44 protein-coding genes are annotated in these 48,576 nt (G+C 67.6%); 24 read left to right on the forward strand and 20 right to left on the reverse strand.

All coding sequences use genetic code 11. The annotated features are described in order from the left end of the window. Nucleotides 1-120: 120 nt before the first annotated feature. The 4 genes from VGD28_RS00475 to VGD28_RS00490 form a co-directional block, all read right to left on the reverse strand. Nucleotides 121-531, reverse strand: coding sequence for a hypothetical protein (locus tag VGD28_RS00475; RefSeq protein ID WP_331026361.1), 411 nt, complete (start codon nucleotides 529-531; stop codon nucleotides 121-123). Between the two features lie 114 nt (nucleotides 532-645). After that, nucleotides 646-1,677 carry an alanine racemase gene (gene alr, locus VGD28_RS00480; RefSeq protein WP_331026362.1) on the reverse strand — a complete coding sequence of 344 codons (1,032 nt, stop codon included), beginning with the start codon at nucleotides 1,675-1,677 and terminating at the stop codon, nucleotides 646-648. Between the two features lie 49 nt (nucleotides 1,678-1,726). After that, nucleotides 1,727-2,830, reverse strand: coding sequence for a hypothetical protein (locus VGD28_RS00485; RefSeq protein ID WP_331026363.1), 1,104 nt, complete (start codon nucleotides 2,828-2,830; stop codon nucleotides 1,727-1,729). A 172-nt stretch (nucleotides 2,831-3,002) separates the two neighbouring features. Then, nucleotides 3,003-4,610 carry an MFS transporter gene (locus tag VGD28_RS00490; protein ID WP_331026364.1) on the reverse strand — a complete coding sequence of 536 codons (1,608 nt, stop codon included), beginning with the start codon at nucleotides 4,608-4,610 and terminating at the stop codon, nucleotides 3,003-3,005. 229 nt (nucleotides 4,611-4,839) lie between these two features. Here VGD28_RS00490 and VGD28_RS00495 point away from each other — a divergent pair, with 229 nt between their 5' ends. After that, nucleotides 4,840-6,465 carry an NAD(P)/FAD-dependent oxidoreductase gene (locus VGD28_RS00495; protein WP_331026365.1) on the forward strand — a complete coding sequence of 542 codons (1,626 nt, stop codon included), beginning with the start codon at nucleotides 4,840-4,842 and terminating at the stop codon, nucleotides 6,463-6,465. 387 nt (nucleotides 6,466-6,852) lie between these two features. Here VGD28_RS00495 and VGD28_RS00500 read toward each other — a convergent pair whose 3' ends face one another. From VGD28_RS00500 to VGD28_RS00540, 9 genes are all read right to left on the reverse strand, one after another. Continuing rightward, nucleotides 6,853-8,175, reverse strand: coding sequence for a cation:proton antiporter (locus VGD28_RS00500; protein WP_331026366.1), 1,323 nt, complete (start codon nucleotides 8,173-8,175; stop codon nucleotides 6,853-6,855). 354 nt (nucleotides 8,176-8,529) lie between these two features. Further along, complete coding sequence (gene metH, locus VGD28_RS00505) at nucleotides 8,530-11,130, reverse strand: methionine synthase (RefSeq protein WP_331026367.1); 2,601 nt, start codon at nucleotides 11,128-11,130, stop codon at nucleotides 8,530-8,532. 101 nt (nucleotides 11,131-11,231) lie between these two features. Then, a complete protein-coding gene (locus VGD28_RS00510; protein WP_331026368.1) occupies nucleotides 11,232-12,278 on the reverse strand; it encodes a homocysteine S-methyltransferase family protein in 1,047 nt (348 codons plus the stop codon). Nucleotides 12,279-12,394: 116 nt separating this feature from the next. Continuing rightward, complete coding sequence (gene metF / locus VGD28_RS00515) at nucleotides 12,395-13,312, reverse strand: methylenetetrahydrofolate reductase (protein ID WP_331026369.1); 918 nt, start codon at nucleotides 13,310-13,312, stop codon at nucleotides 12,395-12,397. Next, nucleotides 13,309-14,268, reverse strand: coding sequence for a metalloregulator ArsR/SmtB family transcription factor (locus VGD28_RS00520; RefSeq protein WP_331026370.1), 960 nt, complete (start codon nucleotides 14,266-14,268; stop codon nucleotides 13,309-13,311). Before VGD28_RS00520 ends, metF begins: the two co-directional genes overlap by 4 nt. 128 nt (nucleotides 14,269-14,396) lie before the next feature. Further along, a complete protein-coding gene (locus VGD28_RS00525) occupies nucleotides 14,397-15,419 on the reverse strand; it encodes a glycosyltransferase family 1 protein (RefSeq protein WP_331026404.1) in 1,023 nt (340 codons plus the stop codon). 11 nt (nucleotides 15,420-15,430) lie between these two features. Continuing rightward, the gene (locus tag VGD28_RS00530; RefSeq protein WP_331026371.1) at nucleotides 15,431-16,318 is read right to left on the reverse strand and encodes a UDP-2,3-diacylglucosamine diphosphatase; all 888 of its coding nucleotides are present in this window, start codon (nucleotides 16,316-16,318) and stop codon (nucleotides 15,431-15,433) included. An 85-nt stretch (nucleotides 16,319-16,403) separates the two neighbouring features. Further along, on the reverse strand, nucleotides 16,404-17,021 hold the full coding sequence (locus tag VGD28_RS00535; RefSeq protein WP_331026372.1) for a glutathione S-transferase family protein: 618 nt from the start codon (nucleotides 17,019-17,021) through the stop codon (nucleotides 16,404-16,406). A gap of 122 nt (nucleotides 17,022-17,143) precedes the next feature. Further along, nucleotides 17,144-17,716, reverse strand: coding sequence for a hypothetical protein (locus VGD28_RS00540; protein ID WP_331026373.1), 573 nt, complete (start codon nucleotides 17,714-17,716; stop codon nucleotides 17,144-17,146). A gap of 146 nt (nucleotides 17,717-17,862) precedes the next feature. Here VGD28_RS00540 and VGD28_RS00545 point away from each other — a divergent pair, with 146 nt between their 5' ends. Continuing rightward, nucleotides 17,863-19,908, forward strand: coding sequence for an alpha/beta hydrolase (locus VGD28_RS00545; protein WP_331026374.1), 2,046 nt, complete (start codon nucleotides 17,863-17,865; stop codon nucleotides 19,906-19,908). 162 nt (nucleotides 19,909-20,070) lie between these two features. Here VGD28_RS00545 and VGD28_RS00550 read toward each other — a convergent pair whose 3' ends face one another. Then, the gene (locus VGD28_RS00550; RefSeq protein ID WP_331026375.1) at nucleotides 20,071-21,072 is read right to left on the reverse strand and encodes an NAD(P)H-quinone oxidoreductase; all 1,002 of its coding nucleotides are present in this window, start codon (nucleotides 21,070-21,072) and stop codon (nucleotides 20,071-20,073) included. Nucleotides 21,073-21,204: 132 nt separating this feature from the next. Between VGD28_RS00550 and VGD28_RS00555 the strand changes: the two genes are divergently transcribed. Both VGD28_RS00555 and clpA read left to right on the forward strand, forming a co-directional pair. Then, nucleotides 21,205-21,399 carry a DUF1192 domain-containing protein gene (locus VGD28_RS00555; protein ID WP_331026376.1) on the forward strand — a complete coding sequence of 65 codons (195 nt, stop codon included), beginning with the start codon at nucleotides 21,205-21,207 and terminating at the stop codon, nucleotides 21,397-21,399. Nucleotides 21,400-21,546: 147 nt separating this feature from the next. Continuing rightward, nucleotides 21,547-23,871 carry an ATP-dependent Clp protease ATP-binding subunit ClpA gene (gene clpA / locus VGD28_RS00560; RefSeq protein ID WP_331026377.1) on the forward strand — a complete coding sequence of 775 codons (2,325 nt, stop codon included), beginning with the start codon at nucleotides 21,547-21,549 and terminating at the stop codon, nucleotides 23,869-23,871. 64 nt (nucleotides 23,872-23,935) lie between these two features. On the opposite strand, the gene VGD28_RS00565 is transcribed toward clpA, so the two are convergent. Further along, nucleotides 23,936-24,511 (reverse strand): FMN-dependent NADH-azoreductase, encoded by a 576-nt coding sequence (locus VGD28_RS00565; RefSeq protein WP_331026378.1) that lies wholly within the window; start codon nucleotides 24,509-24,511, stop codon nucleotides 23,936-23,938. 98 nt (nucleotides 24,512-24,609) lie between these two features. Here VGD28_RS00565 and VGD28_RS00570 point away from each other — a divergent pair, with 98 nt between their 5' ends. The 4 genes from VGD28_RS00570 to VGD28_RS00585 all read left to right on the forward strand — a co-directional run bounded on the left by VGD28_RS00570 (nucleotide 24,610) and on the right by VGD28_RS00585 (nucleotide 28,799). Then, nucleotides 24,610-24,978, forward strand: coding sequence for a helix-turn-helix domain-containing protein (locus VGD28_RS00570; protein WP_331026379.1), 369 nt, complete (start codon nucleotides 24,610-24,612; stop codon nucleotides 24,976-24,978). Nucleotides 24,979-25,062: 84 nt separating this feature from the next. Continuing rightward, the gene (locus VGD28_RS00575) at nucleotides 25,063-26,757 is read left to right on the forward strand and encodes a diguanylate cyclase (protein WP_331026380.1); all 1,695 of its coding nucleotides are present in this window, start codon (nucleotides 25,063-25,065) and stop codon (nucleotides 26,755-26,757) included. Nucleotides 26,758-26,824: 67 nt separating this feature from the next. Then, nucleotides 26,825-27,037 (forward strand): hypothetical protein, encoded by a 213-nt coding sequence (locus tag VGD28_RS00580; protein WP_331026381.1) that lies wholly within the window; start codon nucleotides 26,825-26,827, stop codon nucleotides 27,035-27,037. Between the two features lie 46 nt (nucleotides 27,038-27,083). Then, the gene (locus VGD28_RS00585) at nucleotides 27,084-28,799 is read left to right on the forward strand and encodes a long-chain fatty acid--CoA ligase (protein WP_331026382.1); all 1,716 of its coding nucleotides are present in this window, start codon (nucleotides 27,084-27,086) and stop codon (nucleotides 28,797-28,799) included. Between the two features lie 26 nt (nucleotides 28,800-28,825). On the opposite strand, the gene VGD28_RS00590 is transcribed toward VGD28_RS00585, so the two are convergent. Beyond that, nucleotides 28,826-30,187 (reverse strand): NAD-dependent succinate-semialdehyde dehydrogenase, encoded by a 1,362-nt coding sequence (locus VGD28_RS00590; RefSeq protein WP_331026383.1) that lies wholly within the window; start codon nucleotides 30,185-30,187, stop codon nucleotides 28,826-28,828. An 86-nt stretch (nucleotides 30,188-30,273) separates the two neighbouring features. Between VGD28_RS00590 and VGD28_RS00595 the strand changes: the two genes are divergently transcribed. The 6 genes from VGD28_RS00595 (at nucleotide 30,274) to VGD28_RS00620 (ending at nucleotide 34,299) form a co-directional block, all read left to right on the forward strand. After that, the gene (locus VGD28_RS00595) at nucleotides 30,274-30,519 is read left to right on the forward strand and encodes an exodeoxyribonuclease VII small subunit (RefSeq protein ID WP_331026384.1); all 246 of its coding nucleotides are present in this window, start codon (nucleotides 30,274-30,276) and stop codon (nucleotides 30,517-30,519) included. Then, nucleotides 30,516-31,427, forward strand: a complete 912-nt coding sequence (locus tag VGD28_RS00600; RefSeq protein WP_331026385.1) for a farnesyl diphosphate synthase — start codon at nucleotides 30,516-30,518, stop codon at nucleotides 31,425-31,427. The genes VGD28_RS00595 and VGD28_RS00600 overlap by 4 nt, the downstream gene beginning before the upstream one ends. Nucleotides 31,428-31,446: 19 nt before the next feature. Then, nucleotides 31,447-31,953: a pantetheine-phosphate adenylyltransferase gene (coaD, locus tag VGD28_RS00605; protein ID WP_331026386.1), complete on the forward strand. Its 507-nt coding sequence runs from the start codon at nucleotides 31,447-31,449 to the stop codon at nucleotides 31,951-31,953. A 132-nt stretch (nucleotides 31,954-32,085) separates the two neighbouring features. Continuing rightward, nucleotides 32,086-32,736, forward strand: a complete 651-nt coding sequence (locus tag VGD28_RS00610) for a peptidylprolyl isomerase (protein ID WP_331026387.1) — start codon at nucleotides 32,086-32,088, stop codon at nucleotides 32,734-32,736. 34 nt (nucleotides 32,737-32,770) lie between these two features. After that, nucleotides 32,771-33,808: a tRNA preQ1(34) S-adenosylmethionine ribosyltransferase-isomerase QueA gene (gene queA, locus VGD28_RS00615; RefSeq protein ID WP_331026388.1), complete on the forward strand. Its 1,038-nt coding sequence runs from the start codon at nucleotides 32,771-32,773 to the stop codon at nucleotides 33,806-33,808. Next, nucleotides 33,805-34,299, forward strand: a complete 495-nt coding sequence (locus VGD28_RS00620) for an EF-hand domain-containing protein (RefSeq protein ID WP_331026389.1) — start codon at nucleotides 33,805-33,807, stop codon at nucleotides 34,297-34,299. Before queA ends, VGD28_RS00620 begins: the two co-directional genes overlap by 4 nt. 3 nt (nucleotides 34,300-34,302) lie before the next feature. Here the strand turns inward: VGD28_RS00620 and VGD28_RS00625 are convergent, their stop codons facing one another. Beyond that, nucleotides 34,303-35,055 (reverse strand): MerR family transcriptional regulator, encoded by a 753-nt coding sequence (locus tag VGD28_RS00625; protein WP_331026390.1) that lies wholly within the window; start codon nucleotides 35,053-35,055, stop codon nucleotides 34,303-34,305. A 122-nt stretch (nucleotides 35,056-35,177) separates the two neighbouring features. Here VGD28_RS00625 and VGD28_RS00630 point away from each other — a divergent pair, with 122 nt between their 5' ends. Both VGD28_RS00630 and VGD28_RS00635 read left to right on the forward strand, forming a co-directional pair. Beyond that, a complete protein-coding gene (locus VGD28_RS00630) occupies nucleotides 35,178-36,176 on the forward strand; it encodes a cation diffusion facilitator family transporter (RefSeq protein ID WP_331026391.1) in 999 nt (332 codons plus the stop codon). Next, on the forward strand, nucleotides 36,169-36,828 hold the full coding sequence (locus VGD28_RS00635) for an HAD hydrolase-like protein (RefSeq protein WP_331026392.1): 660 nt from the start codon (nucleotides 36,169-36,171) through the stop codon (nucleotides 36,826-36,828). Before VGD28_RS00630 ends, VGD28_RS00635 begins: the two co-directional genes overlap by 8 nt. On the opposite strand, the gene VGD28_RS00640 is transcribed toward VGD28_RS00635, so the two are convergent. Beyond that, complete coding sequence (locus VGD28_RS00640; protein WP_331026393.1) at nucleotides 36,808-37,422, reverse strand: cupin domain-containing protein; 615 nt, start codon at nucleotides 37,420-37,422, stop codon at nucleotides 36,808-36,810. The two genes, VGD28_RS00635 and VGD28_RS00640, sit on opposite strands and share 21 nt — an antisense overlap. A gap of 28 nt (nucleotides 37,423-37,450) precedes the next feature. Between VGD28_RS00640 and tgt the strand changes: the two genes are divergently transcribed. From tgt to VGD28_RS00660, 4 genes are all read left to right on the forward strand, one after another. Next, complete coding sequence (tgt, locus tag VGD28_RS00645; RefSeq protein WP_331026394.1) at nucleotides 37,451-38,581, forward strand: tRNA guanosine(34) transglycosylase Tgt; 1,131 nt, start codon at nucleotides 37,451-37,453, stop codon at nucleotides 38,579-38,581. 50 nt (nucleotides 38,582-38,631) lie between these two features. After that, nucleotides 38,632-38,853 (forward strand): hypothetical protein, encoded by a 222-nt coding sequence (locus tag VGD28_RS00650; RefSeq protein ID WP_331026395.1) that lies wholly within the window; start codon nucleotides 38,632-38,634, stop codon nucleotides 38,851-38,853. Nucleotides 38,854-38,884: 31 nt separating this feature from the next. After that, nucleotides 38,885-41,734: a pitrilysin family protein gene (locus VGD28_RS00655; RefSeq protein ID WP_331026396.1), complete on the forward strand. Its 2,850-nt coding sequence runs from the start codon at nucleotides 38,885-38,887 to the stop codon at nucleotides 41,732-41,734. Nucleotides 41,735-42,043: 309 nt separating this feature from the next. Beyond that, the gene (locus VGD28_RS00660) at nucleotides 42,044-43,009 is read left to right on the forward strand and encodes a cell wall hydrolase (protein WP_331026397.1); all 966 of its coding nucleotides are present in this window, start codon (nucleotides 42,044-42,046) and stop codon (nucleotides 43,007-43,009) included. Nucleotides 43,010-43,063: 54 nt separating this feature from the next. Here VGD28_RS00660 and VGD28_RS00665 read toward each other — a convergent pair whose 3' ends face one another. Beyond that, on the reverse strand, nucleotides 43,064-43,402 hold the full coding sequence (locus VGD28_RS00665) for a hypothetical protein (protein ID WP_331026398.1): 339 nt from the start codon (nucleotides 43,400-43,402) through the stop codon (nucleotides 43,064-43,066). Between the two features lie 211 nt (nucleotides 43,403-43,613). Between VGD28_RS00665 and VGD28_RS00670 the strand changes: the two genes are divergently transcribed. Then, complete coding sequence (locus tag VGD28_RS00670; protein ID WP_331026399.1) at nucleotides 43,614-43,835, forward strand: hypothetical protein; 222 nt, start codon at nucleotides 43,614-43,616, stop codon at nucleotides 43,833-43,835. A gap of 79 nt (nucleotides 43,836-43,914) precedes the next feature. On the opposite strand, the gene VGD28_RS00675 is transcribed toward VGD28_RS00670, so the two are convergent. Further along, nucleotides 43,915-44,739: a class I mannose-6-phosphate isomerase gene (locus tag VGD28_RS00675; RefSeq protein WP_331026400.1), complete on the reverse strand. Its 825-nt coding sequence runs from the start codon at nucleotides 44,737-44,739 to the stop codon at nucleotides 43,915-43,917. 123 nt (nucleotides 44,740-44,862) lie between these two features. On the opposite strand from VGD28_RS00675, the gene VGD28_RS00680 reads away from it, so the two are divergent. From VGD28_RS00680 to VGD28_RS00690, 3 genes are all read left to right on the forward strand, one after another. Continuing rightward, the gene (locus VGD28_RS00680; RefSeq protein ID WP_331026401.1) at nucleotides 44,863-45,723 is read left to right on the forward strand and encodes an outer membrane protein assembly factor BamD; all 861 of its coding nucleotides are present in this window, start codon (nucleotides 44,863-44,865) and stop codon (nucleotides 45,721-45,723) included. 76 nt (nucleotides 45,724-45,799) lie between these two features. After that, the gene (gene recN / locus VGD28_RS00685) at nucleotides 45,800-47,461 is read left to right on the forward strand and encodes a DNA repair protein RecN (protein WP_331026402.1); all 1,662 of its coding nucleotides are present in this window, start codon (nucleotides 45,800-45,802) and stop codon (nucleotides 47,459-47,461) included. Next, nucleotides 47,458-48,540, forward strand: a complete 1,083-nt coding sequence (locus VGD28_RS00690) for a M23 family metallopeptidase (RefSeq protein WP_331026403.1) — start codon at nucleotides 47,458-47,460, stop codon at nucleotides 48,538-48,540. Before recN ends, VGD28_RS00690 begins: the two co-directional genes overlap by 4 nt. Nucleotides 48,541-48,576: the final 36 nt, after the last annotated feature.

Raw genomic sequence — 48,576 nt, forward strand, 5'->3', positions numbered from 1 at the left:
GCCGCGGTTCGGGGCGAGCGCCAACCAACACGGGGCCGCGCCGTCAATGACGGCGGGCGCGGCCCCGCTCAGTTCAGGTGCCGGCGCGGATCGCCCGCGCCCGGCGATCAGGTCACACGCTCAGCGCGCGCTGGTCTTGACCTTCTCATAGGGCACGAAATCGCCCAGCAGCACGAAGCCGCTCCACATCCGCGAGCCGCGGTCGATCAGATCGACCTTGTCGACGTTGCACAGCTGGCTGCCGAACACCTTGGTCAGCAGGATATCGTCATCGTCCAGCTGATCGGCGCCCGAACGCGGTCGGTTGACGTACAGCTTCGATCCGCTGCGATAGACGATCGCCGTCTTGTCGATGATCGTGCTGTTGTCCATGGCGTGAGTCGGCAGGCACTTGACCGGCTTGCCGGCCACGCGGCCCTCGAGCATCTTGCTCAGCTCGGCCTCACCCTTGGCGTTGACCTTCTCGTCCGCCATTGCGGCGCCGGGCAGCGCGATCAGCGCCAGCGCAGCGGCTGCAAACAACTTACGCATCGGTAATCTCCAATCGATTTCAGTATCAGGTTACTTGCTAGCGCTAACTTCTGTACTCGCCCTCAGCTTACGCTGCGCTGAACCGAAGCTTACGTCGCGATGAACCGTTACAGATCAATACCACATCCGATCGAACCGCGCACCAAGTCCCGTCAGCAGCTCATATTGCGACAGGCCCGACAATGCCGCCGCAGCCGGCAAGGCATAGTCGATCGCCACCCAGTCGCCCTCGGCCAGGTCCGGCGCGGCGCTCACGTCGAGCGCGGTCAGATCCATCGACACGCGCCCGATCACCGGCACCGGGATGCCCCCGGCCTGCGCGCTCCCCTTGCCCGAAAAGCACCGGAGATAGCCGTCGGCATAGCCGAGGTTGACGATCGCCACTTCGGTGTCGGCGGCCGCCGTCCAGGTCATGTTGTAGCCGACGCCCTGCCCCGCCGGCACCAGCCGCCGCTGCAGCACCTGCACCTCGGGCCTCACGACCTGGCGGATCCGCCCCTCGAGCGCCGCCACCGGTGCCGCGCCATAGAGCGCGATGCCCGGCCGGGTCAGGTCGAACGCATAGTCCGGCCCCAGCGCGATCCCCGCCGAATTGGCGAGGCTCATCCGCCTTGCCCCCGATTTCCCGGCAAGCGCCGCGAACCGCTCGCGCTGGAGCGCATTGAGCGGCACCTCCTCGTCCGCGCTGGCAAGGTGGCTGAGCAGCGTCTCCACCCGAAGCCCGTCAAGCAGCCCGGCCGCCACGTCATCGGGCTGGATGCCCAGCCGGTTCATGCCGGTGTCGACCATCACGTCGCATGCCCCGCCGCCTGCCTCGCGCCATCGCCGCACCTGCTGCACCGTGTTGAGCACCGGCCGCGCCGTCGCCGCCGTCAGCGCGATCGCCACATCCTCCTCGCGCAGCCCATGCAGCACCGACACCGGCACGTTCAGGTCGGCGAGCGCCATCGCCTCGCTCCACGTCGCCACAAAGAAATCGCGGCACCCTGCCCCGGCCAGCCGCCGCACCACCTCGCGCGCGCCAAGGCCATAGCCATCGGCCTTCACCGCCGCGCCGCACGCGGCCGCCCCGCTCATCGCGGCAAGCGTCCGCCAGTTGGAGATCAGGGCATCGCCGTCGAGGCGCAGGCGGAGGGGAGCGGGCATCACCGCTGTGCCGCTAGTCGATTTCGAGTCCGCGCGCAAAGCGGGGCGTTCAGCGCGCCGCCGGCCTTCGATTCAACACGGCCCCGAACTCGGGCGGGAGCGTCCGCACGCGCGTCGCGACCGCCGCCCTGACCCTGGGGTGCGCGCGCACCGCCTGGACCAGCGCCGGGTCGAGATGCGGGGTTTCGAAATCGCGCTGAAGCCAGACCATCAGCCCGTCCGCTACCGCGGGCCCGTTCAGCGAGCCGATGATGAAGCCGGCCAGCGCCTCGATATCGCGTTGGCACAGCAGCGCGCGAAAGCGGAGCGTCACGTTGTTGGTCAGCACGAATACGGGATCGGCCGGCTCGGGTGCGTTCAGCAACGCATCGAGTTCCGTCTTCGCTTCCTGGCTCCGGCCCAGGCCCTTGAGGGCACAGGCACGGATCAACGCGAACTCGCGCATGCTCCCGGGCACCCGGTCACCGCCTGGGGTCCATTTCTCCCCCGATTCCCCCGTATAGCGGGTCAGCGTCCGGTCGATCAGCTCAAGCCCCGCCGCATATTGCCCGCCCTGCACCAGATAGGATGCACGGTTGATGTCGAAATTGAGGCTGTAGCGCGAGTCGGGAAGCGCCATGCTGGCAGCCTGCAGCACGTCGATCGCGTTCGTGATATTTCCCCGGCCATAGTTGATCCTCGCCAGGCGCAGGGAGATCATCGCGAACTCCGATCGCTGCCAATCCTCCTTGCCGGGCGGCGTTGCGAGCCTCTCGCGCAACAGCGCCGCGGCCTCGGCCGTCCTGCCGGCGCCGTCGAGCTCGCTGGCGAGCTGGAGCAGCGCACGCGTCATCGGCCGGACGCTCGATTCGGCGGTGCCCTTCGCCGCCAGCGGCGTGCCGCTGCGAAACCGCTCTTGTGCGTCTGCCAGCATCCGCGCACGCATCGGCTCGAGCGCCGGCCCTGCCCATGTCTCGAGCGCGGGCCACATGAAGGCCAGCCTGCGGTCGGCCAGCACGCGCAGCACCTCGTTCGGCGTGCTGAGCGGCCACCCGCCCAGGAACGCCCCGTTATGGGTCGCGATCACCGCTGCATGGGCCGGATCACCGATCAGATAGAAGGTCTTGCCGGGATGCGCATCGGGGATCGTGCCCTGCGCGCGGATCCACGGCACCAACTCGCCGGGAACCCCCGCGGGAAGATGTACGAGAGCAGGAGCAGGAGCAGGAGCAGGAGCAGGAGCAGGAGCGGGTGCAGGTGCAGGTGCCGCCTGCCAGCCCATTGCCGGAGCGCCCAGGGCCAGGATCGCCATAGCGGCCATCCGTCCCACGCAGCGAATGGACCGTTCAGCCATTGCGATGCGCCGCCAGATCGCCTTCCCTGAGGAAGAGCAGCGTCACGACCAGCGCCATCGCCACGACGATCCAGGTGTACCACAGCCCCGAATAGGGATTGCCGCTCTTCGCGACCATATACTGGCTGATCAGCGGCAGGAATCCCCCGAAATAGCCGGTGCCGATATGATAGGGGATCGACATCGAGCTGTAGCGGATGCGCGGCGGGAACAGCTCGGTCAGCAGCGCCGCGACCGGCCCGTAGGTCGCGCCCGACAATGCCGCCAGCGCGACGATGGCGATCAGGATCCGCACGATGTTGCCCGGGGTCGGCACCACCCGGTCGAGATTGTAGCCCGCATCCGCCAGCGCCTTGTCGATATCGGCGGGATCGACCGAGATCACCGGTATCCCGTTCACCGACACCGCGGCCGATGGCGTCACCTCCTTGGTATAGGGAACGCCCTTCTTCGACAGATAGTCGAGCAGCTGGCCGCACGTGTCGGCCTGCTTCGCCGCGAACGGATCATAGGCGCAGACTGGGCCGGAAACGATCACCGGCGCATCGCGCGCCGCATCCGACAGGGCCGGATTGGCGGCCTGGCCCATGATCCAGAACAGCGGGAACAGCATCAGCAGCGTGAAGCCATATCCGATGACGATCGGCTTCTTGCGCCCGATCCGGTCCGAAAGCCTGCCGAACAGGACGAACCAGAACAGCCCCGCCGCGGCACCCCCGGCCGCGAGCAGCTGCGCCGTCACCGGTTCGACGCGCATCGTGCCCTGCAGGAACGAGAGGACCGAGAAGGTCGCGGTGTACCAGATCACCGTCAGCCCCGCGGCGATCCCGAACAGCGCGACGAACAGCCGCTTCCAGTTGCCGGGATAGGTGAAGCTCTCCTTCAACGGGTTCCGCGCCACTTCGCCCGCTTCCTTCATCGCCCTGAACACCGGGCTCTCGCTGAGCTTGACGCGCATCCACAGCGAGATTGCGAGCAAGGCGATCGAGAACAGGAACGGCAGTCGCCAGCCCCAGTCGTTCCACACGCCCTCGCTCATCGTGAAGCGGGTGATCAGCACCACCGCGAGGCTCAGGATGAAGCCCGCCGACACGCTCGCCTGGATGAAGCTGGTATGATAGCCGGCGCGCCCCTTGGGCGAATGCTCGGAGACATAGATCGCCGCCCCGCCATATTCGCCGCCCAGCGCCAGTCCCTGCAGGATGCGCAGCCCGATCACGATCGCGGGCGCGGCGGCGCCGATCGCGGCATGGGAGGGCACGAGCCCCACCCCCGCTGTCGCCACGCCCATCAGCGTGATCGTGACGAGGAAGGTGTATTTGCGCCCGAGCTTGTCGCCCAGATAGCCGAACAGCACCGCGCCCAGCGGCCGGAAGCCGAACCCGACCGCGAACCCGGCCCAGGCGTAGAGCGTCTCGAGCACCGGGTTGCCCATGGCGAAGAAGGTGCGGCCGATGATCCCCGATGCGGCGAGCGTGCCGTAGATGAAGAAATCATACCACTCGAACACCGTGCCTAGCGACGAGGCGGTGACGACCTGCCGCATCTCGCTCCTGCTCGGCTCGTGCCCGGGCCGGATCCCTTCCGCCACGCTCGCCATCCAGAATCCCCCAATCCCGTTTGGATGAAGGTGTAGCGGGTTGGTGGGGAGCGGCAAGAGGTCCGGAAACTCCTCCCCTTCAGGGGAGGTGGCATCGCGCAGCGATGACGGAGGGGCCGCCGCGAAGACGGCGGGCTACGCCCGTCACCCCTCCACCAGTCTGCGGCTGGTCTCCCTCCCCTGAAGGGGAGGAATTGGAAATGCTTGGAATCCCCACTATCGCCCTCCCATGCTCCGTCTCTCCGGCCTTTCCCTCCCGCTCGATCATCCCGCCGACGCGATCGCGCCGGCGATCTGCCAGCGGCTCGCCGTCCAACCCGCCGATCTCGTCTCCTGGACGCTGTTCAAGCGCGGCAACGATGCCCGCCGCCGCAACGCGATCCAGCTCGTCTACACGCTCGATATCGCGCTGACGAACGAGGCCGAGGTGCTGGCTCGCCTTGCCGGGGACAAGGACGTGCGCCCCACCCCCGACATGGCGTACCGCCCGCCCGTCACCGCGCCGGACGGCTGGTCCGGCCAGCGCCCGGTGGTGATCGGCGCGGGGCCGTGCGGGCTGTTCGCGGGCCTGATCCTCGCCCAGATGGGGTTCCGGCCGATCATCCTCGACCGCGGCAAGGTCGTCCGCCAGCGGACGAAGGATACCTGGGGCCTGTGGCGCGAGGCCAGGCTCAACCCCGACAGCAACGTCCAGTTCGGCGAGGGCGGCGCGGGCACCTTCTCCGACGGCAAGCTCTATTGCCGGGTCAAGGACCCGCGCTTCCTCGGCCGCAAGGTGCTGGAGGAGTTCGTGAAGTCGGGCGCACCGGACGACATCCTGTGGGAGGCGCACCCGCATATCGGCACCTTCCGCCTCGTCACCATGGTCGAGAGCATGCGCGCGAGCATCGAGGCACTGGGCGGCGAGTATCGCTGGGAAACCCGCGTCGACGATCTCGAGCTGGAGCGCCTGCCGGACGGCAGGCAGCGCCTGCGCGGCCTCCACCTTCATGACGGCAGCTTCCTCGAAGCGGATCATGTCGTCATGGCCGTCGGCCACAGCGCCCGCCCGACCTTCGAGATGCTCCACCGCCGCGGCGTGTTCCTCGAAGCCAAGCCCTTCTCGATCGGCGTGCGCATCGAGCATCCGCAAAGCTGGGTCGATCAGGCGCGCTACGGCAAGTGCGCCGGCCATCCCGATCTCGGTGCCGCGGCCTACAGCCTTGCTCACCACGCCTCCAACGAGCGCACCGTCTACAGCTTCTGCATGTGCCCGGGCGGCCGCGTCGTCGCGGCGACCAGCGAGGAAGGCCGCGTCGTCACTAACGGCATGAGCCAATATTCGCGCGCCGAGTTCAATGCCAATTCCGGCCTCGTCGTCGGCATCGATCCGGCCCGCGACTATCCCGGTGGCCCGCTCGCGGGGATCGAATTCCAGCGCCACTGGGAAAGCCTCGCCTTCGAGGCCGGCGGCGGCAATTACCACGCCCCCGGCCAGCGCGTCGGCGATTTCCTCGCCGCCCGCCCCTCGACCGCGCTCGGCGAGGTCGCGCCGAGCTACAAGCCCGGCGTGACGATGACCGATCTGTCGCGCTGCCTCCCGGGTTTCGCGATCGATGCGATCCGCGAGGCGCTGCCCGTGTTCGGCCGCCAGATCGCCCGCTACGACCATCCCGACGCGGTGATGACCGGGGTGGAGACGCGCACCTCCTCCCCCGTCCGCATCACCCGCGGCAAGGATTTCCAGAGCCTCAATGTCGACCGGCTGTTCCCCGCGGGGGAGGGCGCGGGCTATGCCGGCGGCATCCTCTCCGCCGCGATCGACGGGATCAAGGTCGCCGAGGCGGTGGCGGCGAGCATCGTGGCCATGCGCTAGGGCGGATCGACATTTGGCAATTCCTCCCCTTCAGGGGAGGTGGCATCGCGAAGCGATGACGGAGGGGCCGTCGTGCGCAGCACGGCGGAATTTTGCCGAGCTGTTCCCGGCGTCTGCGCGGCCGCCCCTCCACCGCTTCGCGGTCCTCTCCTTCCGGGGAGAGCGAATGTCGATCCGTCCTGGGGCACTGCGCCGATGTCGCGGTCGCCATACTCCCCGTTTCTCAACGGACAGGAGAACGCGCCGATGCAGGAAAATCCAACATGTTACGCGACATGTTCCACTTTTCCCCTCCTAATCCGCCCTCGGCCGCCCTCCCATACCCCCTCGGAATGGCGCATTTCCGCGGCTTCCACCGCGTTCCACGTGGAACCTATTTGGTTATAACTAGGCAGATTGATGCCGCGTGGGGACATTCAGTCCGGATTGAACCTCTTCCGCCTGATCCGCGCCCAGCTCGCCCAGCGAGCCTTCGGCGCGCGCCTTGCGGCCATAGACCAGCTCGAACAGCGGCGATGCCATCAACGTCGTCACGATCGCCATCAGCACCAGGATCGAGAATAGCGCCGGGGTGATGATCCCGCGCTGAAGCCCGATGTTGATGATGATCAGCTCCATCAGCCCGCGCGCGTTCATCAGCGCGCCGATCGCCATCGCGGTCGGGTTGTCCTGCCCGGTCAGCCGCGCCGCGCCCCAGCAGGCCACGCCCTTGGCCGCGATCGACGCGACCAGGATGCCGCCCGCGATCAGGAACATCGACGGATCGGCGAGCAGCGACATCTGGGTGTTGAGGCCCGAGAAGGTGAAGAAGATCGGCAGCAGCATCACCACCGTCACCGGCTCCAGCACGCGCCGCAATTCCCTGGCGAACACGCCCCGCGGCATCACCGTGCCGAGCAGGAAGCCGCCGAACACCGCATGCAGCCCCGCCCAGTCCATGCCCAGCGCGGCGCTCGCGAACAGGATCAGCGTCACGCCGAGCAGCGACTGCGAGACCTTGCCCTCGCGCTCGGCGATGCGGCCCAGCGGCGCCAGCAGGCGCGGCCCCGCGAACAGGATGAACAGCGCGAGCAGGCCGCCGCCGACGATCGCCTTGATCGCGACCACGGGCCCTGCGCCGAGACTGGCCAGCACGATCGCGAGCACCGTCCACGCCGCCGCGTCGTCGATCGCGCCCGCCGACAGCGACAGCGTGCCCAGCCGCGTCTCGCTCAATCCGCGCTCGTGGATGATCCGCGCGAGCATGGGGAAGGCGGTGATCGCGATCGCCGCGCCCGTGAACAGCGTCGCTTGGAACTGGCCCACGCCCGGCGTGAACAGCCCGCCATTGGCGAGCAGCAGCGGCGCGATCAGCACCGCGATCAGAAACGGCGCCGCCATTCCCGCGATCGAGACCGACGCCGCGCTCTTGACGTTGGCCCGGAACTCGTCCCCGCGGAACTGCAGGCCGACAAGGAACATGTAGAGGCCGACCCCCAGCTGGGCGAGCACATAGAGCAGCGTGCGGCTGTCCTTGGGAAACAGCGCCTGCTGGAATTCGGGGAGGATCAGGCCGAACAATGACGGGCCGAGCACGACGCCCGCGATCATCTCGCCGACGACCTGCGGCTGCCCCAGCCATTTGCGCGCCGCCCAGCCAATGGCCCGGGCCGCGACGATGATGATCGCGAGCTGCGCAAAGAAATAGACGCTGAGTTCCGCTGGCGTCATCGACTTGCCTCCCCTGCCGGACTCATGCGGCCCATGCTTATGTCAACGTTATCAGCGTGAATCACAGCCGATGCAATCGCAATTGGCGGCCGGTTGACGCTCACCGCGGTTCGACAGCGATTACCATTGCCTGCGAAAGCAGAGGCCCAGGGTAAGGAAAGCCCCGCTCGCGACTCGTGGCTCCTGCAGGCCTGCCAGGATTCAAGAATCCTCCCCCGCCAGGGGGAGGTGGCGCGCGCAGCGCGACGGAGGGGGAGGAACCACGCGGCCAGCGTTCTGGAATCCGCCCCCTCCGTCAGCTTCGCTGACACCTCCCCTTGGCGGGGGAGGATTAGAAACCGATCCCGACAGACCCTAGTCCAGGTTCGGCCGCAGCCAGCGCTCGGCCTGTTCGAGACTCACCCCGCGCCGTGCGGCATATTCCTCGAGCTGGTCGCGGCCCACCCGCGCCACGCCGAAATACTCCGCCTGCGGATGCCCGAAATAGAAGCCGCTGACCGCTGCGGTCGGGAGCATCGCGAAGCTCTCGGTCAGGCTGATGCCGGTGTTGCGGTGCGCGTCGAGCATCTCGAACAGGATCGGCTTGAGGCTGTGCTCGGGACAGGCGGGATAACCCGGCGCCGGGCGGATGCCGCGATACTCTTCCTTGATCAGCGCCTCGTTGGTCAGCTGCTCGCCCTCGGCATAGCCCCACAGCGCCGTGCGCACATAATGGTGCAGCCGCTCGGCGAACGCCTCGGCGAGCCGGTCGGCCAGCGCCTTCAGCAGGATGTCGCTGTAATCGTCGATCGCCGCCTTGAAGCGGGCAAGGTGCGGCTCGATGCCGTGGATCGACACCGCGAAGCCGCCGATCCAGTCGCCCTGCCGGTCGATGAAGTCGGCGAGGCACATGTTGGCCCGCCCCTCGCGCTTCTGGATCTGCTGGCGCAGCATCGGCAGCGTGACATGCTTCTCGTCCTCGACATGGACGATGATGTCGTCCCCTTCGCGGCGGCATGGCCACAGCCCCGCGACGCCGCGCGCCGTCAGCCACTTCTCCTCGATGATGCGGTCGAGCATCTTCTGCGCGTCGGCGAACAGCGACGTCGCGCTCTCGCCCACCACCTCGTCCTCGAGGATCGCGGGATAGACGCCCGCCAGCTCCCAGGCGCGGAAAAACGGCGTCCAGTCGATATACTGGCGCAGGTCCTTGAGGTCCCAGTCGGGGAAGCTGTGCACGCCGGGCATGCGCGGCTTGCCGGGCTTCAGGCTCATGTCCGCGTCGAACGCATTGTCGCGTGCGACCGCGATCGGCACCAGCTCGCTCTGCCCCTTGTTGGCGCGGGCCTGGCGCACCGCCTCATATTCGGCCGCGACCTTCGTCACATAATCGTCGCGGATCGTCTCCGAGACCAGCGTGGTCGCCACGCCCACCGCACGGCTCGCGTCGAGCACATGGACGACCGGACCGTCATAGGCCGGCGCGATCTTGAGCGCGGTATGCACCTTCGACGTCGTCGCGCCGCCGATCAGCAGCGGCATCGTCATCTGCGCACGCTTCATCTCCTCGGCGACCGTCACCATCTCGTCGAGCGACGGGGTGATCAGGCCCGAAAGCCCGATCATGTCGGCGTCATTCTCGTTCGCCGCCTCCAGGATCTTCGACCAAGGCACCATCACGCCGAGGTCCACCACCTCGAAGCCGTTGCACTGGAGCACCACGCCGACGATGTTCTTGCCGATATCGTGGACGTCGCCCTTGACGGTCGCCATCACGACCTTGCCCTTGCCCTTGGCGCCCGGCTCCTTCTGCGCCTCGATGAAGGGCAACAGGTGCGCCACCGCCTTCTTCATCACGCGCGCCGATTTCACGACCTGCGGCAGGAACATCTTGCCCGATCCGAACAAGTCGCCGACGACGTTCATGCCGTCCATCAGCGGGCCTTCGATCACTTCGATCGGGCGATCGGCCTTCAGGCGGCACTCCTCGGTATCCTCGACCACATATTGGTCGATGCCCTTGACCAGCGCATGCTCCAGCCGCTTCTCGACGCTCCAGCCGCGCCATTCCGCGGCCTGCTTCTCGGCCACCGCGTCGGTGCCGCGGAACTTCTCGGCCAGCGCCACCAGCCGCTCGCCGGCCTCGGGATCGCGATTGAGGATGACGTCCTCGCACGCGGTGCGTAGCTCGGGCTCGATCTGGTCATAGACGTCGAGCTGGCCGGCATTGACGATCGCCATGTCCATGCCCGCGGGGATGGCGTGGTAGAGGAACACCGAATGCATCGCCCGGCGCACCGGCTCGTTGCCGCGGAACGAGAAGCTGAGGTTCGACAGGCCGCCCGAGATATGGACGTGCGGGCAGCGCGTCTTGATCTCGCGGCACGCCTCGATGAAGTCGACGCCGTAGTTGTTGTGCTCCTCGATCCCCGTCGCCACCGCGAACACATTGGGGTCGAAGATGATGTCCTCGGGCGGGAAGCCGATCCCGACGAGCAGCTTGTAGGCGCGCTCGCAGATCTCGACCTTGCGGTCCTTCGTATCCGCCTGCCCGACCTCGTCGAACGCCATCACCACCACCGCGGCGCCATAGGCCATGCACTTGCGCGCATGCTCAAGGAACTGGTCGACGCCTTCCTTCATGCTGATCGAGTTGACGATCGGCTTGCCCGAGACGCACTTGAGGCCAGCCTCGATCACGTCCCATTTCGAGCTGTCGACCATCACCGGGATGCGCGCGATATCCGGCTCCGCCTGAATGAGCTTCAGGAAGGTCGTCATCGCCTCGTGCGCGTCGAGCAGCCCTTCGTCCATGTTGACGTCGAGCACCTGCGCGCCGCTCTCCACCTGCTGCAACGCGACCTCGATCGCGGCGGTATAGTCGCCCGCCATGATCAGCTTCTTGAAGCGTGCCGATCCGGTGACGTTGGTGCGCTCGCCGATGTTGACGAAAGCGGTGGAGGAGGTGGTGGTCATCTCAGCTCAATTCCGTTCGGGCTGAGCTTGTCGAAGCCCTGCCCTTCTCACTCAAAGAAATAATGCAGCCCTTCGACAAGCTCAGGGCGGACGGCGGTCGATCACGCCGCCATCGTGAACGGCTCGAGGCCCGCGAGCCGCGTCCGCACCTCCGGGATGGGAATCGAGCGCGGCGGCAGCCCGGCAACTGCGTCCGCGATCGCCTTGATATGCGCCGGCGTCGAACCGCAGCACCCGCCCAGCACATTGACCTGTGCCTGCTCCGCCCACTCGCCGACCAGCCTTGCGGTGGTCGCGGGCGCCTCGTCATAGGCGCCGAGCTCGTTGGGAAGCCCTGCGTTCGGATAGACCATGATCAGCGTATCGCAGAGGTTGCTCAACGTCTTCACATGCGGGCGAAGCTGCTCGGCACCGAACGAGCAGTTGAGCCCGATCGTCACCGGCTTCGCATGCCGCACCGCGTGCCAGAACGCCTCAACCGTGTGGCCCGAAAGGTTGCGCCCCGACAGGTCGGTCAACGTCATCGACAGCATGATCGGCAGGTCGCGGCCCAGCGCCGTGCCCGCCTCGATCGCCGCCATGATCCCGGCCTTGGCGTTGAGCGTGTCGAACACCGTCTCGATCAGCACGAAGTCGATCCCGCCCTCGACCAGCGCATCGATCTGCTCGCGATACACGTCCTTCAGATGATCGAAGTCGATCTCGCGATAGCCGGGGTCGTTGACGTCGGGCGACAGCGACAGCGTCTTGTTGGTCGGCCCCAGCGCGCCGGCAACGAAACGGGGGCGCCCGTCCTTCGCCTCGAACTCGTCGGCGATGGCGCGCGCCATCTTCGCGCTCTCATAGTTGATCGCATGGACCAGATGCTCGGCGCCGTAATCGGCCTGGCTGATCCGGTTGGCGGAGAAGGTGTTGGTCTCGGCGATATCCGCCCCCGCCTCGAAATAGGCGCGGTGGATCGACGCGGGCACCTCGGGCTTGGTCAGCGCGAGGATGTCGTTATTGCCCTTCTGGTCATGGCTCAGCCCCAGGTCACCGGCATAGGCCGCCTCGTCGAGCTTCCAGTTCTGGATCTCGGTGCCGAACGCGCCGTCGGTGATCAGGATGCGCTTGGCGGCTTCCGCCATCAGCTTTTCACGTGCAGTCATCTTCCAACCTCGTCACCCCAGCGAAAGCTGGGGTCTTTCTCCTCTCTGGCGCGCCGCTTGTGACGCGAGACCCCAGCGTTGACCTTCGGTCGCCCTTCGGGTCGCTGGGGTGACGGTTAAGCTGCGGCGATCCCCGCAGCATCCTTTGGGCGCACGCCCAACAGATGGCAGATCGCGTAGCTCAGCTCGGCGCGGTTGAGCGTGTAGAAATGGAACTGGCGCACCCCGCCCGCATAGAGCTTGCGGCACAGTTCCGCCGCCAGCGTCGCCGCGACGAGCTGCCGCGCCGAGGGATGATCGTCCAGCCCGTCGAACAGCCGCGCCATCCAGCCGGGCACCGCGGTGCCGCACATCGCCGACATCTTCTGCACGGCAGCAAAGCTCATCACCGGCATGATGCCCGGCACGATCTCGGCGTCGATCCCCGCCGCCGCAACGTCATCGCGAAAGCGCAGGAAGGTTTCCGGCTCGAAGAAGAACTGCGTGATCGCACGGTTGGCGCCGGCGTCGATCTTGCGCTTCAGATTGTCGAGGTCGTGCGCCGCATCGGGCGAGTCCGGATGGCATTCGGGATAGGCCGCGACCGAGATCTCGAACGGGTGCAGCTTGCGCAGGCCCGCGACCAGATCGGCGGCGTTGGCATAGCCGCCAACCGGCGACACGAACTTCGCGCCCGCCGTCGGCGGATCGCCGCGCAGCGCGACGATATGGCGCACGCCTGCCGCCCAATATTCCTCGGCGACCGCATCGATCTCCTCACGGGTTGCCTCCACGCAGGTGAGGTGCGCGGCGGCGGCGATCGGCGTCTCGCGCGCGATGCGGGCGACGGTGTTGTGGGTGCGCTCGCGCGTCGATCCGCCCGCACCGTAGGTGACCGAAACGAAGCGCGGGCCCAGCGGCGAGAGCGTCTGGATCGACTCCCACAGCGTCTCTTCCATCTTCTCCGTCTTGGGCGGGAAGAATTCGAAGCTCACGTCGATATCGCCCGCCACGTCCGCGAACAGCGGCGCCCCAGGGTCCAGAACCAAACTCATGCTGCCTTCACTTTCCCAAGAGGCTGGCCCGCTTTTCGCGCCAGCCACAATTTCACCGTCAGTTCACCGCCCTCGAGCGTCTCGATCTTCACCGGCGCCATATCCGCGGCCTCGAACCATCCGAGCATCTGCTCGTCGGAGAAGCCGAGCCGCACATGCCCCTCGCGCTGCCGCAGTTCCTCGCGGTCATGCGGCGCGAAGTCCGCGATCAGCAGCCGCCCGCTTGTCCCCAGCACGCGCGCCGCCTCGCGAATCGCCGCACCCGGCTGCTGCGCGAAGTGGAGGACGTGATGCAGGATCGCCGCATCCGCCTCGTTGTCGCTCATCGGCAGCGCATAGAGGTCGGCCTGCCGCAGCTCGGCATTGGCCAGCCCCTGCCCCGACAGCTTGGCCCGCGCCAGCCGCAGCATCTCGGACGACCGGTCGATGCCCAGCGCACTCCTGGCGCGCGGCGCGAACAGCTCGAGCATCCGCCCGGTGCCGGTGCCGATATCGATCAGCCGCTCGATCGCCGTGTCACCCAGCGCCGCGACCATCGCGGCCTCGACCTGCTCCTCGGCAACGTGGAGCGATCGGATCGCGTCCCATTCGCCGGCATGCGCCTCGAACCACTCCTCGGCCGCGGCGGCGCGATCGGCGCGCACCGCCGCCAACCGCGCGCTGTCCGCGACCGCCCAGTGATCGGCGTCGTCCATCGACCACGTGTCAAGCGCAGCCAGAACAGGCTGAACGTGGCGATCGTTGCCCAGAGCGACGAACACCCAGCTGCCCTCCTTTCGCCGCTCGGCAAGGCCCGCATCGCACAGGATCTTCACATGCCGCGACACACGCGGCTGGCTCTGCCCCAGCACTTGCGCCAGTTCGCCCACACTCAGTTCCATCGACCGCAGCAGCGCAAGGATGCGCAGCCGCGTCGAATCCGCCAGCGCGCGGAAGATTTCGAGAGCGATCTTCATGGGGTTAGAGATATAAAGATATCTTTATATCAGGTCAACGGCGAGGTGCTGCATCGCATAGGCCGATGCCGGGAGCGGCGCAACAACCGATCCCTTTGCTCTGCGATACCGTAACTTGGTAACGACGGTCAGGCCGCCCGCGCTTCCTCGATGATCGGCACCAGTGCCATCAGGAACTGGTGTGCGCTCGCCTCCCAAGTGAAGCTGCGACCATATTCGGCGCAGACGGTGCGGTCCTTGGTCAGCGCCGCCGCGATCGCCACGTCGAGATCCTCGTCCATCGCCCCGGTCTCGCGCGTCAGGATATCGACCGGCCCGGTCACCGGATAGGCGGCGACCGGGGTGCCGCAGGCCAGCGCCTCGATCATCACCAGCCCGAAGGTATCGGTCTTGCTCGGGAAGACGAAGACATCGGCGGCGGCATAGGCGCTCGCCAGCTCGGCGCCGAACATCGAGCCAAGGAAGATCGCCTGAGCATATTCGGCCGCCAGCGCCGCGCGCGCCGGCCCGTCCCCGACCACTACCTTGGGCCCGGGATGCTTCGACGCGAGGAACGCCTCGAGATTTTTCTCGACCGCCACGCGCCCGACATAGAGCTGCACCGGCCCTTCGAGCCCCGCCATCGCCGGATGCGGCTCGAGCCCCGGCCGGAAGTTCGCCAGATCGACGCCCCGCCCCCAATGCCGCACCTGCGTCAGCCCGTGATCGACCAGCGCCTGCCGGATCGATGGTGTCGAGGCGAGGATCGACTGCGCAGGCGCGTGGAACCAGCGGATATAGCGCCACACCCATTCCGCCGGCACGCCCGAGCGCGCCTCGACATAGTCAGGGAATTGCGTGTGATAGGCAGTGGTGAAGGGGAAATCATGCTTGAGGCACCAGCGCCGCGCCGCGACACATACCGGTCCCTCGGTCGCGAGATGCACTGCATGCGGCTGAAACTCGTCGAGCAGATCCCCGATCGTCCGGCTGCGGACCATGGCGAGGCGGATTTCGGGGTAGGTCGGGCAGGGCACCGAGTAGAAAAGGTCGGGCGAGATCACGAGGATCTTGTGCCCTTGAGCTTCCAAAACCTTGCGCACCGACTGGAGCGTGCGGACGACGCCGTTCACCTGGGGCTCCCAGGCGTCGGTCACGATCGCGATCCGCATCTCTTCTTCGATCAAGCTGCCGCCAGCGCCTCGACCCGTTCGGGGCCGAGGGGCTCGCGTGCTGCGATCTCGTCGGCCCAATGGAGGATTTCCATCCGGCCATCGTAATGCTCGACCAGCGCGGTGCAACCCTCCACCCAATCGCCGTCGTTATAATATTCGACCCCGTCGATCTTGCGCATCTCGGCGGTATGGATGTGCCCGGCGATCACCCCGTCAACACCGCGCGCACCCGCTTCCTTGGCGACGATCTCCTCGAAGCCGCAGATGAACTCGACCGCGTTCTTGACCTTCTGCTTCGCGTGCTTGCTCAGCGACCAATAGGGCAGCCCGCGCCATCGCCGGTATTTGTTGCACCAGCGGTTGAGCGCCATCACCGCGGTGTAGGCGGCGTCGCCGAGATGCGCGAGCCAGCGATGGGACATGGTGATCGCGTCGAACTCATCGCCATGCAGCACCAGCAGGCGGCGGCCGTCGGCGGTCTGGTGGATCGCCTGGCGCTTGATCTCGACCCCGCCGAAATTGAGGCCGCTGAACTGGCGGAAGATCTCGTCATGGTTGCCCGGCACATAGATCACGCGCGCGCCGCGCTTGGCCCGCTTGAGCACGCGCCACACGATGTCGTTGTGCGCTGCCGGCCAGTAGAACTTCTTCTTGAGCTGCCAGATATCGATGATGTCGCCGACGAGGTAGATCGTATCGCTGTCGACATGATCGAGGAAGTCGATCAGCATCTCCGCATTGCAGCCGCGCGTCCCCAGATGGATGTCGGAGATCCAGATGGTGCGATACTGCTTCCGCCCGCCGATCACCCGCTCCGGGATCGCCGGATTGGAAGCGGTGAAATCTGCGAGATCGGTTACCGCCGCATCGAACGGCAGCCGAGTGATCGTGGCCATATGAGCCCCGCGAGTAAGTCCTTGCCCGCGGCGGCTAATGGCTGGCGAATGTTACAGTCAGGCGTGTTCCGGCGTCATCGCCCTGTCACGCAGTGATGGGAATATAGCCCTCTTGCCCCTCGACCCGCGCGATCCATGCCCGCACCGCCGCCCAGGGGCCAAGGTCGAACCCGCCCTCTGCGGCAACATGCGTGTAGGCGTAGAGGCAGATGTCGGCGACGCTCGGCGCATCGCCAACGAACCAGTCGCGCCCCGCCAGATGCTCGTCCATCAGCTTGAGCGCCGCAGTGCCGCCCTCGCGCTTGCCTGGCAGCATCGCGCGCTGGAGGTCATTGAGGTTGTCCTCCCCGACCAGCGTCATCCAGAAGCGCACCGTCGCGATGTTGGGCTCGTGATTATACTGCTCCCAGAACATCCAGCGCAGCATGTCCGCGCGGTCGAACGGATCGCCGGGGATCAGCGCCGTGCCTTCGGCGACATAAAATGCGGCGGCATTGCTCTCAGGCAGGAACCGGTCGCCGGCCTGCAGCACCGGAATGCGACCATTCGCATTCACGTTGGCCAGGAATGCCCGAGTCCGCGTCTCGCCCTTGAGAATGTCATACTCGCGCCGATCGAGCCGCTTCCCCGCCAGCGCCGCGGCGAGCCGGATCTTGTAGCAGTTACCGGACGCGGCATATTCGTGCAGGATCAACATGGCCATCGGCCTCCCCATTTGCTGTCGGTGCGCAGGCGCGCGGCCGCCGCCCTAGGGCAATCCGCAGCGCGGGCAAACCGCGATCGACGCACCGCCGGCCGGGATCGACATACGGGTTTCGCCCGGCTTCAGATCAGCCCCAGCTCCGCCCGCCGGCGCACCACGCCGCGATGGTACAGCCAGCCCCACAGCGCCAGCCCCGCGACGAACAGCCAGCCCCACAGATGCCGCCAGAAGGGATAGACGAAGCCTTCGGTCAGATCGCGGCCGACTTCCTTGCGCAGCAACGCCAACCCATCCTCTCCCATGGGCACCATCACCGTCTCACGCGGGGTCTGGGTGTAGAGGACGTATTCGAGCTCGGCGAAATAGGCGAACGGCATCCCGAACAGCGACCATTCGCGCACGGCATAGCCGAGCGACGGCCATTGCTGCATGTCGTCATAGGTCGGCGCGAAGCGATCCTGACCCGTGGTGACCCGCAGCATCAGCGATTCGAACTTGCTGCGGTCCCTGGGCACATGCACGCCGCCCTGGAACACGAAATAGGGCAGCTGCGCCAGCCCCGGCTCGCCGGTCCTCGGCACCTCGGCGACATGCGTCACCACCCGGCGCTTGTCGCTCAGCAGCCAGCCCCGATCCGAAAACAGGAGGATCGCCCCCAGCGCGATCACCAGCACCGCCAACACGAAATCCCGCATCAAACCCACCCCCCGATGGTCAAACCGTGCGCATCGCCCGTGACATACGTATTCAGGCCTCCGCTCGCTTTACGCAAGACTCCCCTCTTCCTATCGCGCGGCAATCCGCGGGCCAGAGACCGCGCGGGTTGCAGGGGAGGAAGCGGATGACGGAAGCTGGTGGCCGGTGGCTGCGGAACGCGATCTTCCTGATGCTTGCCTACATGAGCCTGATCCATGCCGCGGCTGCCGAGGCCGCACCCAGGCAGGTCCGTCACGCCGCCTTCCCGTCCGCCCATGTGGCGGCGCGCGACGTCACCGTCTGGCTGCCGGACGGCTATCGCAATGACGGCCCGCCGCTGCCCGTCATCTACATGCAGGACGGGCAGAATCTGCATGAAGGCTCACGCGCATTCGGTGGCCAGAGCTGGGGCGTGGGCGAGACGGCGGACCGGCTGATCCGGGAAGGGAAGATCCCGCCGGTCATCATCGTCGGCATCGAGAATTCGGGCGCGCGCGGCCGCGAGTATCTCCCCCAGCGGATCTTCGACCTGCTGCCCGAATCGAGCCGCGCGACGATCCGCGACGGGTGGGGCGGCGCGCCGCAGTCCGACGCGTACCTCAACTTCCTCGTGCGCGAGCTCAAGCCGTTCATCGACACGCACTACCGCACGCGCACCGGCCGGTCGGCGACCTTCGTGATGGGCTCGTCGATGGGCGGCCTCATCTCGCTCTACGCGCAGATCCAGTATCCGGAGGTGTTCGGCGGCAGCGCCTCACTGTCGATGCACTGGCTGCTCGGCAATTCGGGCGCGCCACTTCCCCCGCCCCCGCTTTACACGCGCGAAGTGCTGCGCGCGTTCGAGACCTATATTTCGCTCGCGCACCTCTCGCCCGAGCGGCACCGCATCTATCTCGACCGCGGCACCGAGACGCTCGACGCGCGCTACGAGCCCTATACCGCTCCGTTCGAGGCGTTCATGCGCCGTGCGGGCTGGAAACAGGGGGTGACGTTCGACAGCCGCGTCTATCCCGGCACCGATCACAGCGAGAAGGCGTGGCGGGCGCGTCTTGCCGATCCCCTCACCTTCCTGCTGGCGCCCCTCCTCTCGCCCGATGGCGACAGCGAGGCACAAGCCGATGCCGCCCGCCTCGCGCAGATCCGCACCGCGCAGGCGCCCGACGACTATCTCGTCACAAAATTCCGCACCGCCGACGTGGTGCTGCTGGGCGAGGATCATGCCGTCCGCCAGAGCATCGCCTTCGTCACCAACGCGATCCCCAAACTCTACGCGGCGGGCGTCACCAACCTGGTCATGGAGTTCGGCGCGCAGGAGGATCAGGCGCGGCTCGACCGGCTGGTCACCGCACCCGCCTATGACGCGCAGGCAGCCCGCGCGATCATGTTCAACTACAACGTGATGTGGAGCTGGCAGGACTATCGCGACATCTATCGCGCGGTATGGGCGTTCAACCGCAGCCTGCCGCGGGGCAAGCCGCCGTTCCGCATCGTCAACATGAGCTATGTATTCGACTGGAGCGGCTTTTCCGGCACCCGCACGCCCGAGACGCTGCGCCATGTCTTCCCGCGCGGCATGGTTGATCAGTTCCGCGCCGAGCGGATCGCGCGCGAGGTGCTGGACAAGCGACAGAAGGCGCTGGTGCTGACCGGGACGCTCCACGCCTTCACCCGCTTCGCCGCCGGGCAGACCCAGAGCGACGGCGACGGTTTCTGCCAGCGCACCGCCAACGCGCTCGGCAACCGGCTGCATGCCGCCTATGGCACCCGGATCACCAATGTGATGCTGCACCAGTCGCTGCCCGCCCTGCCTGGCCGGCGTGCGTTCTTCGAGCAACCCGGCGACGGCGCGGTCGAGCGGATCATGCGCCTCCTCGGCAACCGCCCCGCGGGGTTCGATCTGCGCCACGCGCCGATGGGATCGATCCGCGACTATAGCCATTACGGCATCTGCGACCGCGACTTCACCCTCGCCGACCTGTTCGACGGCTACATCTTCCTTGCCCCGTTCAACGATCTGCGCGCGGCGACCCCGGACCCCGGCTTCATCGATGAAGCCAGCCTCGCCCGAGCGATCGAGCAGTTCCCCGATCCCGACTGGACGCCCCGCCCGGCGAACCTCGAGCAAGTCCGCGCGCACCTGCTGAACATGGCGAAGCAGATCGACGCGCGCTACGCGTCGCTCGCCGATTAGATTCTGTTTATACTCGATCTTCCCCCGCCAAGGGGGAGATGGCGCCGAAGGCGGCGGAGGGGGAGGACTTCCCAACGCTCATTCTGGAATCCTCCTCCGTCAGGCTACGCCCGACACCTTCCCCTGGCGGGGGAGGATTGGAAGCCTGCGCGCCCTCAGATCCTAGCCGGTCACCAGCACGATCTTGCCCATATGCGCGCCGCTCTCCATGTGGCGGTGCGCATCGGCGGCCTCGGCGAGCGGGAAGGTCCGGTCGATCACCGGCTTGAGCGCGCCCGCCGCGACGTGCGGCCAGACGTTGCGGGCAAGCTCGTCGGCGACCAGCGCCTTGAACGCGGTGTCGCGCGCACGCAGCGTCGATCCGGTCAGCGTGAGGCGGCGGCGCATGATCTCGAACACCGGCACGGTCGCCTGCATCCCGCCCTGCGCCGCGATCGAGACGTGGCGCCCGTCATCGGCCATGCACTTGATGTTGCGGGCGACATAGTCGCCGCCGACCATGTCGAGCACGACATCCACCCCGCGCCCTTCCGTGATGTCCTTCACCCGCGCGACGAAATCCTCGGTCTTGTAGTTGATCGCATGGTCCGCGCCGTGGGCGAGGCAGGCGGCGACCTTTTCATCGCTGCCCGCGGTGACGATCACGGTCACCCCGAACAGCTTGCACAGCGAGATCGCCATCGTCCCGATCCCGCTGGTGCCGCCATGCACCAGCGCGGTCTCGCCCTCGCTCGCATAGCCGCGCTCGAACAAATTGGTCCATACGGTGAACAGCGTCTCGGGCATCGCCGCCGCCTCGACCATCGTCAGCGCGGGGGGCACCGCCAGGCACTGGCCGACCGGCGCGACGGCATATTCGGCATAGCCCCCGCCCGCGACCAACGCGCACATCGGCTGGCCGATCACCTCGCGCGGCACGCCGTCGCCGGCCGCGACCACCTTGCCCGCCACTTCGAGCCCGGGGATCGTGGTCACCCCCGGCGGCGGCGGATAGGCACCCAGCCGCTGGACGATATCGGGCCGGTTCACGCCCGCGGCATGGACGCGGATCAGCACCTCGCCCGCGCCCGGTTGCGGCACCGGCCGGTCGACGGGGACCAGCACTTCGGGCCCGCCGGGCATCTCCGGGTCGATCGCCGTCATACGCTGCGGTACACTGGTCATGCTGCTCCCCCTTGCCCCCTGAATCGGGTGCCGGGGCCACGACGTCAAGGCTTCACCGGGCCGATCTATCACCAGTTTTATCCGCCCGGGGCCGCTTGACATTGCTCCCGCGGCACCCGACGCTGCACCGCAATGGACGACGCCGATCTTCCTCGTCGCACCGACGATCCGGCCGCGCAGCTCGCCCGGCAGGACCTCGACCCGCTCTCGGTCGAGGAGCTTGGCGAGCGCATCCAGCTGCTCGAAGCCGAGATCGCACGTTGCCGGCAGAAGATGGAGCGCGCCGTTAACCATCGCGCAAGCGCGGACGCCCTATTCAAGCGATGAGCGTCGCACCCGAGCCGGAGCGTAACGCTGCTACACTCCGGTGCGAGGACGCTGCGCTTGATGCGGGAGCCCTCACTTCCAACATTGGTGGAAACGGGCCCTTGCCTCTACGGCTTGTCCTGACGGCCCGACTGGAGTTGTTCCCGAATGCCTAGTTTCGCATCCGCCCTCGAATCCACTCTCCACCGCGCGCTGGAAGCGGCCAGCTCGCGCCGCCACGAATATGCGACCCTCGAGCATCTGCTGCTCGCGCTGGTGGACGACGAGCACGCATCGAAGGTGATGAGCGCGTGCGGCGTCGATCTCGACGAGATCAAGACCACCGTCGCCCACTATCTCGACACTGAGCTTCAGGCGCTGCGCGTCGATCAGGCGACCGACCCCTCGCCCACCAGCGGCTTCCAGCGCGTGGTCCAGCGCGCGATCCTGCACGTCCAGTCCTCGGGCCGCGACGAGGTGACCGGCGCCAACGTGCTGGTCGCGCTGTTCAGCGAGCGCGAGAGCTATGCCGTCTATTTCCTGCAGCAGCAGGACATGAGCCGGCTCGACGCGGTGAGCTTCATCAGCCATGGCGTCGGCAAGGGTTCGGCTCAAGCCGAGTCCGCGCCGCCCAAAGGCGCGGCCGAGGAGGAGAAGCCGGCGAAGAGCGAGGGCGGCAAGAAGGGCGAGAGCGCGCTCAAGCAGTTCACCGTCGACCTCAACGAGAAGGCGAAGGCGGGCAAGGTCGATCCGCTGATCGGCCGCGGGCCGGAGGTCGACCGCACCGTCCAGATCCTGTGCCGCCGCTCGAAGAACAACCCGCTCTATGTGGGCGACCCCGGCGTCGGCAAGACCGCGATCGCCGAGGGCCTGGCGCGCAAGATCGTCGAGGGCGACGTGCCCGACGTGCTCAAGGAAGCCGTGATCTACTCGCTCGACATGGGCGCGCTGCTCGCCGGCACGCGCTATCGCGGCGATTTCGAGGAGCGGCTGAAGCAGGTCGTGTCGGAGCTGGAGAAGCTGCCCCACGCGGTCCTCTTCATCGACGAGATCCACACGGTGATCGGCGCGGGCGCGACCAGCGGCGGCGCGATGGACGCGTCGAACCTACTCAAGCCGGCGCTGTCGGGCGGCACGATCCGCTGCATCGGGTCGACGACGTACAAGGAGTTCCGCAACCATTTCGAGAAAGACCGCGCCCTGCTGCGCCGGTTCCAGAAGATCGACGTCAACGAGCCGACGGTCGAGGATACGATCAAGATCCTCGCCGGGCTGCGCACCGCGTTCGAGGACCATCACAAGGTCAAGTACACCCCCGACGCGATCAAGTCGGCGGTGGAGCTGAGCTCGCGCTACATCAACGACCGCAAGCTGCCCGACAAGGCGATCGACGTGATCGACGAGGTCGGCGCGATGCAGATGCTGGTGCCGCCGAGCAAGCGCAAGAAGACGATCACGCCCAAGGAGATCGAGGCGGTGATCGCGACGATGGCGCGCATCCCGCCGAAATCGGTCTCGACCGACGACACCAAGACGCTCGCTAACCTTGAGACGGACTTGAAGCGTGTCGTGTTCGGGCAGGACAAGGCGATCGAGGTGCTGTCCTCGGCGATCAAGCTCAGCCGCGCGGGCCTGCGCGATCCCGAGAAGCCGATCGGCAACTACCTGTTCTCAGGCCCGACCGGCGTCGGCAAGACCGAGGTGACCAAGCAGCTCGCCGAGCTGCTCGGCATCCCGCTGCAGCGCTTCGACATGTCGGAGTATATGGAGCGCCACAGCGTCAGCCGCCTGATCGGCGCACCGCCGGGCTATGTCGGCTATGATCAGGGCGGGCTGCTCACCGATGCGGTCGACCAGAACCCGCATTGCGTGCTGCTGCTCGACGAGGTCGAGAAGGCGCATCCCGACCTGTTCAACATCCTGTTGCAGGTGATGGACAACGGCAAGCTCACCGACCACCACGGCAAGACCGTCGATTTCCGCAACGTCATCCTGGTGATGACCACCAATGCCGGCGCGTCGGACATGGCGCGGGAATCGATCGGCTTCGGCGAGATCAGCCGCGAGGACGTTCAGGAGGACGCGGTGAAGAAGCTCTTCACCCCCGAGTTCCGCAACCGCCTCGATGCGATCGTGCCGTTCGACTATCTCCCGCCCAAGGTGGTCGAGCGGGTGGTGGAGAAGTTCATCCTCCAGCTCGAGCTCCAGCTCGCCGATCGCGGCGTGCATATCGCGCTCGACGATGCGGCGAAGGCGTGGCTCACCGAGCGCGGTTACGACAAGCTCTATGGCGCGCGGCCGATGGGCCGCCTGATCCAGGAGAAGGTCAAGCAGCCGCTCGCCGAGGAGCTGCTGTTCGGCAAGCTCGTCCATGGCGGCGAAGTCGAGGTGAAGCTGAAGGACGGCGCGCTGACCTTCGCTATCACTCCTGCGGCGCCAAAGCGGCCCAAGAAAGGCGGCGGCAAGAAGACCGTCGCGGCCAAGGCCAAGTAACGGGCTAGACCAGGAACGAGAAAGGGGCGGGATCACTCCCGCCCCTTTTTGCATCGGAACCCGCTCAGGCCGCGAGGGCTGCACCGGAAAGGCTGCGCGCCGCGTCGAGCGCCGCGGCCATGCCGGCCACGCGCGCCTCGTCACCCATCGCCAGCCCTTCGGCCACGACAAATTCGGGGGTGACCCCGATGAAACCGAACACGGCCTTGAGATACGTCTCGCCATGCTCCAGCGAAGCGGCGGGCGAACCCTCGCCGTAGAGGCCGCCGCGGGTCAGCGCGACGATCACGCGCTTGCCGCCGGCAAGCCCCTTCGGACCCTCGGGACCGTAGCTGAACGTTTGCCCTCCGATCAGGATGCGGTCGAGCCACGCCTTGAGCTGGCTCGGAATGCTGAAATTGTAGAAGCCGGCACCGATCACCACGATGTCGGCGGCGAGAAACGCCTGCAGATGTGCATTGGCTGCGGGGTCGCCGAGTACGTCGAGCGTCAGATGCGGGAGCGGCTGGGCCGCAAGGTCGTGATAGGCGGCTTCGATTCCGGGATTCTCGGCCTGCAGCCGCTCGGCGATGGCGGCGCTGACCGCGCGGCTCGCCGACACCGGGCCATTGATGCTGGAATCGATGTGAAGCAGTTTCATGGGTCAATTTCCCTGGTCTGGATTTGTGACCAGGACTAGCTATGTAACCACCCCAGGGACGCCAAGAACGCATATTTTTGAGGCCAGGTCACACCGGAATGACTGCTCCGCTCCCGCATCAGCACCAGGATTGCCGTGCCGTCAGCAGCATCCTCGCCATGGTCGGCGACAAATGGTCGGTGCTCGTCGTGATGACGCTGCGCCAGCAACCGCGGCGCTTCAATGAGCTCAAGCGCGCCGTCGACGGCATCTCCCAGCAGATGCTGACGCGCACGCTCAAGGGGCTGGAGCGCGACGGGCTGGTGACGCGCACGGTCCACCCGACGGTGCCGCCACAGGTCGAATATGCGCTGACCGATCTCGGCCATTCGCTGGCCGGTCCGGTCAGGCAACTCGGCGAATGGGCCTTCGGCAACCTGCCGGTGATCTACGCCAATCGCGAGCGGTACGACCGCGACCTGGCCTGAGCGCTACCCCCGAACGAGAGACCTGTCGCTAACGCTTCGTTATCTTTACGAGTTATTCGCGAAACCCGGGGTAGGACCTTCGATATGGCTCGGGGGTTCGCGGCACTCATTCTGGCGGCGCTGGTCGCGGCGTTCGCGCTGCTCGCGACCCCGGCACATGCGCAGTTCGCCAATCTGGGAGCGGGCCAGGTCGGCCGTCCGCTTAAGGTATGCGTGCTGCGCGCGAATCCGGGCGACGATCCCGCGCGCCTGATCCGCCAGCCCGAGCGCTTCGATTGCGCCACCCCGCAGACCAGATTCGGGCCGGGCGACTATTGGGTGATCTCGAACGAGATCGGAAAGCCATCGACCTTCGACGACCCGCTCGTCGCCCGGCTCGGCAGCGTGTGGCAGCAACGCCTGTCGTTGCATGTCCTCTATGCCGATGGCCAGATCGCGACCATGGCCGACGACAATCGCGGCATCACGCGACGGATCCAGCTCGGCGCGATCGTCGCCTACCCGATTCCCCACGCCCGCGCCCCGGTGCAGCGGCTGATGTGGCACGTCGAGGGGGCCGGCAACCTGCGCGGCATCGTCATCGGCCCGCGCCTCGCGACCAAGGCGGCGAGCGACCGCTCCAACCTCGTCATGGCGGCGATCTACAGCGGCTTTGGCGGTCTCGCGCTGGCGCTGCTGATCTACAATCTCGCGCTCTGGGCCTCGCTCCGCTACCGGTTCCAGCTCGCCTATTGCCTGATGGTCGGGGCGCTGATGGCCTATGCCTTCACCTCCTCCGGGGCGATGGCCTGGATGGTGCCCGACATGGCCAACAACGATCGGCTGCGCCTCAACTATCTGCTGCTGACCCTGGCCTGCTCCTCCGCACTGCTGTTCGCGCGCGCCTTTTTCGAGGAGCATGTGTTCGGCCCTCGGCTGCGGCTGCTGATCCGCACGACGGTCGCGATCCTCGTCGGCACGGGCATCTTCTTCGTGACGCTGGCGCCGCTCGGCGTCCAGATCGTCGATCGCGTCTATTCCTGGGTGTTCCTGGGCGTGCTGATCTGCGTCACGGCGACGCTGTGGAGCGCCTGGCGCGGCCGATCCAACTTCCTGTGGCTGTTCGCGCTGGCCTGGGCGCTGCCGATCTTCGCGGCCAGCCTGCGCACCTTTGCCAATCTGGGGTGGATCCGCTGGAACTTCTGGCTCGACAATTCGACCATCCTGTCGATGGCGGCAGAGGCGCTGATCTCCTCGGTCGCGATCGCCTATCGCATCCGGCTGCTCAGCCGTGAGCGCGACGCCGCGGTCGCCGCGGAGACCGTCGCGCGACGCCTCGCCGACACCGATCCGCTCACCGGCCTGCTCAATCGCCGCTCCTTCCTGGCGCAGGCGATCGGCCGGCAAGGGGCGCAAACGCTGCTCGTTCTCGACCTCGACCATTTCAAGCTGGTCAACGACACGCTCGGTCATGACGGCGGGGACGAGGTCTTGCGCGTCGTCGCGCGCACGCTACGGACGATCGCCCCGGCGGGCGCGCTGATCGCGCGCTTCGGGGGCGAGGAATTCGCGATCGTCACCGACATGGGCGATCCGGTCGATCCCAACACCCTCCTCTCCCGCCTTCGCGCGACACGGATGCCGTTCGATCTGCGCGTCACTGCCAGCGTCGGCAGCGCCACCGGCCCGCTCACGGCCGAGTCTGACTGGAAGTCGCTCTATCGCGCCGCCGATACGGCCCTCTTCGCTGCTAAATCAGCCGGCCGTGACCGCGCCCGCACCGCAACGAAAGCCGCCTGACCAGCGGTCAATTCAGTTGCCGTTCAGCCGGCGCATGCGTAATGACCAGCGGCATAGGGAGGCCGCAATGGACATGTTCAGCAAGCGCAGAATCGCTCTCGCCGGCGGCGGTGCGGCATTGCTGGCGCTTGTGGCGATGCCCGGTCCTTCTGCCGATATCCGCATCCTGACGCACGACGTGACCGATACCGCGCCGCGCAAGTTCCAGGCGGCGGTCGATTTCGGGATCATGGCCGTTTCGGTGCTCTACACCTGGACCGCGAAGCGCGGGGGCCGCTGAGTTCCGCCGCGTTGACACGTCCGGCGACTTGCTTACACTCGTGTAAATGAGCGTTTTAGAGCAGGGTTGGCCCGAGCAGGTCTGGCGCACCGCCTATCGTCACCCCGGCCCCTGGGATCAGCCCCTGCCGCCGCTGTCGATGGCCGCGGCCTTCGACGATTCCGCGCAGCGCATGGGCAATGCCCCGCTGCTCGACTTCATGGGCCGGCACTATAGCTATGCCGAGACGCTCGACGGCGCCAACCGCGTCGCCTGCGGGCTCAAGGCGCTGGGCTATGGCCCGGGCGACCGCATCGGCCTGTTCCTGCCCAACGTGCCTCACTATGTCGCGGCCTATTACGGCATCCTCAAGCTCGGCGCGACGGTCGTCAACTTCTCCCCGCTCTACTCGGTCGAGGAACTGGAAGCGCAGGTCGAGGATTCGGGCACCCGCCTGCTGTTCACGCTCAGCGCCACCGCGCTGCTGCCCACCGCGCTCAAGGTGCTGGCGGCGAGCAGCCTCGAGCGGCTGGTCGTGGGCTCGGTCGCCGGTGCCCTGCCCCCCGCCAAGTCGCTGCTCTATCGCTGGTTCAAGGCGAAGGAAGTCGCGGAGAAGCCGGACGATCCGCGCATCCTCGCCTTCTCGCAGCTCATCGCCAATGACGGCGCGTGCGAGACCGCGGCGATCGATCCCGAAACCCATCTCGCGCTGATCCAATATACCGGCGGCACGACCGGCGTGCCCAAGGGGGCGATGCTCACGCATCAGAACCTCACCGCCAATGCGCGGCAGGTGGCCAGGCTCGATCCCGAGCTCGGCACGACCAAGGACAAGGTGCTGGGCGTCCTCCCCTTCTTCCACGTCTTCGCCAACACCTGCGTGCTCAACCGCACGGTGATCACCGGCGGGGAGATCGTGATGCTCCCGCGCTTCGATGCGGCGCAGGCGCTCGCCGCGATCACCCGCACCCGTCCGCTCGCACTACCCGGCGTGCCGACCATGTTCCAGGCGCTGCTCGATCATCCCAAGGCGACGTCGACCGACTGGTCAAGCCTCAAATACTGCATCTCTGGCGGCGCGCCGCTCCCCGCCGAGCTCAAGACGCGCTTCGAGGCTGCAACCGGCGCGGTGCTGATCGAGGGCTATGGCCTATCCGAAAGCTCGGGCGTCGTCTCCGCCAACCCCTACAAGGCCGAGGGCAAGCCGGGCACGATCGGGCAGCCGATCATCGGCACGCGCGTGCGGCTGGTGGACAAGGAAGACCCTTCGAAGCCCGCTCCCGATGGGGAGCCGGGTGAGATCGTCGTCGCCGGGCCGCAAATCATGGCGGGTTACTGGGATCGCCCCGAAACCGACGACAGCACCTTCTGCTTCGATGCCGCCGGGCAGAAATGGCTGCGCACCGGCGATGTCGGCCAGATCGACGAGGACGGCTTCATCCGCATCGTCGATCGCCTGAAGGACATGATCGCGGTCGGCGGCTTCAAGGTCTTCCCCAAGCATATCGAGGAAGTTCTCTACCGCCATCCCGCGGTGAAGGAGGCGCTCGTGGTCGGCATGCCCGACGCCTATCGCGGCGAGACCCCGCGCGCCTATGTCGCGCTCAATGACGATGCCGATGCGGTGAGCGGCGAGGCGCTGCGCGACTGGCTCAACCCCCAGATCGGCAAGCATGAGCGCGTCGACGCCGTGGTGATCCGTGAGAAACTGCCCAAGACGATGATCGGCAAGCTCAGCCGCAAGGACCTGCTGATCGAGATCGCGAACGAGCTGACCGCTTGAGGCCCCCTCCCTGGAAGCGGAGGGACTTATGAAGGCAGCATCACCGCCTTCAGGTTCATGAACTCGTGCAGCCCCCATGGCCCCAGCTCGCGGCCATGGCCAGACAGCTTGACCCCGCCGAACGGCGCTTCGGGGCTCGATGCGAGCATCTGGTTCACCGCGGTCATCCCGCTTTCGATATCGCGCACGAAGCGGTCGATCTCCGCCTGATCCTGCGTCCACACGCTCGATCCCAGCCCGAACGGCACGTCATTGGCGAGCGCGATCGCCGCGTCGAGATCGTCCGCGCGAAACACCATCGCCACCGGCCCGAAAATCTCCTCCTGCGCGAAGTCCGCATCTGGATCGACATCGGTGAGCACGCCCGCGCTCATCCACGCGCCGTCGCGCTCGATCTTCCCGCCTCCCACCAGCTTTGCGCCAGCCGCGGTCGCTCGCTCCAGCTGCTCCAACACCGTGTCGCGCTGCTCGACGCTGGACAGCGGCCCCATCTCGATCCCGTCCGCCATTGGATCACCGATCTTCACTGCCAGCATCGCGGCGGTGAATTTCTCCAGGAAGGCGTCGTAGACGTGTGCGTGCACGATCATCCGCTTGGCGCAGATGCAGCTCTGCCCGGCATTCTGCACGCGCGCCTTCACCGCGGTCGCCACCGCCTTGTCGAGATCGGCGGAGGGCATGACGATGAACGGGTCCGATCCGCCCAGCTCGAGCACGACCTTCTTGAGTGCGCGGCCAGCCGCCTCGGCGACCTTTGCGCCCGCGCCCTCGCTCCCGGTCAGCGTCACCGCCGCCACGCGCCTGTCGGCGATGATCCGCGACACCTTGTCCGACTTGATCGCCAAATTCTGGAACACCCCGTCGGGCGCTCCCGCTGCGCTCACCATCTGCTGGATCAGCGCCGCACACCCCTGCGTCAGCGAGGCGTGCTTGAGCAGGCCGACATTGCCCGCAAGGATCGTCGGAGCGAGCCAGCGCACGACCTGCCAATAGGGGAAGTTCCACGGCATCACCGCCAGCACCGGCCCCAGCGGCAGCCAATGCCCGACCGACCGCCCGCTCGCGGTCTTTGTCTCGACCGGCTCCAGATAGGCCGGACCCTTTTGGGCATAGTGCCGGAACCCGGCGACGCACTTCTCAACCTCGGCCACCGCGGAGGACAGCGTCTTGCCCATCTCCTTCGTCGCGGTCTCGGCAAGGTGCAGCTTATTCGTCTCGAACTGGTCCGCGATGGCGTTCAACAGGGCGGCGCGCTGCGCGATCCCGGTCACCCGCCACGAACGGAACGCCGCCTCCGCCCGTGCCAGCGCAGCGTCGATCGCGTCGTCCTCCAGCGCCTCGAACGTCGCGCCCTCTGCTCCCGTTGCCGGATTGATGCTGGTGAACATGCACGATCTCCTTCGCGGGCCATGTAGGGACGGCAGACGAATAGCGGGAGGTTGAATTGGTTCCGCCCGCGGCGCATAGCGGCGGCATGACCGAGGGGACCGACATCGCCGCGCTTTCGTTCGAGGATGCGCTCAAGGAACTCGAACGAATCGTCTCCCGCCTCGAAAGCGGCGACGCGCTGCTCGACGAGGCGATCGCGCTCTACGAGCGCGGCGACGCGCTGCGCAGGCAATGCGCCGCCCGGCTCGACGCGGCGCAGGCCCGGATCGAGGCGATCCGTGCCGACGCCGATGGCCGGGTCACCGGCACCACGCCGTTCGCGGCAGGATGACGAAGGCCGTGGCGCAGGCCAGCCTCGCGCTCGAATCGGCGATGCGCGACGTGGCGGACGAGATCGACCGCCAGTTCGATCTGCTGCTGCCCGTCCCTGCCGATCCGCGCTCGCGCCTTTATGCCGCGATGCGCCACGCCGCGATCGGCGGCGGCAAGCGGCTCCGCCCGCTGCTTACCTTCGCCAGCGCCAGCCTGTTCGCGGTCGATCCCGCCTGCGCGGCGCGCGCGGCCACCGCGGTCGAGTGCATCCATGTCTATTCGCTGATCCATGACGATCTGCCCGCAATGGACAATGACGATCTGCGCCGCGGCAAGCCGACCGTCCACCGCGCCTATGACGAGGCGACCGCGATCCTCACCGGCGATTGCCTGCACGCGCTGGCCTTCGAGGTGCTGGCCGATCCCGCCACCCACGCCGATCCCTTCGTCCGAGCCGAGCTGGTCGCCGAGCTCGCCCGCGCCGCGGGGCCTGCCGGGATGGCTGGCGGGCAGATGATGGACCTGATCGCAGAACAGTCGAGCTTCGACCTTGCCACCGTCACCCGCTGCCAGGCGCTCAAGACCGGCGCGCTGATCGCCTGGTCGGTCGAGGCCGGGGCGATCCTCGGCCGCGTTCCGCCGGAGGGCCGCACGGGGTTGCGCGGTTATGCCCGCGACATCGGCCTCGCCTTCCAGATCGCCGACGATCTGCTCGACGCCGAGGGCGACGAGCAGGCGGCAGGCAAGAAGCTGCGCAAGGACGCTGACGCCGGCAAGGAGACCTTCCTCACCCTGCTCGGCCCCGACCGCGCGCGCGAGCAGGCGCGGCTGCTGGTCGATCAGGCGATCGCGCACCTCCACGCCTATGGCGAGGAAGCCGGCCTGCTGCGCGACATCGCCCGCTACGTGCTCGAGCGCGATCGCTGACCCTTCAGGGAGTCCACACATGACCATCCGCACCGGCGTTTACCCCGGCACCTTCGATCCGATCACGCTCGGCCATATGGACATCATCCGCCGCGGCGCGAAGCTGGTCGACCGGCTCGTCATCGGCGTCACCACCAATCCGTCAAAGAACCCGATGTTCACGGTCGAGGAGCGGATGGCGATGGTGAAGCGCGAGGTGGAAGGGATCGCGGGCGAGATCCATGTCGTCAGCTTCGATTCGCTGCTGATGGACTTTGCCGAGCGCGAGGGCGCCAGCGTCATCGTCCGCGGCCTGCGCGCGGTCGCCGATTTCGAATACGAGTATCAGATGGCGGGCATGAACCAGCAGCTCAACAGCCGGATCGAGACCGTCTTCCTGATGGCCGATGTCTCGCTCCAGCCGATCGCCAGCCGGCTGGTCAAGGAGATCGCGATGTTCGGCGGGGAGATCGGCAAGTTCGTCACCCCCGCGGTGCGCGACGAGGTCGCGGCGCGGGTCGAGGTGATCGGGCGCAAGGGGTCCTGATCCTTAGCCCTCCCCCTGGCGGGGAGGATTAAGTTGAGGACACGCCCCATTTCTGCCACCCGCCGCAATCATTTTGCCGCCGCGCGCGATTTGCTCTAAGCCACTGCAACTTCCTGTCCCGTGAGGATATCGATGCGTTTTGTTGCCCTGATGCTTGCCTTTGTGGCGTCGCTCCTTGCCCTGCCGGCGAGCGCCCAGTACGTGCCGGGCCCTGCGGGGCGCGCGGCACCGCCCGCGACGACCGACAAGGAGAATCTCTGGCTGCTCGATCTGTCGACCGGCGGCCGTGTCACCATCTGGCTGCGCCCCGATGTCGCGCCCAAGATGGTCGAGCGGATCAAGGATCTGACGCGCAAGAAATTCTACGACGGCCTTGTCTTCCACCGCGTGATCGATGGCTTCATGGCGCAGGGTGGCGATCCCAAGGGTGACGGCACCGGCGGCTCGGACCAGCCCGACCTGCCCAAGGAGTTCAACTATCTCCCGCACGTCCGCGGTGCGGTCTCGGCCGCGCGCGCGCAGAGCGAGGACAGCGCCAACAGCCAGTTCTTCATCATGTTCGTGCCCCGGCTCGGTCTCGACCAGAAGTACAGCGTGTTCGGCCGGGTGATTGACGGCATGGAATATGTCGACGCGCTCCCGCGGGGCGAGCCCCCCGCCAATCCCGCGCGCATCATCCACGCCTATATCGCGGCGGACAACCCGCCCGGATACACCCCGCCGCCGCCGCCCGCCCCGGTCGAGGAACCCGCAGCGCTCCCGCCGGGTCCGGGCAAGAAGTGACGCACCGCCCGGCATCGCCGGGCGCTGAGGCCCGATGAACGTCGATCTGTTCGATTTCGAACTGCCGCCCGAGCGTATCGCGCTGCGGCCCGTGACCCCACGCGATTCGGCGCGGCTGCTGCTCCTTGACGGTGCGCATACCGAAGATCGCAGCGTCCGCGACCTCCCTGCGCTGCTTGCGCCAGGCGACCTGCTCGTCTTCAACGACACCCGCGTGATCCCCGCCCAGCTCGAAGGCCACCGGGGAGAGGCCAAGATCGGCGCCACCCTCCACAAGCGCGAGGGGCCACGCCGCTGGATCGCCTTCATCCGCAACGCCAAGAGGTTGCGCACCGGCGATACGATCGACTTCGGCCATGGTGTCACCGCCATTGCCGAGGCGCGCCACGACGACGGCAGCTTCACCCTGTTCTTCCCGGGCGACGAGCCGGTCGAGCTGCTGCTAGAGCGTGCGGGCCGGATGCCGCTCCCACCCTATATCGCCGCCAAGCGCCCCACCGACACGCGCGACGCCGACGATTATCAGACAATGTTCGCCAACGAGCCCGGCGCCGTCGCTGCACCCACCGCCGCGCTGCACTTCACGCCCGGTCTGATGTCCGCGCTCGAAGCCGCTGGAATTGGGCACGCCACCCTTACCCTCCATGTCGGGGCGGGCACCTTCTTGCCCGTAAAGGCGGACGACACGGACGATCATCGCATGCACGCCGAATGGGGCCGTATCGATGCCGCCACCGCTGACAGACTCAACGCCGTCCGCGCCGCGGGCGGCCGCGTGATCGCGGTCGGCACCACCAGCCTGCGCCTGATCGAGAGTGCTTGCGGCAAGGACGGCGTGATCCGCCCGTTCGAGGGCGACACCGCGATCTTCATCACCCCGGGCTACCGCTTCCGCGGCATCGACGGCCTCGTCACCAATTTCCATCTGCCGCGCTCGACCCTGTTCATGCTGGTATCGGCGCTGATGGGGCTCGGCCGGATGCAGGCGGCCTACGCCCACGCTATTGCAGCGGGCTACCGCTTCTATAGCTATGGCGACGCCAGCCTGCTCCTGCCCGGAACGCCCGCATGATCCTTCTCGCCCTCGCCGCCTCTCTCGCCGCACAGCAGCAGTCCGCTCCGCCCGCCGTGCCGCTCGCGCGGCCACTACCCGGCGCCGAGCCGATCCCGCTGATGATCGCCGAGCCGGTCGCGATGGCGATCGCCGCGTTCGATGCGGACGGCGACGGCATCGTCACTCGCGCCGAGTATGATGCCGGCCTCGCCAAAAGCTTCGAGGCGATCGCCAAGGGTCAGCCCTCGATCGGTTATATCCAGTTCGGCGACTGGTCCGAACGCTGGCTCGGCAACCGCAACGCCCTGCCCAGCCCGTTCGAGGTCGACCAAGACGGCGACAACCGCGTCAGCCTGGCTGAGCTCCAGGCGCGCTTCGCCCTGTTCTTCTCCCGCTTCGATCGCGACAAGAACGGGTCGATCACGCGCAGCGAGCTGCTCACCACCCGCCCGATGCCACAGCCCGGCGGACGCCCGGGCGACGAGGATCGCCGCCCGAAACGCCGCTAGGGTCTACAGCGAACGATCGGCATAGATCGCCATCGCCGCCGCGATGAACTCCGCCGTGCCCGGCAGCGCGCCATTGTCATAGGTGCCACGGAACTCCGGGTTCTCGACATAGAAGCGCCCCAGCCCCTTGAACGCCGCGGCATCGGGGGTCCAGCTGTGGCAGACCCAGGCATAATGGCGCGCGGTCACCGCCTGTGCCGCCTCCGAATCCGGCGCGGCGCCTTCGGCGAACAGCCGCTGGAAGTCGCCGCGGATCGCCTCCATCTCGGCCTGGATCGCCGCGATCTGCTCCTTCGAGAATCCGCGCGCCTTCTCCTGTGCCGCGCGCACCGCGCCCTCGCCCCAGAAATCCACGGCCTCGCGCTCCCAGCGCTCGCGCGTCTCGGGCGCGATGCCGGCATAATAGTCACTGTCTTCCATCGTCTCATCCTTTTCGAGCGACGCGATCGTGCGGTCGATCGTGCGGATGAGGTCGCGATACTGGTCGATCCGCGCCGCCAACGCGGTGCGGTGACCTTTGAGCGCTGTCAGCGGATCGAAGCCGGGATCGTCGAGGATCGAGCCGATCTCGGCCAGCGCCAGCCCCAGTTCGCGATAGAACAGGATCTGCTGCAGCCGCAGAAGCTCCGCCCGGCCATAATAGCGATAGCCATTGGCCCCGACATGCGCCGGCTTGAGCAGGCCGATCGCATCATAATGGTGGAGCGTGCGCACGCTGATTCGCGCCGCCTTCGCCACCTGCCTTACCGTTCGCATGCCGTTCCTCATCTTCACGCGAATCGCCCTATCGGGGATGACGCTGCGTCAGGGTCAAGCGCGGCGAATTGCATTTTCAGTGTCCTAGCATCACATGGCAGCCAGCGGCTAAGGTCATGCCCATGCACGGTTCGCACAGTCATTCCGGCCACTCGCATGCCGGGCATTCGCATGGGGGTCACAGCCACGCCCCGGCCGATTTCGGCCGTGCCTTCCTGATCGGCACCACGCTCAACCTCGCCTTCGTGCTGGTCGAGGGGCTGGCGGGCATCCTCACCGGATCGATGGCGCTGCTCGCGGACGCCGGGCACAATCTCTCCGATGTCCTCGGCCTGCTGATCGCCTGGGGCGGCGCGGAGCTGGCCAAGCGACCTGCATCGCGCCGCTTCACCTATGGCCTCAGCAGCTCGACCATCCTCGCCGCGCTCGCCAATGCCGTGCTGCTGCTGTTCGCGGTGGGCGCGATCGCGCTCGAAGCGGTGCAGCGCTTCCAGGATCCGCCCCCGGTCGCGGGGCTGACGGTGATGATCGTCGCTGGTGTCGGCATCCTGATCAACGGAGCGACGGCATTCATGTTCATGCGTGGGCGCGCGGGCGACATCAACATCCGCGGCGCCTATCTGCACATGGTCGCCGACGCTGCGGTCTCGGCGGGCGTGGTGCTGGGCGGCGGCCTGATCCTGCTCACCAGCGCATCGTGGATCGACCCCGCGATCAGCCTCGTCATCGTCGCGGTGATCCTGTGGAGCACCTGGGGGTTGCTGCGCGATTCGGTGACGATGGCGCTCCACGCGGTCCCGGCGGGGATCGATCCGGAAAAGGTCGAGGCCCTGCTCGCCGCGCTTCCGGGCGTCGCTCGTGTGCACGATCTCCACATCTGGCCGATGAGCACGACCGAATCGGCACTCACCGCGCATCTGCTGATTCCGGGCGGCCATCCCGGCGACGCCTTCCTCGACGGTGCCCAGCAGCGGCTCGAGCAGGATTTCGGCATCGGCCACGCGACGCTGCAGATCGAGGTCGGCGACGGCGATCCGTGCCGCCTTCACAAAGGGCACAGCCACGGCCGCGACGGTCACGACCATGCCAGCCACGACCATGACGGCCACGGGCATGGCTGAACCGGGTCCGTCCCCCCGGCTCGTGATCTTCGACTTCGACGGCACCCTTTCCGATAGCGGCAGCTGGTTCCTCTCGATCATGGATCATCTGGCTGACCGCTACGGCTTTCGCCATGTCGGCAAGCACGAGATCGAGCCGCTGCGCCGCATGTCCACGCGCGACGTGATCCGCCATATCGGCATCCCGCGCTGGAAGCTGCCCTTCATCGCGCGCTATGTCCGCCGCCTGTTCGGCCGTCACACGCACCAGGTGGAACTGTTCGCGGGCGTGGCGGAGATGCTCGCCGCGATCGACGCGGCCGGCATCGGCATCGCGATCGTCACCTCGAACAGCGAAGCCAATGCCCGCGCCGTGCTCGGCCCGGCCAATGCCGCCCGCGTGCGCTGGTGGGCGTGCGGCGCGTCGCTGTTCGGCAAGGCGCCCAAGTTCCGCAAGGTGCTGAACGCCAGCGGCATCCCGCCGCATCAGGCGCTCTCGCTCGGCGACGAGACGCGGGACATCGATGCCGCCCGCGCCACCGGCGTTCGCGCCGGCGCGGTCCTGTGGGGCTATGCCAACCCGGCGGCGTTCGAGCATCTCAGACCCGATATCGCCTTCGCCACCCCGCAGGCGGTGGTCGACGCGCTTACCTCAACCGATGTGAACCGCTAGCCACACCGTCGGTGCGCCGGGATCAGTCCGGGTTACCCAATGCCTGGTTCCGCCCGGGATCAGCAGGTGGTCCCCGGGAGCCAATGCCGCCTCCGCATAGCCCTCCAGCCGGATCGCCGCGCTGCCCTGAAGCACAACGACCCATTCGTCCGCGTCCTGCAGGAACGCCTTGTCCTCCGGCGTCGCCTGCCCGTTCGACACGATCCGCTCGATCCGCACGCCGCCCTGGGCGAGCAGCTCGGTGAACACCTCGGCCCGCTTCGCCGAGGGTAGCTTGGCGAACAGGTTGGCGACCTTGAGCTTCTTGAGCTTCGGCTTGGGCGGGGCCTTGGGCTTTGGCGGAGGCTTGCGTTTGGGCAACCCCTTCGCCGCCTCCTTCCAATCGCTGCGCATCGCCCCGCGCAGATACGTCTCGATCTCGTCTGCGCTCGCGGTCAGCCCCGCCTCGCCGAAGCCGAGCAGTTCCTTCCCCTCGGCGTCCTTGAGCCCGTATTTCCCGAAGTCCCCACCCGCCTTGCGCCGCCGCGACTTGACGAGCCTGAGCCCCCGATTGCGCGCACTTTCGCGCAGTTCTTCATCACGCTCGCTTGCCATCGGCCCTCCAACGCACCAATCGGGCGAAATGCTTCCCCGTTTCGACTTCCACATCCACGCCACCGACGGCAAGGCCCGCACCGGCACGATCCGCATGCAGCGCGGCGAGATCCGCACCCCCGCCTTCATGCCCGTGGGCACTGCCGCCACGGTCAAGGCGATGAAGCCGCAGGACGTGCGCGCATCGGGCGCCGACATCCTGCTCGGCAACACCTATCACCTGATGCTCCGGCCCAGCGCGGAGCGAGTCCACCGCCTCGGCGGGCTGCACGGCTTCATGGGCTGGGACCGCCCGATCCTGACCGACAGTGGCGGCTATCAGGTGATGAGCCTGTCGGAGCTGACCAGGCGCAGCGAGGAAGGGATCGTCTTCAAATCGCACCTCGACGGGTCGCGCCACATGCTCAGCCCCGAGCGTTCGATGGAGATCCAGCGGCTGCTCGGCTCGAACATCGTGATGGCGTTCGACGAGCTGGTCCCGACCACCTCGACCCGTGAGGTGCAGGCCGCGGCGATGGAACGATCGATGCGCTGGGCGAAGCGCAGCCGCGACGGCTTCGACGCCGGCGGCGAGCATGCGCAGAACAATGCGCTGTTCGGCATCCAGCAGGGCGCGCTCGACGAAGGGCTGCGCAAGGCCAGCGCCGACGCGCTGCTCGACATCGGCTTCGACGGCTATGCCGTGGGCGGCCTCGCGGTCGGCGAGGGGCAGGAGGCGATGTTCGGCGTGCTCGACTATGCCCCCGGCCAGCTCGACCCGGCCAAGCCGCGCTATCTGATGGGCGTCGGCAAGCCCGACGACATCGTTGGCGCCGTCGAGCGCGGGATCGACATGTTCGACTGCGTCCTCCCCACCCGCTCGGGCCGCACGGGTCAGGCGTTCACCCGCGCCGGCCCTATCAACATCCGCAACGCGAAGTTCGCCGAGGATCAGGGGCCGCTCGATCCCGCCTGCGCCTGCCCGACCTGCGGCACTTTCACCCGCGCCTATGTCCACCACCTCGTCCGCGCCGGCGAGATCCTCGGCGCGATGCTGATGACCGAGCATAATCTGTGCTTCTACCAGGCGCTGATGGCCGATCTGCGCGCCGCGATCGCCGAAGGCCGCCTCGCCGGCTTCGCCAGTGATTTCCGCGCTACCTATTATGGCAAAGGCTGATTGCGCGGCTGGCTCCGGAGTCTTACTCCTGTGCAACAGAGGAGTATCCAGTGACCGACACCAACGCGCCCAAGCCTGAAGAACAAGACGAAATCGCCAACGAGATCACCGCCGCCGCCCGCGCCGCACGCGAGACTGCCGAGCGCGCCGAAGGGACCCCCAAGCCGGGCGAAGGCAAGAAATGGCCGCTGGCCAGGATCGGCATCGGCATCGGTTCCGCCGCGCTCGCCGCCGCGGTGATCTACGCCGCCCGCACTCGCAAGAAAGACTGACCCGCTCCCTCCTTCCTGACCGGAGACCCGAATGCGCCTGACCCGCACCGCGCTGTACCTCGGCGCCGCCCTGCTCCCCTTTACCGCGCAGGCGCAGGAGGCCACGCCGGCACCGGCGAAGGAGATCGCTGCCAAGGAAATCAGGGTCGCCCCGCTTGCCTATACCGAGCGCACCCTGCTCAACGGGCTCAAGGTGTACGCGATCCGCGACACCTCGACCGCCAACGTCTCGGTCCAGGTCTGGTACGATGTCGGCAGCAAGGATGATCCTGCCGGCAAGTCGGGCTTCGCGCACATGTTCGAGCATCTGATGTTCAAGGGCACGCGCAACCTGGTTGACGAGCAGATGGACCGGCTGACCGAGGATGTCGGCGGCTACAACAACGCCTCGACCAATTCCGACTACACCAATTACTACGAGGTCGTCCCCGCCAACCATCTCGAGCGGCTGCTGTTCGCCGAGGCCGACCGGATGGCGAGCCTGGTGGTCAGCGAAAAGGTGTTCGCGTCCGAGCGCGACGTGGTGAAGGAGGAGCTGCGCAACCGCGTCCTCGCCTCGCCCTATGGCAAGCTCTTCTACATCTACTTCCCGAACATCTCCTATTCGACGCATCCCTATGCCCGCCCCGGCATCGGCAGCATCGAGGATCTCGACGCCGCGACGATCGGCGACATCCGCGCCTTCCACGCGACCTATTACCGCCCGGACAATGCCGTGCTGGTCGTCGCGGGCAATTTCGATCCGGCCCAGCTGGACAAATGGGTAGACAAATACTTCGCCGGGATCGCGAAGCCGAACCGCCCGATCCCGCGCGTCACCGTCGCCGAACCGCCGCGCACCGCGCCGACGCGCCAGACGGTCTATGAAGCCAACACCCCGCTCCCCGCGGTCCTGCTGAGCTACCAGCTCCCGCCCGACAACGATCCCGACACGCCCGCGCTCGCGGTGCTCGACGGCATCCTCTCGGGCGGCGAGAATTCGCGGCTCTACCGCAACCTCGTCTATCGCGACCAGCTCGCGGCGCAGGCCGACACCTTCCTCGACACGCGCCAGCAGACTGGCTCCTACGCGATGTACGCGATCCTCGCCGGCGGCAAGTCGGCCGAGGAGGGCGAGAAGGCGATGCGCCGCGAGATCGCCGATCTGCGCGACAAGCCGGTGAGCGAAGCCGAGCTCGCCGAGGCCAAGAACGAGATCCTCACCGCTTCGCTCAAAAGCCGCGAGACCGCCGAGGGCAAGGCCTCGACCCTCGCCGCCTCGATCATCGTCGGCCGCGATCCCAGGGCGGCCGACGAGCAGCTCGCCGCGATCGCCCGCGTCACTGCCGCCGACGTCCAGCGCGTCGCGCGGAAGTATCTCGGCGACAACCAGTCCGCCGCGCTGATCTACCTCCCCGACACCATGGCCAAGGGCGCGAAGGGCGACACCATCGCCGTCGCCTCCACGGTCAAGGTCGCTCCGCTCATCGTGCCGAGCGATGTCGTCATCCACACCCAGGCGCCCGAGGGCCAGCGCATCGCCGTCCCCGCGCCCGGCCCCGCCGTCTCGCCGGTCATCCCGAAAGCCACGGAAACGAAGCTCGCCAACGGCCTGCGCGTGATCGTGGTCGAGAAGCGCGACCTGCCGATCGTCACCGCCACGATCGTCGCGCCCGCCGGCGGCGTACGCGATCCCGACGGCAAGGCGGGCACCGCATCGCTCGCCGCCGACCTGCTGACCAAGGGCACCGCCACCCGCTCGGCAGAGCAGATCGCGCAGCAGGTCGAATCACTCGGCGGCTCGATCGGCGCCGGTGCCGACTGGGACGCCGCCTTCGCCACGGTCACGGTCAAGGCCGATCAGGTCGACCCCGCGCTGACGATCCTGGCAGACGTCGCACGCAATCCCGCCTTCGCCCAGGCCGAGATCGAGCGCGCGCGCAAACAGTCGCTCGACGGGGTCACCGTCCAGCTCAAGGATCCCGGCGCATTGTCGGGCATCGTCGCCAGCCGCGCGGTGTTCGGCAGCCGCGCCTATGGCAATCTCCTCTCCGGCACCGCCACCTCGCTCCCGCGCATCACCCGCGACGATATCGTCAACGCATATGGCCGGGCATGGAACCCCGACCGATCGGCGCTGGTCGTGGTGGGAGACATCGCCAGCAAGGACGCGGCCGCCATGGCGCAGAAACTGTTCGGCGACTGGAAGGGGCCCAACGTCGCCATGGTCCCTCCGCCTGTCGTTCCAGTCACGAATCCCCGTGTGATCGTGGTCGACATGCCCGGCTCAGGCCAGGCCGGCGTGGTCATCGCCCGTCCCGGCATCGCCCGCGCCGACAAGGATTTCTACGCCGCGCAGGTCGCCAACGCCACGCTCGGCGTCGGCTTCACCTCGCGCCTCAACCGCGAGATCCGCATCAAGCGCGGCCTTGCCTATGGCGCAGGCAGCAGCGTCGATGCGCGCCGCGCCCCCGGCATCGTCAGCGCCTCGACCCAGACCAAGAACCCCTCGGCACCCGAGGTGGTCTCGCTGATCGCCGCCGAGATGAAGAAGCTCGGCGAAGCTCCGGTCCCCGCTGCCGAGCTCGATTCGCGCAAGGCGGTGCTGGTCGGCAGCTTCGGCCGCCGCATCGAGCGCACCGACGGCATCGCCGGCGCGCTCGTCGACTATGTCGCCGACGGCGTCCCGCTCGATACGCTCTCCACCTACATCCCCTCGATCCAGGGCGTCGATCCCGCCGCCGTCCAGGCCGCGGCAAAGAAGGTGCTCGATCCCACGGGCGCGAGCATCGTCGTGGTCGGCGACGCCAAGCTGTTCGTCGACGAGCTGCGCAAGACCCATCCGAACCTCGAGGTGATCCCGGCCACCGCGCTCAATCTCGACAGCGCGACGCTGACATAGTCCAAGCCTCCCCGGCCCGGGGAGGGGGACCAGCCGCAGGCTGGTGGAGGGGGAGCAAGGCAAGGGAGTCCGGCACGGATAGCCCCTCCACCACGCCCCTCGGGCGCGGTCCCCCTCCCCGTGCCGGGGAGGATTGGAAAGCCACCCAACCCTTACCTTAACCACCAACCGTCTCAGCACGGGACGCCCTCAAATCCGGGGCAGAAAATTCACCCCTTCCACGCTATGACAGCCGCCTGGCGAGGCCCTTGCCTCTCACGGGAAACCATCGTGCTGCGGCGATTCACGCGACTACAGCTTCGGGGCATCGTGGCGGCACTGCTAGTGTCGCTGGTCGGCGCGGGCATGTCCGCGCACGCCGGCTTCTCCGCGCTCAGCGCAGGCGACGCGCGCGCGGTCGGCCCGGTGCCCACCGGCTACGAAGCCGACGATCATTTCCCCGGCGCCGCCTATTACCAGCTCGCCAGCGATGAGACCGCCGCGCCCGCCGCCGGCGTCACCGGCACCGTCGCGCTGCCCAGCGGCCCCGAGCCCGAGAACGCCGCGCCCGATCCCACGCTGCGCCCTGCCGCGCCGTTCGTGCTGCGCGGCACGCCGCAGGACAAGGCGCGCGCGCTCGAATGCCTCACCACCGCCATCTATTACGAGGCGGCGAACGAGCCGGATGACGGCCAGCGCGCGGTGGCGCAGGTGATCCTCAACCGCGTCCGTCATCCCACCTTTCCCGCCACCGTTTGCGGCGTGATCTACCAGGGATCGGAACGAGTTGGCTGCCAGTTCAGCTATGCCTGCGACGGATCGATGGCGCGCCGCCCCTCGCGCGCCGCCTGGCTGCGCGCGTCGCGCGTGGCCGCCTCGGCGCTGGCGGGCGAGGTGTTCGCGCCGGTCGGCATGGCGACGCATTATCACACCTACGCTGTCACCCCCTCGTGGAACCGCAGCCTGGTGATGACGGGCGTGTTCGGCGCGCATTTCTTCCACCGGTGGAAGGGCTATTGGGGCACCGGCGCCGCCTTCAAACAGGTCTATCGCGGCGGCGAGCCCTGGCCTGGCCCGCATCCCCGCGCCGTCACCGCGGCTGAAATCGCGGCCGCCGCTGCCGCCGCGACGGTGCCGATGCCCGCCATGCCCGAACCCGCGGCTCAGCCGCGTCCCGCGCCCGCGCCGGTCCAGCAGGAATATGCGCGCAGCGGCGACATTCGCCCCGAATATACTGCGGCACCCGATTCGCAGATCCTCGACAAATGGAAGGACAGCGGCCAGCCGCTGCGCTGACCTGCGAAAACGGCCTCCGCCGGGAGGGCGGAGGCCGTCATTCGTTTGGTCCGTTCAGCGGCGATAGCCACGGTCCCAGTCGCGGCGCTCCCAGCGGATCTTCCGCGCCAGCACGTCGAAACGGCGGTCAAGGTCGCGGCGCTCCGCCATCGTCAGGCCGGGGGCCGAGCGGCGGTAGCGATATTCGAGGTTGGCGATGCTGCGGAATTCGGCCCGCAGCCGCGCGGCCTCGCGCCGGTTGAGCTGGCCCGAGCGCACACCGCGGTCGATCCGCTGGTCGAGCTGCGCCTGGCGCTGGTTGATGCCCCACCAGTTGGCCTGCTGGGCCGACGCGGCGGGAACGGTGGCCGCGGCGATGCCGAGGCCGGCGATCAGCAATGCGATCTTCTTCATCTTTGCTCTCCTCACTCAAGAACCGGACCGCGCTCTGCGGTCGAATGCCGTTATCGGAGCCGCCTGTCGCAACGATTTCACCAAAGCCGTGTTTTTGTGTCGCCGATTGTCGCAAGCGCGGCGGGTCCGTTCATCTTCGCCAGACGGCAATCGCGTGTTATTTGAACAATACACCTTGTCAGATCGTCCGGAAGGAACCATCTTCAACCCCATGCTGAACCTGGTCTCTATCGTCGTCGGCGTCGTCGCCCTTCCGGTGATGCTGCTCGGTCTCATCCCGTTCCTGGGCTGGCTCAATTATCTGGTGATCCCGCTCGCCGTGCTGGGCGCGGCGCTGGGTGCGCTGTCGGACTCCAATGCCGGCCGCAATCTCAACCTGGTCGTGCTGGTGGTCGGCTTCGTCCGGCTGTGGCTCGGCGGCTTCTTCTTCTGATCCGGGGCGCTGCGTCCTCCTCTCTCCTGACCCCGCCTCAACGGGCGGGGCCGGGCCGGGTTGCACGATCCGCCCTTGTCTAGAGCCGCTTGCCGCCGGGATAGGCGAACAGCAGGTCGCTGTCGCCCGAAGCGCTCAGCGCCACGCGCCCGGTGACGGTCAGGCATTCGCCGGCTTTCCACGCGACCCCGCCGATCTCGCCCCGCCCGCGCACGGGCACCAGCCAGCCGGTGACGCCCTGGGGCATCTCGAGCACGCGCTCGCCGCCCGCCCAGCGCTCGACCACGAATTTCGGGCCCTCCACCAAGATCGTCCGCCCCGGCGCGACCTCGCCCGGCACCGGCGCGGCGACGAAGGGCACCGCATCGGCGACCGCCACACCGTCCTCCAGATGCAGCTCGCGCGGGCGGCCATAGTCGTAGAGGCGATAGGTGGTCTCGCTGTTCTGCTGGATCTCGATCAGCGTGATGCCCGCGCCGATCGCATGGATCGTGCGGGAGGGGGCATAGATGAAATCCCCCGCCTTGACCGGCTTCCAGTCGAGCAGCCCCTCGATCGATCCGTCCAGCGCCGCCGCGCGCAGCGTATCGGCGTCGACCGGCCGGTGGGTGCCGAGCGCGATCGTCGAATCGGGCTCGGCCGCCAGGATCACCCAGCATTCGTCCTTGCCGCGCGGCAGCCCTCGTTCGCGCGCCTGCGCGTCGTCGGGATGCACCTGCACCGACAGCTTCTCGCTGGTGAAGAGATATTTGACGAGCAGGTCCGGCGCGCTGTCACCCGGGGTCTGGAACCAGATCTCCCCCACCGGCTCGGCACCAGGCGCCGGATCGGCGAAGCCCGGCCATAGCCGGTGCCGTCCCCAGGGCTTTTCCACCCGGTGCGTGACGAGAAGCGTCGCAGCCATGATGTCTCCATGCGGGATTTGGGATGCGCAGGCAACGCGTCACCGCCCGCCTTCGATCCGCTTTGCCGCGCGACCGCCAAAAAACATTTCGCGGGGCCGCATCGCTCGGCTAAGAACCGCGCCATGCGTATGCTTTCGATCCGTCCGCTCGCCCTTGTTCTCGTCGCAGCCGTGGCACTCGCCGGCTGCAACCGTGGCGGCGGCACGCGCGCCGACCTGCCCTATGTCGCGCGCGACGTCGGCACGCTCTACACCGCGGGCAAGGACCGGCTCGACCGCGGCCAGTACAAGCTTGCCGCCGCGCTGTTCGACGAAGTCGAGCGTCAGCATCCTTATTCCATCTGGGCGCGCCGGGCGCAGCTGATGGGCGCCTTCGCCTATTATCTCGATCGCAACTACACCCAGGCGATCCAGTCGTCGCAGCGCTTCCTCGCCGTCCACCCCGGCAACCGCGACGCGCCCTATGCCTATTATCTGATCGCGCTCAGCTATTACGAGCAGATCAGCGACGTGACGCGCGACCAGAAGATCACCCAGCAGGCGCTCGACGCGCTGGGCGAGCTCAACCGCCGCTATCCCAACACCCGCTACGCCGCCGATGCGCGGCTCAAGGTCGATCTGGTCCGCGATCACCTTGCCGGCAAGGAGATGGAGGTCGGCCGCTACTATCAGGTGCGCGGCCAGTGGCTCGCCTCTATCATGCGCTTCCGCACCGTGATCGACACCTATCAGACGACCACCCACACGCCCGAGGCGCTGATGCGCCTGACCGAATCCTACCTAGCGCTCGGCGTGAAGGACGAGGCGAAAAAGGCGGCGGCGGTGCTCGGCGCCAACTATCCGGGCACCCAATGGTATCAGCGCGCCTACGAGCTGATCGGCAAGCATGGCGAGCCGGTCGCGGTCCCAGCCTCGGCCCCCGCCACTGCGCCCAAGCTCGACGATGTGCCCAAGCCCAAGTCGGCCGAAGAACCCACCAACTGATCGCCGACCTACGCAACGGCCGCGGCCCGCAACAACACCTCTCCCAAGGCGGAACAAAAAGGGGTAACAGCGGCCGATGCTGACCGGCCTCAATATCCGCGACGTGGTGCTGATCGAGGCGCTCGACCTCGATTTCCGCGCCGGCCTCGGCGTGCTGACGGGGGAGACGGGTGCGGGCAAGTCGATCCTGCTCGATTCGCTCGGCCTTGCGCTCGGCATGCGCGCCGACAGCGGTCTGGTCCGTCAGGGCGCGGCGCAGGCGGTGGTCACCGCCAGCTTCGAGCTCGCCGATCCCGCCCCCGCAGTCGCTCTGCTTGCCGAGAACGGCATCGACTTCGACCCCAGCGAACCCCTCCTCATCCGCCGCATCGTCAAGGCAGATGGCGGCAGCCGCGCCTTCGTCAACGATTCGCCCGCCTCCGCCGCGCTGCTGCGCGAGCTCGGCGCCTTCCTGGTCGAGATCCACGGCCAGCATGACGATCGCGGCCTGCTCAACCCGCGCGGTCACCGCGCGCTGCTCGATACCTTCGGCAAGCTCGACACCGACGCCGTTGCCGAGGCGCACCGTGCCTTCCGCGCCGCCGAGGACGAGCTCGCCACCGCGCGCGAGGAGCAGGAGAATGCCGCGCGCGACCGCGAATGGCTCGAGCACGCCGTCGCCGAGCTCACCGCCCTCGCCCCTGAGCCGGGTGAGGAGGAGCAACTCGCCGAGCGCCGCGCCTCGATGCAGCGCGGCGAGAAGATCGCGGGCGAGCTTCAGGCGATCGCCGACCTGCTCGACGGCAGCGACGGCGCGCTCACCCGGCTGCGTCAGGCCGCGCGCATCCTCGAGCGCATCGCCGGTGATCACCCCGCCCTCACCGAATCGCTCGCCGCGCTCGACCGCGCACTGATCGAGGGCAGCACCACGCAGGAAAAGGTCGACGAGGCGGCCGAGGCGCTCGCCTTCGATCCCGCTGCCCTCGAAGCGGATGAGGCCCGGCTGTTCGAGCTGCGCGGGCTTGCGCGGAAACACCGCGTCCAGCCCGACGATCTCGCCGACCTCACCCAAAGCCTCGCCGCGCGCCTCGCCCGGATCGAGGGCGGCGAGGACACGATCCACCGCCTCGAAACCGCGCTAACCCAGGCTGAGGCAGCCTATACCGAAGCCGCCGAGACCCTCTCGGCCGCGCGCGCCGCGGCCGCCGCGCGCCTCGACGCCGCGGTCGCTGCCGAACTCGCCCCGCTCAAGCTCGACGCTGCGCGCTTCCGCACCGTGGTCGATCCGCTCCCGCGCGACTTATGGTCCGCCTCGGGCCGCGACCGCGTGGAGTTCGAGGTCTCGACCAATCCCGGCGCGCCCTTCGCCCCGCTGATCAAGATCGCTTCGGGTGGCGAGCTCTCGCGCTTCATCCTCGCATTGAAGGTCGCGCTCGCCGAAGAGGGCGGCGCGCGCACGCTGATCTTCGACGAGATCGACCGCGGCGTTGGCGGCGCGGTTGCCAGCGCGATCGGCGAGCGCCTCGCCCGCCTCGCCACCGACGCGCAACTGCTCGTCGTCACGCACAGCCCGCAGGTCGCGGCGCGCGGCGGGCATCACCTGCTCATCGCCAAGAGCCATGACGGCCTCGTCACCCGCACTGGCGTTCGTGCGCTGGATGACGACGCTCGTCGAGAAGAGATTGCCCGCATGCTCTCCGGCGCCCAGATCACCGACGAGGCCCGCGCACAGGCCGAACGTCTGCTGGAGACCGCATGATCCGCACGCCGCTTGCCCTCGCCGCACTGGCGATCACCGCTCCGGCAAGCGCGCAGATCCCGATCTCGGCCGAGCTCACCCTCCCCGCCGCGCCCGCCACGCTGGTCCGCGCGGACGGCACCCAGATCGCCTACGAGATCCGCGTTGCGAGCTTCCACCGCTCACCCATGCGCCTGCACGCCCTCGAAATCCTCGATGGCGAAAGCCGTCCGCTCGGCCGCTATGAGGGCGACAAGCTCGCCGCGCTGGTCGGCGGTCAATGGGTTGCCGAGGATGCCGACCGCACGCTGGTCCCTCCTGCCGGCCACGCCCTGATCTTCGTCAACCTGCCCGTCCATCGCCCCGTTACCGCCGTCCGCCACCGCCTCACCTACACCGCCGGCGATCGCCCGCCCGTCACCGTCGAGACCGCTCCGCGCACCGTCGCCGCGGCGCCGCGCCCGTTCGGCCCGCCCATCCGCGGAGGCACCTGGTCGGCGATCTACCAGCCGGCGATGGAGTTCGGCCACCGCCGCTACGTCTATGCCGTCAACGGCACCCCGCGCGTGCCCGGCCGTCATGCGATCGATTTCTTCCATGCCGAGCGCAACCCCAAGGAACCCCGCTACGCCGCCGATCCCGGCTTCGGCGCGGAGGTGATCGCAGTCGCCGATGGTCGCGTCGTCGCCGCGCGCGACGACTTCGCCGATCCGGCACGGCGCGACCCGAACCCGGTCAATCCGGAGAACGCCACCGGCAACTATGTCGCGCTGGACATCGGCAACGGTCGCATCGTCTTCTACGAGCATCTGAAACAGGGCCTCGCGGTCAAGCGCGGCGATCGCGTGCGCCGCGGCCAGCTGCTCGGCCGTGTCGGCGCCACCGGGCAGGTCGGCGGCACGCACCTCCACTTCCATGTCGCCGGCACCAATTCGCCGCTCGGCGCCGAGGGTCTGCCCTTCGCGCTCGACGGGTTCGAGCAGGTCGGCAGCTGGGCGACGATCGACCAGGCCTTCTCGGGCGAGCGCTGGCAACCCGCCACGCCGCGCCGCGTCACCGCCGCGATGCCCGCGCCGAATATCGTGGTGCGCTTCCCCTGATCCCAATCCTCCCCCGCCAGGGGGAGGTGGCGCCGA

The organism is Sphingomonas sp. (assembly GCF_036402235.1).
Classification (GTDB): Bacteria; Pseudomonadota; Alphaproteobacteria; order Sphingomonadales; family Sphingomonadaceae; genus Sphingomonas.

Coding starts and splice junctions, on each gene's coding strand:
- VGD28_RS00590 (WP_331026383.1), bottom strand. CDS start 30,187: ATGTTCACCAGCATCAATCCGGCAACGGGAGCAGAGGGCGCGACGTTC.
- VGD28_RS00495 (WP_331026365.1), top strand. CDS start 4,840: ATGCTCCGTCTCTCCGGCCTTTCCCTCCCGCTCGATCATCCCGCCGAC.
- VGD28_RS00610 (WP_331026387.1), top strand. CDS start 32,086: ATGCGTTTTGTTGCCCTGATGCTTGCCTTTGTGGCGTCGCTCCTTGCC.
- VGD28_RS00625 (WP_331026390.1), bottom strand. CDS start 35,055: ATGCGAACGGTAAGGCAGGTGGCGAAGGCGGCGCGAATCAGCGTGCGC.
- VGD28_RS00675 (WP_331026400.1), bottom strand. CDS start 44,739: ATGGCTGCGACGCTTCTCGTCACGCACCGGGTGGAAAAGCCCTGGGGA.
- VGD28_RS00530 (WP_331026371.1), bottom strand. CDS start 16,318: ATGGCCACGATCACTCGGCTGCCGTTCGATGCGGCGGTAACCGATCTC.
- clpA (WP_331026377.1), top strand. CDS start 21,547: ATGCCTAGTTTCGCATCCGCCCTCGAATCCACTCTCCACCGCGCGCTG.
- VGD28_RS00575 (WP_331026380.1), top strand. CDS start 25,063: ATGGCTCGGGGGTTCGCGGCACTCATTCTGGCGGCGCTGGTCGCGGCG.
- VGD28_RS00640 (WP_331026393.1), bottom strand. CDS start 37,422: ATGGCAAGCGAGCGTGATGAAGAACTGCGCGAAAGTGCGCGCAATCGG.
- VGD28_RS00665 (WP_331026398.1), bottom strand. CDS start 43,402: ATGAAGAAGATCGCATTGCTGATCGCCGGCCTCGGCATCGCCGCGGCC.
- recN (WP_331026402.1), top strand. CDS start 45,800: ATGCTGACCGGCCTCAATATCCGCGACGTGGTGCTGATCGAGGCGCTC.
- VGD28_RS00555 (WP_331026376.1), top strand. CDS start 21,205: ATGGACGACGCCGATCTTCCTCGTCGCACCGACGATCCGGCCGCGCAG.
- tgt (WP_331026394.1), top strand. CDS start 37,451: ATGCTTCCCCGTTTCGACTTCCACATCCACGCCACCGACGGCAAGGCC.
- VGD28_RS00620 (WP_331026389.1), top strand. CDS start 33,805: ATGATCCTTCTCGCCCTCGCCGCCTCTCTCGCCGCACAGCAGCAGTCC.
- VGD28_RS00600 (WP_331026385.1), top strand. CDS start 30,516: ATGACGAAGGCCGTGGCGCAGGCCAGCCTCGCGCTCGAATCGGCGATG.
- VGD28_RS00525 (WP_331026404.1), bottom strand. CDS start 15,419: ATGCGGATCGCGATCGTGACCGACGCCTGGGAGCCCCAGGTGAACGGC.
- VGD28_RS00490 (WP_331026364.1), bottom strand. CDS start 4,610: ATGGCGAGCGTGGCGGAAGGGATCCGGCCCGGGCACGAGCCGAGCAGG.
- VGD28_RS00655 (WP_331026396.1), top strand. CDS start 38,885: ATGCGCCTGACCCGCACCGCGCTGTACCTCGGCGCCGCCCTGCTCCCC.
- alr (WP_331026362.1), bottom strand. CDS start 1,677: ATGCCCGCTCCCCTCCGCCTGCGCCTCGACGGCGATGCCCTGATCTCC.
- VGD28_RS00540 (WP_331026373.1), bottom strand. CDS start 17,716: ATGCGGGATTTCGTGTTGGCGGTGCTGGTGATCGCGCTGGGGGCGATC.
- VGD28_RS00565 (WP_331026378.1), bottom strand. CDS start 24,511: ATGAAACTGCTTCACATCGATTCCAGCATCAATGGCCCGGTGTCGGCG.
- VGD28_RS00585 (WP_331026382.1), top strand. CDS start 27,084: ATGAGCGTTTTAGAGCAGGGTTGGCCCGAGCAGGTCTGGCGCACCGCC.
- VGD28_RS00510 (WP_331026368.1), bottom strand. CDS start 12,278: ATGACTGCACGTGAAAAGCTGATGGCGGAAGCCGCCAAGCGCATCCTG.
- coaD (WP_331026386.1), top strand. CDS start 31,447: ATGACCATCCGCACCGGCGTTTACCCCGGCACCTTCGATCCGATCACG.
- queA (WP_331026388.1), top strand. CDS start 32,771: ATGAACGTCGATCTGTTCGATTTCGAACTGCCGCCCGAGCGTATCGCG.
- VGD28_RS00630 (WP_331026391.1), top strand. CDS start 35,178: ATGCACGGTTCGCACAGTCATTCCGGCCACTCGCATGCCGGGCATTCG.
- VGD28_RS00550 (WP_331026375.1), bottom strand. CDS start 21,072: ATGACCAGTGTACCGCAGCGTATGACGGCGATCGACCCGGAGATGCCC.
- VGD28_RS00595 (WP_331026384.1), top strand. CDS start 30,274: ATGACCGAGGGGACCGACATCGCCGCGCTTTCGTTCGAGGATGCGCTC.
- VGD28_RS00545 (WP_331026374.1), top strand. CDS start 17,863: ATGACGGAAGCTGGTGGCCGGTGGCTGCGGAACGCGATCTTCCTGATG.
- VGD28_RS00580 (WP_331026381.1), top strand. CDS start 26,825: ATGGACATGTTCAGCAAGCGCAGAATCGCTCTCGCCGGCGGCGGTGCG.
- VGD28_RS00475 (WP_331026361.1), bottom strand. CDS start 531: ATGCGTAAGTTGTTTGCAGCCGCTGCGCTGGCGCTGATCGCGCTGCCC.
- VGD28_RS00500 (WP_331026366.1), bottom strand. CDS start 8,175: ATGACGCCAGCGGAACTCAGCGTCTATTTCTTTGCGCAGCTCGCGATC.
- VGD28_RS00570 (WP_331026379.1), top strand. CDS start 24,610: ATGACTGCTCCGCTCCCGCATCAGCACCAGGATTGCCGTGCCGTCAGC.
- VGD28_RS00635 (WP_331026392.1), top strand. CDS start 36,169: ATGGCTGAACCGGGTCCGTCCCCCCGGCTCGTGATCTTCGACTTCGAC.
- metH (WP_331026367.1), bottom strand. CDS start 11,130: ATGACCACCACCTCCTCCACCGCTTTCGTCAACATCGGCGAGCGCACC.
- VGD28_RS00520 (WP_331026370.1), bottom strand. CDS start 14,268: ATGAAGATCGCTCTCGAAATCTTCCGCGCGCTGGCGGATTCGACGCGG.
- metF (WP_331026369.1), bottom strand. CDS start 13,312: ATGAGTTTGGTTCTGGACCCTGGGGCGCCGCTGTTCGCGGACGTGGCG.
- VGD28_RS00535 (WP_331026372.1), bottom strand. CDS start 17,021: ATGGCCATGTTGATCCTGCACGAATATGCCGCGTCCGGTAACTGCTAC.
- VGD28_RS00670 (WP_331026399.1), top strand. CDS start 43,614: ATGCTGAACCTGGTCTCTATCGTCGTCGGCGTCGTCGCCCTTCCGGTG.
- VGD28_RS00680 (WP_331026401.1), top strand. CDS start 44,863: ATGCGTATGCTTTCGATCCGTCCGCTCGCCCTTGTTCTCGTCGCAGCC.
- VGD28_RS00690 (WP_331026403.1), top strand. CDS start 47,458: ATGATCCGCACGCCGCTTGCCCTCGCCGCACTGGCGATCACCGCTCCG.